Origin of the sequence: Sphaerisporangium perillae (genome assembly GCF_023276435.1) — a bacterium.
Classification (GTDB): Bacteria; Actinomycetota; Actinomycetes; order Streptosporangiales; family Streptosporangiaceae; genus Sphaerisporangium; species Sphaerisporangium perillae.
On record NZ_JALLPO010000002.1, the window covers coordinates 1 to 55,076 of the forward strand.

58 protein-coding genes, 7 pseudogenes and 1 riboswitch (1 of these 66 running past the window's edge) are annotated in these 55,076 nt (G+C 70.4%); of the genes and pseudogenes, 25 read left to right on the forward strand and 40 right to left on the reverse strand.

Annotated features, from left to right (window positions below):
- Positions 1-275 (forward strand): annotated as a pseudogene (locus MYF83_RS01930) (hypothetical protein); the annotation flags it as partial.
- On the opposite strand, the gene MYF83_RS01935 reads toward MYF83_RS01930, so the two are convergent.
- From MYF83_RS01935 to MYF83_RS01955, 4 genes are all read right to left on the reverse strand, one after another.
- Positions 241-870 (reverse strand): GNAT family N-acetyltransferase, encoded by a 630-nt coding sequence (locus MYF83_RS01935; RefSeq protein WP_248958390.1) that lies wholly within the window; start codon positions 868-870, stop codon positions 241-243. The pseudogene MYF83_RS01930 and the gene MYF83_RS01935 sit on opposite strands and share 35 nt — an antisense overlap.
- Positions 871-877: 7 nt before the next feature.
- A riboswitch (SAM riboswitch) is annotated at positions 878-978 on the reverse strand.
- 36 nt (positions 979-1,014) lie between these two features.
- Positions 1,015-3,132 carry a recombinase family protein gene (locus tag MYF83_RS42340; RefSeq protein ID WP_279338986.1) on the reverse strand — a complete coding sequence of 706 codons (2,118 nt, stop codon included), beginning with the start codon at positions 3,130-3,132 and terminating at the stop codon, positions 1,015-1,017.
- Between the two features lie 337 nt (positions 3,133-3,469).
- On the reverse strand, positions 3,470-3,940 hold the full coding sequence (locus MYF83_RS01950) for a helix-turn-helix domain-containing protein (protein WP_248958391.1): 471 nt from the start codon (positions 3,938-3,940) through the stop codon (positions 3,470-3,472).
- Between the two features lie 213 nt (positions 3,941-4,153).
- Positions 4,154-4,399 carry a DUF5372 family protein gene (locus MYF83_RS01955; RefSeq protein ID WP_248958392.1) on the reverse strand — a complete coding sequence of 82 codons (246 nt, stop codon included), beginning with the start codon at positions 4,397-4,399 and terminating at the stop codon, positions 4,154-4,156.
- A gap of 32 nt (positions 4,400-4,431) precedes the next feature.
- Between MYF83_RS01955 and MYF83_RS44110 the strand changes: the two genes are divergently transcribed.
- Both MYF83_RS44110 and MYF83_RS01965 read left to right on the forward strand, forming a co-directional pair.
- The gene (locus tag MYF83_RS44110; RefSeq protein ID WP_372500076.1) at positions 4,432-4,788 is read left to right on the forward strand and encodes an integrase core domain-containing protein; all 357 of its coding nucleotides are present in this window, start codon (positions 4,432-4,434) and stop codon (positions 4,786-4,788) included.
- 15 nt (positions 4,789-4,803) lie between these two features.
- Complete coding sequence (locus MYF83_RS01965; RefSeq protein ID WP_248958393.1) at positions 4,804-5,598, forward strand: Tn3 family transposase; 795 nt, start codon at positions 4,804-4,806, stop codon at positions 5,596-5,598.
- Between the two features lie 18 nt (positions 5,599-5,616).
- Here the strand turns inward: MYF83_RS01965 and MYF83_RS01970 are convergent, their stop codons facing one another.
- Entirely contained in the window at positions 5,617-6,633 is a 1,017-nt protein-coding gene (locus MYF83_RS01970) for a tyrosine-type recombinase/integrase (protein WP_248958394.1), read from the reverse strand.
- A gap of 132 nt (positions 6,634-6,765) precedes the next feature.
- Here MYF83_RS01970 and MYF83_RS01975 point away from each other — a divergent pair, with 132 nt between their 5' ends.
- The 4 genes and pseudogenes from MYF83_RS01975 to MYF83_RS44870 form a co-directional block, all read left to right on the forward strand.
- Positions 6,766-7,113, forward strand: coding sequence for an ArsR/SmtB family transcription factor (locus tag MYF83_RS01975; protein WP_248958395.1), 348 nt, complete (start codon positions 6,766-6,768; stop codon positions 7,111-7,113).
- Positions 7,113-7,619: an SRPBCC family protein gene (locus MYF83_RS01980; RefSeq protein ID WP_248958396.1), complete on the forward strand. Its 507-nt coding sequence runs from the start codon at positions 7,113-7,115 to the stop codon at positions 7,617-7,619. The genes MYF83_RS01975 and MYF83_RS01980 overlap by 1 nt, the downstream gene beginning before the upstream one ends.
- The gene (locus tag MYF83_RS01985; RefSeq protein WP_248958397.1) at positions 7,619-8,239 is read left to right on the forward strand and encodes a dihydrofolate reductase family protein; all 621 of its coding nucleotides are present in this window, start codon (positions 7,619-7,621) and stop codon (positions 8,237-8,239) included. Before MYF83_RS01980 ends, MYF83_RS01985 begins: the two co-directional genes overlap by 1 nt.
- A gap of 218 nt (positions 8,240-8,457) precedes the next feature.
- A pseudogene (locus MYF83_RS44870) lies at positions 8,458-8,508 on the forward strand (hypothetical protein); the annotation flags it as partial.
- 225 nt (positions 8,509-8,733) lie between these two features.
- On the opposite strand, the pseudogene MYF83_RS44875 reads toward MYF83_RS44870, so the two are convergent.
- Positions 8,734-8,943, reverse strand: a pseudogene (locus tag MYF83_RS44875) (transposase); the annotation flags it as partial.
- A gap of 69 nt (positions 8,944-9,012) precedes the next feature.
- The gene (locus MYF83_RS01995; RefSeq protein ID WP_248958399.1) at positions 9,013-10,386 is read right to left on the reverse strand and encodes an FAD-dependent monooxygenase; all 1,374 of its coding nucleotides are present in this window, start codon (positions 10,384-10,386) and stop codon (positions 9,013-9,015) included.
- 35 nt (positions 10,387-10,421) lie between these two features.
- On the opposite strand from MYF83_RS01995, the gene MYF83_RS02000 reads away from it, so the two are divergent.
- Both MYF83_RS02000 and MYF83_RS02005 read left to right on the forward strand, forming a co-directional pair.
- Positions 10,422-11,099 (forward strand): TetR/AcrR family transcriptional regulator, encoded by a 678-nt coding sequence (locus MYF83_RS02000; RefSeq protein WP_248958400.1) that lies wholly within the window; start codon positions 10,422-10,424, stop codon positions 11,097-11,099.
- A gap of 211 nt (positions 11,100-11,310) precedes the next feature.
- Entirely contained in the window at positions 11,311-11,688 is a 378-nt protein-coding gene (locus tag MYF83_RS02005; RefSeq protein WP_248958401.1) for a phytanoyl-CoA dioxygenase family protein, read from the forward strand.
- A 260-nt stretch (positions 11,689-11,948) separates the two neighbouring features.
- On the opposite strand, the gene MYF83_RS02010 is transcribed toward MYF83_RS02005, so the two are convergent.
- Positions 11,949-12,386 carry a MarR family winged helix-turn-helix transcriptional regulator gene (locus MYF83_RS02010; protein WP_248958402.1) on the reverse strand — a complete coding sequence of 146 codons (438 nt, stop codon included), beginning with the start codon at positions 12,384-12,386 and terminating at the stop codon, positions 11,949-11,951.
- A gap of 93 nt (positions 12,387-12,479) precedes the next feature.
- Here MYF83_RS02010 and MYF83_RS02015 point away from each other — a divergent pair, with 93 nt between their 5' ends.
- Complete coding sequence (locus tag MYF83_RS02015) at positions 12,480-12,830, forward strand: hypothetical protein (RefSeq protein ID WP_248958403.1); 351 nt, start codon at positions 12,480-12,482, stop codon at positions 12,828-12,830.
- Positions 12,831-12,961: 131 nt separating this feature from the next.
- On the opposite strand, the gene MYF83_RS02020 is transcribed toward MYF83_RS02015, so the two are convergent.
- The gene (locus tag MYF83_RS02020; protein WP_248958404.1) at positions 12,962-14,098 is read right to left on the reverse strand and encodes an epoxide hydrolase family protein; all 1,137 of its coding nucleotides are present in this window, start codon (positions 14,096-14,098) and stop codon (positions 12,962-12,964) included.
- Between the two features lie 63 nt (positions 14,099-14,161).
- Between MYF83_RS02020 and MYF83_RS02025 the strand changes: the two are divergent.
- Positions 14,162-14,323 (forward strand): annotated as a pseudogene (locus tag MYF83_RS02025) (helix-turn-helix domain-containing protein); the annotation flags it as partial.
- Positions 14,324-14,478: 155 nt separating this feature from the next.
- Here the strand turns inward: MYF83_RS02025 and MYF83_RS02030 are convergent.
- Positions 14,479-15,162 carry a TioE family transcriptional regulator gene (locus MYF83_RS02030; RefSeq protein WP_248958405.1) on the reverse strand — a complete coding sequence of 228 codons (684 nt, stop codon included), beginning with the start codon at positions 15,160-15,162 and terminating at the stop codon, positions 14,479-14,481.
- A gap of 90 nt (positions 15,163-15,252) precedes the next feature.
- On the opposite strand from MYF83_RS02030, the gene MYF83_RS02035 reads away from it, so the two are divergent.
- Positions 15,253-16,419 carry an erythromycin esterase family protein gene (locus tag MYF83_RS02035; RefSeq protein ID WP_248958406.1) on the forward strand — a complete coding sequence of 389 codons (1,167 nt, stop codon included), beginning with the start codon at positions 15,253-15,255 and terminating at the stop codon, positions 16,417-16,419.
- An 83-nt stretch (positions 16,420-16,502) separates the two neighbouring features.
- Here the strand turns inward: MYF83_RS02035 and MYF83_RS02040 are convergent, their stop codons facing one another.
- The 4 genes from MYF83_RS02040 to MYF83_RS02055 are packed head-to-tail and all read right to left on the reverse strand — an operon-like array spanning position 16,503 to position 19,608.
- A complete protein-coding gene (locus tag MYF83_RS02040; RefSeq protein ID WP_248958407.1) occupies positions 16,503-17,102 on the reverse strand; it encodes an NAD-dependent epimerase/dehydratase family protein in 600 nt (199 codons plus the stop codon).
- Positions 17,093-17,893, reverse strand: coding sequence for an ABC transporter permease (locus tag MYF83_RS02045; protein ID WP_248958408.1), 801 nt, complete (start codon positions 17,891-17,893; stop codon positions 17,093-17,095). The genes MYF83_RS02040 and MYF83_RS02045 overlap by 10 nt, the downstream gene beginning before the upstream one ends.
- Positions 17,894-17,896: 3 nt before the next feature.
- Positions 17,897-18,679 carry an ABC transporter permease gene (locus MYF83_RS02050; protein ID WP_248958409.1) on the reverse strand — a complete coding sequence of 261 codons (783 nt, stop codon included), beginning with the start codon at positions 18,677-18,679 and terminating at the stop codon, positions 17,897-17,899.
- Positions 18,679-19,608, reverse strand: a complete 930-nt coding sequence (locus MYF83_RS02055) for an ABC transporter ATP-binding protein (RefSeq protein ID WP_248958410.1) — start codon at positions 19,606-19,608, stop codon at positions 18,679-18,681. The genes MYF83_RS02050 and MYF83_RS02055 overlap by 1 nt, the downstream gene beginning before the upstream one ends.
- A 228-nt stretch (positions 19,609-19,836) precedes the next feature.
- Between MYF83_RS02055 and MYF83_RS02060 the strand changes: the two genes are divergently transcribed.
- Positions 19,837-20,136, forward strand: a complete 300-nt coding sequence (locus tag MYF83_RS02060) for an SDR family NAD(P)-dependent oxidoreductase (RefSeq protein ID WP_248958411.1) — start codon at positions 19,837-19,839, stop codon at positions 20,134-20,136.
- Here MYF83_RS02060 and MYF83_RS02065 read toward each other — a convergent pair.
- The gene (locus MYF83_RS02065; protein WP_248958412.1) at positions 20,085-20,501 is read right to left on the reverse strand and encodes an organic hydroperoxide resistance protein; all 417 of its coding nucleotides are present in this window, start codon (positions 20,499-20,501) and stop codon (positions 20,085-20,087) included. The genes MYF83_RS02060 and MYF83_RS02065 overlap by 52 nt on opposite strands.
- Before the next feature lie 76 nt (positions 20,502-20,577).
- Between MYF83_RS02065 and MYF83_RS02070 the strand changes: the two genes are divergently transcribed.
- Together MYF83_RS02070 and MYF83_RS02075 are read left to right on the forward strand one after the other, a co-directional pair.
- On the forward strand, positions 20,578-21,072 hold the full coding sequence (locus MYF83_RS02070; protein ID WP_248958413.1) for a MarR family winged helix-turn-helix transcriptional regulator: 495 nt from the start codon (positions 20,578-20,580) through the stop codon (positions 21,070-21,072).
- A gap of 49 nt (positions 21,073-21,121) precedes the next feature.
- Complete coding sequence (locus tag MYF83_RS02075) at positions 21,122-23,437, forward strand: phosphoketolase family protein (RefSeq protein ID WP_248958414.1); 2,316 nt, start codon at positions 21,122-21,124, stop codon at positions 23,435-23,437.
- A gap of 15 nt (positions 23,438-23,452) precedes the next feature.
- Here the strand turns inward: MYF83_RS02075 and MYF83_RS02080 are convergent, their stop codons facing one another.
- From MYF83_RS02080 to MYF83_RS02095, 4 genes are all read right to left on the reverse strand, one after another.
- Positions 23,453-24,079, reverse strand: coding sequence for a TetR/AcrR family transcriptional regulator (locus MYF83_RS02080; protein ID WP_248958415.1), 627 nt, complete (start codon positions 24,077-24,079; stop codon positions 23,453-23,455).
- Positions 24,080-24,176: 97 nt separating this feature from the next.
- Complete coding sequence (locus tag MYF83_RS02085) at positions 24,177-25,334, reverse strand: cation:proton antiporter (protein WP_248958416.1); 1,158 nt, start codon at positions 25,332-25,334, stop codon at positions 24,177-24,179.
- Between the two features lie 7 nt (positions 25,335-25,341).
- Positions 25,342-25,824, reverse strand: a complete 483-nt coding sequence (locus tag MYF83_RS02090; protein ID WP_248958417.1) for a cation:proton antiporter regulatory subunit — start codon at positions 25,822-25,824, stop codon at positions 25,342-25,344.
- A gap of 94 nt (positions 25,825-25,918) precedes the next feature.
- Positions 25,919-26,539 (reverse strand): gluconokinase, encoded by a 621-nt coding sequence (locus tag MYF83_RS02095; protein ID WP_248958418.1) that lies wholly within the window; start codon positions 26,537-26,539, stop codon positions 25,919-25,921.
- A 134-nt stretch (positions 26,540-26,673) separates the two neighbouring features.
- On the opposite strand from MYF83_RS02095, the gene MYF83_RS02100 reads away from it, so the two are divergent.
- Entirely contained in the window at positions 26,674-27,402 is a 729-nt protein-coding gene (locus MYF83_RS02100) for a FadR/GntR family transcriptional regulator (RefSeq protein WP_248958419.1), read from the forward strand.
- A 66-nt stretch (positions 27,403-27,468) separates the two neighbouring features.
- Here MYF83_RS02100 and MYF83_RS02105 read toward each other — a convergent pair whose 3' ends face one another.
- Together MYF83_RS02105 and MYF83_RS02110 are read right to left on the reverse strand one after the other, a co-directional pair.
- Positions 27,469-27,951, reverse strand: coding sequence for a TetR/AcrR family transcriptional regulator C-terminal domain-containing protein (locus MYF83_RS02105; protein ID WP_248958420.1), 483 nt, complete (start codon positions 27,949-27,951; stop codon positions 27,469-27,471).
- A 99-nt stretch (positions 27,952-28,050) separates the two neighbouring features.
- Complete coding sequence (locus MYF83_RS02110; protein WP_248958421.1) at positions 28,051-28,941, reverse strand: LysR family transcriptional regulator; 891 nt, start codon at positions 28,939-28,941, stop codon at positions 28,051-28,053.
- A 105-nt stretch (positions 28,942-29,046) separates the two neighbouring features.
- Between MYF83_RS02110 and MYF83_RS02115 the strand changes: the two genes are divergently transcribed.
- Entirely contained in the window at positions 29,047-29,412 is a 366-nt protein-coding gene (locus MYF83_RS02115; RefSeq protein ID WP_248958422.1) for a YybH family protein, read from the forward strand.
- 37 nt (positions 29,413-29,449) lie between these two features.
- On the opposite strand, the gene MYF83_RS02120 is transcribed toward MYF83_RS02115, so the two are convergent.
- From MYF83_RS02120 to MYF83_RS02135, 4 genes are all read right to left on the reverse strand, one after another.
- Positions 29,450-29,839, reverse strand: a complete 390-nt coding sequence (locus tag MYF83_RS02120; RefSeq protein ID WP_248958423.1) for a hypothetical protein — start codon at positions 29,837-29,839, stop codon at positions 29,450-29,452.
- Positions 29,737-29,979, reverse strand: a complete 243-nt coding sequence (locus MYF83_RS02125; RefSeq protein ID WP_248958424.1) for a hypothetical protein — start codon at positions 29,977-29,979, stop codon at positions 29,737-29,739. Before MYF83_RS02125 ends, MYF83_RS02120 begins: the two co-directional genes overlap by 103 nt.
- Positions 29,980-30,019: 40 nt before the next feature.
- Complete coding sequence (locus MYF83_RS02130; protein WP_248958425.1) at positions 30,020-30,823, reverse strand: helix-turn-helix transcriptional regulator; 804 nt, start codon at positions 30,821-30,823, stop codon at positions 30,020-30,022.
- A gap of 152 nt (positions 30,824-30,975) precedes the next feature.
- Positions 30,976-31,887, reverse strand: coding sequence for a helix-turn-helix domain-containing protein (locus tag MYF83_RS02135; RefSeq protein ID WP_248958426.1), 912 nt, complete (start codon positions 31,885-31,887; stop codon positions 30,976-30,978).
- A gap of 364 nt (positions 31,888-32,251) precedes the next feature.
- Here MYF83_RS02135 and MYF83_RS02140 point away from each other — a divergent pair, with 364 nt between their 5' ends.
- Complete coding sequence (locus MYF83_RS02140) at positions 32,252-32,773, forward strand: GNAT family N-acetyltransferase (protein WP_248958427.1); 522 nt, start codon at positions 32,252-32,254, stop codon at positions 32,771-32,773.
- A gap of 140 nt (positions 32,774-32,913) precedes the next feature.
- Positions 32,914-33,314 (forward strand): annotated as a pseudogene (locus MYF83_RS02145) (Tn3 family transposase).
- A 54-nt stretch (positions 33,315-33,368) separates the two neighbouring features.
- Here MYF83_RS02145 and MYF83_RS02150 read toward each other — a convergent pair.
- From MYF83_RS02150 to MYF83_RS02180, 8 genes and pseudogenes are all read right to left on the reverse strand, one after another.
- On the reverse strand, positions 33,369-34,199 hold the full coding sequence (locus MYF83_RS02150) for an MFS transporter (protein WP_248958429.1): 831 nt from the start codon (positions 34,197-34,199) through the stop codon (positions 33,369-33,371).
- A gap of 52 nt (positions 34,200-34,251) precedes the next feature.
- On the reverse strand, positions 34,252-35,142 hold the full coding sequence (locus MYF83_RS02155; RefSeq protein ID WP_248958430.1) for a PP2C family protein-serine/threonine phosphatase: 891 nt from the start codon (positions 35,140-35,142) through the stop codon (positions 34,252-34,254).
- A 158-nt stretch (positions 35,143-35,300) separates the two neighbouring features.
- Entirely contained in the window at positions 35,301-36,242 is a 942-nt protein-coding gene (locus MYF83_RS02160) for a tyrosine-type recombinase/integrase (RefSeq protein WP_248958431.1), read from the reverse strand.
- 278 nt (positions 36,243-36,520) lie between these two features.
- Positions 36,521-36,925 carry a type II toxin-antitoxin system PemK/MazF family toxin gene (locus MYF83_RS02165; protein WP_248958432.1) on the reverse strand — a complete coding sequence of 135 codons (405 nt, stop codon included), beginning with the start codon at positions 36,923-36,925 and terminating at the stop codon, positions 36,521-36,523.
- A gap of 442 nt (positions 36,926-37,367) precedes the next feature.
- Positions 37,368-40,460 carry a Tn3 family transposase gene (locus MYF83_RS43565; RefSeq protein WP_248958433.1) on the reverse strand — a complete coding sequence of 1,031 codons (3,093 nt, stop codon included), beginning with the start codon at positions 40,458-40,460 and terminating at the stop codon, positions 37,368-37,370.
- Positions 40,461-40,530: 70 nt separating this feature from the next.
- Positions 40,531-40,953, reverse strand: a pseudogene (locus MYF83_RS44115) (MFS transporter); the annotation flags it as partial.
- Positions 40,857-41,735, reverse strand: a complete 879-nt coding sequence (locus MYF83_RS02175) for an MFS transporter (RefSeq protein ID WP_372500077.1) — start codon at positions 41,733-41,735, stop codon at positions 40,857-40,859. The gene MYF83_RS02175 and the pseudogene MYF83_RS44115, both read right to left, overlap by 97 nt.
- Entirely contained in the window at positions 41,732-42,286 is a 555-nt protein-coding gene (locus MYF83_RS02180) for an ArsR/SmtB family transcription factor (protein ID WP_248958435.1), read from the reverse strand. The genes MYF83_RS02175 and MYF83_RS02180 overlap by 4 nt, the downstream gene beginning before the upstream one ends.
- 286 nt (positions 42,287-42,572) lie before the next feature.
- Between MYF83_RS02180 and MYF83_RS02185 the strand changes: the two genes are divergently transcribed.
- Positions 42,573-42,941, forward strand: coding sequence for a recombinase family protein (locus MYF83_RS02185; RefSeq protein WP_248958436.1), 369 nt, complete (start codon positions 42,573-42,575; stop codon positions 42,939-42,941).
- Positions 42,942-42,951: 10 nt separating this feature from the next.
- On the opposite strand, the pseudogene MYF83_RS42350 reads toward MYF83_RS02185, so the two are convergent.
- The 3 genes and pseudogenes from MYF83_RS42350 to metE form a co-directional block, all read right to left on the reverse strand.
- Positions 42,952-44,424 (reverse strand): annotated as a pseudogene (locus MYF83_RS42350) (Tn3 family transposase); the annotation flags it as partial.
- Positions 44,425-44,553: 129 nt separating this feature from the next.
- Entirely contained in the window at positions 44,554-44,745 is a 192-nt protein-coding gene (locus MYF83_RS02205; protein WP_248958437.1) for a hypothetical protein, read from the reverse strand.
- A gap of 133 nt (positions 44,746-44,878) precedes the next feature.
- On the reverse strand, positions 44,879-47,239 hold the full coding sequence (gene metE / locus MYF83_RS02210; RefSeq protein ID WP_248958438.1) for a 5-methyltetrahydropteroyltriglutamate--homocysteine S-methyltransferase: 2,361 nt from the start codon (positions 47,237-47,239) through the stop codon (positions 44,879-44,881).
- 131 nt (positions 47,240-47,370) lie between these two features.
- On the opposite strand from metE, the gene MYF83_RS02215 reads away from it, so the two are divergent.
- The 3 genes from MYF83_RS02215 (at position 47,371) to MYF83_RS02225 (ending at position 51,447) form a co-directional block, all read left to right on the forward strand.
- Positions 47,371-48,270: a LysR family transcriptional regulator gene (locus MYF83_RS02215; RefSeq protein WP_248958439.1), complete on the forward strand. Its 900-nt coding sequence runs from the start codon at positions 47,371-47,373 to the stop codon at positions 48,268-48,270.
- Between the two features lie 184 nt (positions 48,271-48,454).
- On the forward strand, positions 48,455-50,092 hold the full coding sequence (locus tag MYF83_RS02220; protein WP_248958440.1) for an FAD-dependent oxidoreductase: 1,638 nt from the start codon (positions 48,455-48,457) through the stop codon (positions 50,090-50,092).
- Positions 50,093-50,154: 62 nt separating this feature from the next.
- The gene (locus tag MYF83_RS02225) at positions 50,155-51,447 is read left to right on the forward strand and encodes a cytochrome P450 (protein ID WP_248958441.1); all 1,293 of its coding nucleotides are present in this window, start codon (positions 50,155-50,157) and stop codon (positions 51,445-51,447) included.
- Positions 51,448-51,580: 133 nt separating this feature from the next.
- On the opposite strand, the gene MYF83_RS02230 is transcribed toward MYF83_RS02225, so the two are convergent.
- A complete protein-coding gene (locus tag MYF83_RS02230; protein WP_248958442.1) occupies positions 51,581-51,853 on the reverse strand; it encodes a dihydrofolate reductase family protein in 273 nt (90 codons plus the stop codon).
- Between the two features lie 81 nt (positions 51,854-51,934).
- Positions 51,935-52,174, reverse strand: coding sequence for a hypothetical protein (locus MYF83_RS02235; RefSeq protein ID WP_248958443.1), 240 nt, complete (start codon positions 52,172-52,174; stop codon positions 51,935-51,937).
- On the opposite strand from MYF83_RS02235, the gene trpS reads away from it, so the two are divergent.
- Positions 52,173-53,246: a tryptophan--tRNA ligase gene (trpS, locus tag MYF83_RS02240; RefSeq protein ID WP_248958698.1), complete on the forward strand. Its 1,074-nt coding sequence runs from the start codon at positions 52,173-52,175 to the stop codon at positions 53,244-53,246. The genes MYF83_RS02235 and trpS overlap by 2 nt on opposite strands.
- Before the next feature lie 85 nt (positions 53,247-53,331).
- Here the strand turns inward: trpS and MYF83_RS02245 are convergent, their stop codons facing one another.
- On the reverse strand, positions 53,332-53,574 hold the full coding sequence (locus MYF83_RS02245; RefSeq protein ID WP_308201392.1) for a YkvA family protein: 243 nt from the start codon (positions 53,572-53,574) through the stop codon (positions 53,332-53,334).
- A 62-nt stretch (positions 53,575-53,636) separates the two neighbouring features.
- Here MYF83_RS02245 and MYF83_RS02250 point away from each other — a divergent pair, with 62 nt between their 5' ends.
- Complete coding sequence (locus MYF83_RS02250; protein ID WP_248958444.1) at positions 53,637-54,650, forward strand: IS481 family transposase; 1,014 nt, start codon at positions 53,637-53,639, stop codon at positions 54,648-54,650.
- 189 nt (positions 54,651-54,839) lie between these two features.
- On the opposite strand, the gene MYF83_RS02255 is transcribed toward MYF83_RS02250, so the two are convergent.
- Positions 54,840-55,076 carry the final stretch of a TIGR03564 family F420-dependent LLM class oxidoreductase gene (locus tag MYF83_RS02255; RefSeq protein ID WP_248958445.1) on the reverse strand. Its footprint extends 690 nt past the window's final position, so the window shows 237 of its 927 coding nt (coding positions 691-927); the start codon falls outside the window, past its right edge; it ends in the stop codon at positions 54,840-54,842.

Sequence of the window (55,076 nt, forward strand, 5' to 3'; positions counted from 1 at the left end):
GAGTCCTGGCTGCCGCGCAGGCAACTCACCCCGAACGCTTCGCCAGTGGCGGCACCCCTACCCCGCCCGACCTTCCCGGCCCGGCATGGATCAACAAGCCCAACCAAGACCACACGAACGAGCAGAAACACATCAGAGAACCAGACACAGAATTAGCCCAGCTCAACTGCCTTGATCAAATTGACAGGTTCCGATTCCGCCCTCACCGCCTGATCGCCACCGTCACCCAGCCGAAGCTTCTTAGAGGGCCGGCGAACGGGAGCTCGCGGCGGTGAGACGGGCTTGCAGTACCGGTTTGACGGTAGCCCATTCGGTGGCGACCACTGCGAACATGGCCGAGTCACGGACCTTGCCCTCCTCGCCGTGCGCCCACGACATGGACCAAGCGCGCAGCACGCCCTCAAAGGGGATGCCGAGTCGCTCCAAGGCCCGGCGGCAGCGGTGGTTGCGGGCGTCGGTCTTCAAGTCGACGCGGGCAACGCCGAGCGCGTCGAACGCATACGACAGCAGCAAGAGCTTCGTCTCGGCATTGATCCCGGTGCCCTGCGCCGAGGCGGCCAGCCAGGTGAAGCCGATCTCGATCGCCCGCAGGTCCGGCCGATCCGGCCACCTGCGCGGATCCCACAGGCCGGTGCATCCCACCGCCTTGCCGTCGGTGAGCCGAACCTGTGCGAAAGGGGTCAGCCCGTCGCGGGCGAGTTGGGCCGCCAGGTAGTCCGGTATCTCGTGAGCGCGAGGCACCAGCGTGAAATCGTAGGACGACCGATCCTCCTCGGCCGCCTCCGCGAGATCCGGCGCGTGTCGCATCGCCAGCGGCTCCAACCGCACCAAATCACCGGCAAGGACAGGAACATCAAGCCGCACGCTCATCAGCTCTCCCTCATCGTTCCTGGCATTGGCACCTTTCCCGCGGATTCCCCGCCGGGGAGGTTGCCGGACCGTCACAGGGCCAGGCCCCTCAGATCCTCTGGATGAATCACCGAGTCAAGATCATGCCTGCACAGGCGGACACCGTCAATCCGCCACAAGGGTGCCCCTTCCATATAAGACGCTTGAACTGGGCAGATGAGCTCCCTCCGGAAGAGCTGCACCCAAGCCGGGTGGCCGGCGGTCTGCGAAGGGTCTGCCCTGCGCCGGATGTGGAGCGTCAGGGCCGGGTGCGGGGAACAGGTAGCCGTTCTTGTCGTTGTAAGCGACCCCGGTGACCAGGCCGTTGCGACGCCAGATCTTCACGGTCTGGGGCGTGGTCCCCACAGCCTGCGCGTACTCCTCCACGGTGAGCAGGCCCTGGTCGCGTAGCCGCTGGTAGCGGTGGACCAACTGGTAGGCGTCGCGGATGTCGCGGACCATCAGCGCGTTGTAGGCACGGCCTTTGCCGCTGCGGATCCCGCGCTGGTTGAGGATCGCGGCGATCTGCCGGTGGGTGTACTCGCCGAGTAGTTTGTCGATCAATGTGACGGTGTCGGGGTGGGTTTGCCAGGATTTGCCGCCACCGACGGGCTTGTCCAGAGTGAGCGTGTGGTTCTGCCCGCCGCTTAGCCGGATCCGGGCGGTCAGCTTGTCGGCCTTGTCCAGGGTGTCGGTGATGAGCAGGCGCGCGATGCGTTTGCGTTCCCGCATCGGGGTGGCCGGGTCGTGCCAGAGCGTGTGGACGTCGGCGGCCAGCGCGGTCAAGCGCGTCCGGGTGGCCTGCTGAAGGGGGACGGCGGCGCTGGTGGCCGTGTCGTATTCCTGTCTGGCTGCGCGCACCTCGCGCAGGGCGGCGTTCCAGTCGGCCTCCAGGGTGTCGGCGACCAGCCGGTTGCCGGGGTCGACGGCCAGGTAGCGGCGGCGGGCCAGATCCGCGCGCTGCTCGGCGCGTTGGAGGTGGGCAGCGCGCAACTGGTCGGCTTGTTGCTCGCGTGCGGCGATTTGCTCGGTGACGGCCAGGGCGGTCTCCACGGCCAGTGGGGTGAGCTGGGCAAGCAGCAGGTCCGCGACCGCCTGGTCGAGTTTGGCGCCGGGGATGCGCTGGCAGATACGGGTGCCGTTCTGGATCGCCTCGGTCATGCACCGGTAGTCGGGCCAGAGCTGATCGCGGTACTGGCGGTAGCCCACCGTCATCCGGTGGCCGCATCGGCCACAGAGCACCAGGCCCTGCAGCAGGGCCGGGCCCTCGCGGGGCGGCCCGGCTTTGCGTTCCTGGCCCCGGGACTGGGCGTTGCCGACCAGTTGGACCAGGTTGGCTTCCCACTGGCCGATGCTGATATATCCCGGGTGGTGGTCGGCGATCAGCGTGTCCCACTGGTCGCGCGGCAGCAACTCGGACCCGATACGGCCGTCCGGGGTGCGGATGGTGCGGCGCCGCCCGTAACAGAACGCCCCCGCGTAGCAGGGATTGTGCAGCACCGACAGCACCCGCCAGTGCTTGAGCGGCTCCCACACCACCTGGCCCTTGCGTGGCCCGGACCGGATCCGCGCCGGGAACAGCAGCCCGTCCCGGCCGAAGGCCATGACCACGGCGCGGGCCGAGCCGGTCTGGGCGAACAGGGCGAACAGCCGCTCCACAGCGCCGCGGATCTGAGCGTCGGGGTCCAGGACCGGGTGGTCGGCGCCGTCATAGCAGTAGCCGATGGGCAGGGCCTGCTTGAGCTCCCCGCGCCGGGCCTTGGACAACTGGCCACCGCGTAGCCGGGCGCCGAGCAGGTGCAGCTCGGCCTCCGACATGGTGCCCTTCATGCCCAGCACGAGCCGGTCGTTGAACGTCCTGGGGTCATAGAGGCCGTCCTCGTCCAGGATCAGGGTCGAAGTCAACGCGCAGATCTCCAGCAGCCGATGCCAGTCGGTGTTGTTGCGCGCCAGCCGGGAGACCTCCAGCCCGAGCACGATCCCGGCCCTGCCCAGGCCGACCTCGGCGACCAGGCGTTGGAACCCGTCGCGATCGGCCGAACTGGCACCCGAGCGCCCCTGATCGGTGTCGATCACGGTGATCTGCGCGTCGGTCCAGCCCAGCGCGATTGCCCGGCCTCGCAGGTCGTACTGCCGCCAGGTCGACTCGGTGTTGTTGGCCACCTGTTTCAGCGACGACTGACGGACATACAGGTAGGCATCGCGCCGCAGATGCTCGGCGGTCACCTTCGCCGATCCGGTCATGTCTCGATGCATAATCGCCTCCCACCGTCTGAGTTCAGGGCCATCGGTGCCGGCGCGCCTGGCGCGGCGGCCATGACGAGCGCGGCCAGCACATCCACCAGATGCGCGCACCGCCCGCCGTCCGGCAGGACCGCTGTCGTCGGCCGGTCCGGCTCCGGTGCCAGACCACGACGCGGGGTCGAGATGAGGGCCACGGCCGCCGCCCACGCCGCCATGCCGGAGCGGGCCAGCACGCTCCAGGCGTGCCGCCGGCCGTTTCCCCTGCCGCCGAGCACCGCCGCGCGCAGGCTCTCGTAGTGTTCGCTGATCTTGGCTGGGCTGGGCGTGTCGCAGGGGGTCAGCGCCCAGTCGCCGTCTCCGGGTCGTGGGGTTCGCGTCGTCGCGTGAGCGCCCGCTCCACCGAGCGTGGATGCACCGGGAAGCCGAACTCGGCTTCGATGAGTTTGGCCAGAGCCCGGCCCTTGAGACTCGGATCGGCTGCCCGCCATTGCTCGACCCGGTCCATGACCGGCTCGGTCAGCTTGCGCGGCCCTTTTGGGCCGGGCTTGCCCGGCACCAGCCCTGCCGGGCCCGCCGCGTCCAGTGCGGCAGCGGCGGTATAGAACGAGGCACGGGAGAAGCCGAACGCGGCGGCCGCCACCGTGACCGGCACCCGATCGACCAGGACCCTGCGGACCATCTCGTACTTGACCTGCACGAGATCACGCGGGTCGAAGAACGCCGAGGAGGAGAACAGCGGATCGACCACCGCGCTGGCCCGCTGGTAGAACACCCCGGCCGCTGTCAGCACCGCCGCCTTGCCATCCATGCTCTCTCCCGGAACTCTGTCACGATCTATGCTCAGATGATTACGCCGCGCGTTCCGGAAGGCAAGCTCAGCCACCCCGATCCCGAGGCACAACTACCAGCCCAGGCGGATAGCCGGACGGGACTGCGGGACAGGGATGGATCGACGCGGCGTAATCCTCTGACGTTCGCGGCGCAGACTCCTGGTCATGATCAGAGCCCGCGCCCGGGAGCGTTACGAGGTCCGACGATCGATCAGATCCGCCAGCGCCACCAGGTCCGCGGTCCGGAACGGACACCGTCCCGCGGCCATGACCCGAAACGGGTCATCGGCCACCACGTCCGTCCACGCTGCGGGGATAAGCCGCCGTCGGCCCTGCTCGTCGAGATAGAACACCACATCGCCGCTCCAGCACCGCGACCTGGCCACGAACTGCAGCACCTGCCCGGCTAGCGGATGGAACGGATGAGTGACTCTCACCAGACCATCTTCAGGGTCGTGAACCTGAGGAGTTGACGGCTCGGGATAACCCGCACATCGAAGCGAGCTTCAAGACCCTGAAGTACTGCCCGACCTTCCCTGGCCGGTTCGGCTCCATCGAGGACGCTCGCCTCTTCTGCCAGCAGTTCTACACCTGGTACAACCACGATCACTACCACTCCGGGATCGGCTACCACCATCCCGCCGACGTGCACTACGGCCAGGCCGGCATCATCCGCGATCGGCGCGCCCGCGTCCTGGCCACCCATCCCGAGCGGTTCGCCTCCGGCGGCATGCCCACACCGCCCGACCTGCCCGGACCAGCATGGATCAACAAGCCTAAGAACCTCGACCACAAGGACGAACAAGAAAAGCCGACACAGAATTAGACCAGCTCAGCTGCCTTGATCAAATTGACAGGTACCGACACCCATGTCTCAGACCAGTGGTCAACCTACGGCACGAAGATCATCGTGCCGACGGCGCGGGAAGGGCACTTCGCCCTCGATGAGTTTCTCGGCAACGCCACCGATCTGCCGATCGTCGAACACGCGACCGATACGCACGGTGCCACGCTCATCAACTTTGCCCTGTTCGATTTGGTGGGCAAGGCGTTGACGCCGCGGATGCGGGATCTGACCCGGGTCACCTTGGCGCGGGACGGCACCCCGACCGAGATCGGCAAGCGCTACCCGCACGCCGGGCCGCTGCTGGGCGCCCGGTGGAACGAGGACCTGGTGGCCGAGTGCTGGCCGGATCTACTGCGGATGGCCGGGTCGCTGAAGTTCGGGCAGGCCACCGCTTCGTTGATCGTCGGCAAGTGGTCGGCGGCCTCCCGGCAAAACACCCTGGCCACTGCGCTCAAGGAGTGGGGGATGCTGCGCCGTACCGTGCACACCGCGAAGTATTTGTCGGATCCGGCGTACCGGCGGAAGATCACCCGTCAGCTCAACAAGGGCGAGTCCCTGCACGCGCTGCGCCGTGACCTGCACTACGCCCAGCAGGGCATGGTCACCAAGCCGCACCTGTCGCAGCAGACCGAGCAGGCGTGGTGTTTGACCGTGTTGACCAACTGTGTGGTGACCTGGACCACAGAATATTATTCTAAGGCGGTCCTCGACCTGCGCGCCCAAAGCCGTGACGTCCCGGACGAGGTGCTCGCCCATATTTCACCCGGGCACAGCGACAACATTAATTGAGAACCCCCTCGGTGGGAGTCACGCCCGCCCTCGGTTGCCCCGCCGGAGTGGGTCGCGCGCGGCGACATGGGCGGCGACGGCGTCGACGCCGGGCTTGGCGTAGCGCTCCAGGGAACGTACGGAGGCGTGCCGGGAGCGGGCCAGCAGGGTGGGGGTGTTGGTGCCGTCTTCCGCCTCATGCGTCAGGGAGGAATGACGTAGCTGGTGCAAGGTCCACCCGCCGCGGGTCGCGAGGTCGGCCGGGTCGGTGATGCCGGGGTGGGCCAATGGCCGGGTGAGTGCCTCGAACATTTCGGCGGCGCGCCGATACGACAGCCGGGCCCTCCCGGTGATGGGGCACACGTCGCCGCTGGGGGTGCGGGCGGGCGCGCGGCGGTCGGTGAGGAAGACCGGGCCGCAGGTGCGGCCCTTGAGCAGGCGGGGCAGCAGCTGGGCGGTGCCGGACTGCCAGTGCACCCAGTCGATGGTGCCGCCCTTGGAGGTGACGCGGCCCCGCTTGTCGGCCAGCAGCAGGTCCTCCACATCGAGGCAGAGGATTTCCTCGGCCCGGGCGCACGTCTCATACAGGGCCTTGCACAGCGTCCGTTCCCGCAGCGGCGCCTTCGCCGCGAACAGGGCGGCGATCTGCTCGCGCGACAGCGCCCGGGTCCGGTCCGGCGGCGCGGGACGCCGCTCGATGCCGATGATCGGGTTGCCGGCCAGCCAGCCGCGCTGGCGCCACCAGGCGATGGCCGCCTTCAGCACCGACAGCTCCCGGTTGACGGTGTCGGCGTCGACCAGTGCCGCCCGCCGCGCGAAGGCCTCGGCGAGCACCTCGGCCGCCGCCTGGTCGTCGAGCGCGGCGAACGCCGCAGCGGGCGGAGCGGCACCGCGGCGCTCTCGGCCGGGTGGCGGCTGCTGCCCGGCGGCCAGCCACGCCCAGGACAGCAGCGAGATCCGGTAGACGCGCCGGGAGGAGGCACCAATCCCGGCCGAGCGGAGATACGCCTCCACGGCGTCGGCGTAGGTGGCCGGCCGGTCGGCGCGCGATGGCACAGCGCGGGCGGCTTCCGCAGTAAATCCGGTATTTACTGCGGCGGTGACGGGCAAGGGTCACGATCGTCATCGACACGACCCGCCTGATTCCCCTGGATTGACGCATGCCGATATCGGCATATGATGGCGCCTATGGCACGAGCAGCGACGACGTCGGACGTCTTCAACGCGATCGCCGAGCCGCAGCGCCGGGAGATCCTGGTGCTGCTGCGGGCGGGTGAGCGGCCGGTGACCGAATTGGCCCAGGAGCTGGGGATGACCCAGCCGGGGGCGTCCAAACACCTGCGGGTGCTCCGGGAGGTGGGGCTGGTGCGGGACCGCAAGGCAGGCAAGCAACGCTTATACGGCCTTGACGCCCGCGGGCTGCGACCGGTCCACGAGTGGACCGGCGGATTCGAGCGGTTCTGGAACGAGAGCTTCGACCGGCTGGACGCGTACGTGCAGGACCTCAAGCAGGCAAGACAGGACGGAAGTAACTGATGAGCGAGACGGGACAAGGAGCGCCGGCGCAGTCCGCGACGGCCGACCGCGAGGTTGTGATCTCACGGGTCATCGACGCCCCACGGGAGCTGGTGTTCGAGGCGTTCACCGAGGTGCGGCACCTGTCGCGGTGGTGGGGGCCGGAGGGGTTCACCACCACCACGCGGTCCTTCGAGTTCCGCGTCGGCGGGGTGTGGGACTTCGTGATGCACGGGCCGGACGGGACGGACTACCAGGAGTGGATCACCTGGACCGAGATCGTCCCGCCGGAGGGGATCGCGCTGTTGCACGGCGAATACCTCGGCGACCCGAACGCCTTCGAGTCGGTCCTCGCGTTCGCGCCCCACGGGGCGGCGACCCGGATCGAGATGCGCACGGTGTTCCCCACCAAGGAGCTGCGCGACGAAGCGGTCGAGAAGCACCACGCGATCGAGGGCGGCCGGCAGACCCTGAGCAACCTGGCCGCCTACGTCACCGAGATCGTTCGGAAGGGAGTTGAGGGCTGATGGCCGGGAAGGTGTTCTTCAGCGTGTCGATGTCGCTGGACGGTTTCATCGCACCCGAGTCCTCTGAGGATTTGATGGGGCAGCAGTGGATGGAACTGCAGCGGTGGATATTCCCGCTGCGGTTCTTCCGGGAGAACCTGAAGCTCGGCGGGGGCGGCGAGGAAGGGCGCGACAACGACATCGCGCGGGAGACGTTCGAGCGCACCGGCGCGAGCGTGATGGGCAAGCGCATGTTCGAGGCCGGCGAGCAGATGTGGCCGGAGGAGGCGCCGTTCCACACGCCGGTCTTCGTCGTGACGCACGAGAAGCGTGACCCCTGGGAGCGGCCGGGTGGGACCACCTTCCACTTCGTCAACGACGGCATCGAGTCCGCGCTCGACCAGGCCCGCGAGGCCGCCGGCGACCGAGACGTCCGCATCGCGGGCGGCGGCGCGACGATCCTGGAGTACCTGAACGCCGGCCTGATCGACGAGTTCTCGATCGCGCTCTCACCCGTGCTGTTCGGCTCCGGAATCCGCCTGTTCGAGGGCGTGGACGCGGGCCGCGTGGCCCTGGAGCCGATCCGCGCGGAGCCGACGCAGCGGGTGACCCACCTGACCTACGCAGTCCGGGAGCGGTAACCGTCCCGACCTCAGCGCCCCCCGCCGAGGTCAGCAGCGCGGTGAGATCCTCGACGCTCTGAGCGTCGAAAAGGGCGAGCGTTCGCATCGTGCTCCTCGGCCAGCCGGTCGAAGATGCGCCTGGCGGTGTGCCACTGCTTGGGCGGCGCGTCCAGGTCGGCCCGCAGCATCTGATCGATCAGCGGCGACAGGCCACCTGCCCCGTAGGACACACCAGCGTGTCCTGGTCTGACACCCACGCCGGCCGCAGCACCCGCACCCTGCTGGTCCAGATTCGTTTCGCCGCCCAGACCTGCCGATCCTGCCCGCTTCGGCCACGCTGCACCACAGGCCCAGTCGACGCGCTCGAGCGGGATGGCGGCGTACGTGATCCGGCCACCGAATCGCTCGCGAACGAGGGCGACGGCGCCGGCGAGGAAGTCGTTGACCCGTGCGCTGAGCTCGCCGACCCGCTCGGCCAGGCGATCCCGCCGAGTCAGCAGCCCGAACACACCGCTCACCGCCCACGAGCGGAACCGGTCATAGACCGTGGACCGGGGCCCGTACTCGGCGGCTGGCAGGTCCCGCCACGGGTTGCCAGTCCGAAACTGCCACATCACCGCGTTGAACTGCCGCCGCAGATCCGGAATCGGGCCTCGCTCACCCAGCGGCAAGTGAGGCTCGATCAAGGACCACTCCTCATCGGTGAGATCTCCACGCGCCATGGCGAAGGCCTACCAAGGCCGCAGACCAGAGCGCAGGCAAATCCCTGTGATCTCAACTCCGTAGAGGCTCTAGCTGTACGGACGGCTCACGAAACCGTCAGGGCGGACCAGCACCGTCCCGTATGGCCAGCCGTCCACGACGTGCACCGGAACGTCGGCCTCCACGCCGGGATCGGCCGTGAGTACGCACCACTGCGATCCGACGAGATCTAGCGTGGACACCTCGTCGGACACCCACATGTGCGGCAGGCGGGATCCCGGCGACCCGTCGAGGTCGAGGGCGACGTCCTCGGTGGAGGGGAGCTCCGCGCCGCCGTACCGGTAGCCCATGTGCACCACCGGCGCGTTGATCGCCCCCGCTGCCTTGCGCGCCTCCGCCATGTCCTTCCCCCAGTGCAGGGACGGATCGTTGAACCGCAGGCGCGCCTGCTCCATTGTCATGAGGGCCACCGGATGGCGTTCCGCGTGGTAAGTCTCCAGCAGCTCGGGTCCGGCCTCACCGCGCAGCACGTGCGCGAGTTTCCACGCCAGATTGTGTGTGTCGGCGATGCCGGCGTTCAGCCCGAACGCGCCCAGTGGGGGGATGGCGTGCGCCGCGTCGCCCACCAGGAAGACCCGCCCGACGGAGAGGCGATCGGCCACCTGGCCCCGCCCCCGGAACGTCAGCACGCTGCGGATCTCCACCTCGATCGACGGGTCGCCGAGCGCGGTGCGGATGAGTTCCGGAGTCGGCTCCGTGCCGAGGCGGGTGAGGAAGACCCACTCGCGTTCGCCGTCGACGGTCACCAGCAGGCCGGTCGCGTCCGGATGCTCGATGTTGCACATGGCGAACGGCTTGCGCGGACGCAGATCAGCGTCGAACAGGACGCTCGTCGTCTCCTGGCCGAGCACACCGGGGCCGGTGAGGCCGATGTCGAGGATCCGCCGGAGCCGGCTGCGCACACCGTCGGCCGCCACCAGATAGCGCGCCCGTACGACACGTCCGTCGGACAGGGTCGCCGTGACGCCGTCGGAGTCCTGCTCGAACGAGTCAAGCGCCACGCCGAACTCCACGTCGCCCGCCTTGGTGATAAGCACGCGGTCGAACCGGTTCTGCGCGCAGGTGCCGCGGATCCGGGCCGGCGTGTAGATGGTCTCGGCCGCGCCTCTCGTCTTCCACGCCACGCCTTCGGTGAAGTCGGCCTCGGCGAGCGTGCGCCCCCTGATCTTCCCCGCCCGCAAATCGACCGCGGCCTCGTTGACCGCCTGCTCCAGGCCGACCTCGCGCAGGATCTCCACCGACCGCAGCCCGATGCCGGTGGCCCTGGGGTGGTGCGACAGCTCCGGCTTCTCCTCGACGACGAGGGGCTTGACACCGTGGTGGCGCAACAGCACCGCGAGCATCAGCCCGACGGATCCGCCGCCGGCGATCAAAACATCCGTGGGTACAGTGTGCCCATTCATGGGAACACTGTACCCACTTCGGTAGACTCCTGTCCATGCCACTTGTCTGGGAGCGGGAGCCGTACCGGCCGAAAAGGCAGGCCCTGAGCGTGGAGCGCATCGTGGACGCGTCCGTCGCCATCGCCGACGCCGAGGGGCTCGACGCGCTGTCGATGCGCCGCGTCGCCGCCGAGCTGTCGACCGGTACGACCTCGCTCTACCGTTACGTGGACAGCCGCGACGACCTGCTCGACCTCATGGCCGACGCGGTGCAGGACGACCACGTGCCGCTGACGGGAGACTGGCGCGCCGACCTCGAAGCGTACGCCCACCACGAGCGCGAGCTGTGGCTGAGGCACACCTGGCTCGCCCCGCTGCTGGCGACCCGGCCATCGCTCGGCCCCAACTGGCTGCGCGGCCTGGAGCACGCCCTCACCGCGGCCGCCCCGCTGACCTCCGACATCGCCGACGCGGGCTCGGCCGTCGGACTGATCAGGGACTACGTGCGCGGCGCGGTCATGCGCGAGCTCGCAGAGAAGGAGACCCAGCGGCGCACAGGTCAGACCGAGGACGAGTGGCGCGCCGACGTCGCCCCCTACATGCGCAAGGTCATCGAGAGCGGCGCATTTCCCCGGGTCTCGCGCTTTACCGGGTCCGCCGACCTGAGCCCGGCCGAACAGTTCTCGTCCGGCTTGCGCCGCATCCTCACCGGGATCGCGGCCTCTCAGCAGTGATCACAGATGAACCGAGGCCGGTCTCGCCCGAACGGGGACCGACGACGCGCAGATCGCCCATACCCTGAGATTCACCGGGCAGCCTCGGCTTCCAGCGCTTCTCACGCTCTCAGCCGGTGGCCGGGAAGGTGGCTGACCAGCGGGTAAGGCATGTGGAGCGCCCGGTACGTGGAGACACGCACGCCGCGGCGGCGGGCCGGGGAAACCCATCGTGAGCAATCACGACAGGGCGCCCCGGTCCGACCCGAACACGACAGGCCACATCACCCCCGACTGCGGCCTGACCATGTTCCTGCCCGGCAGCCACCTCCTGCCCAAGCAGCCCGCCATCGCCCCGCGCGCGAACCCGCCCACGGCCACCACCCCCGGCCTAGGCCCATGCGACGTTGTCCTGTTCTGTTCTGTCCTGTTCGAGAACCGCACCTGGCACGCCGGCGGCATCAACACCTCCGGCCGGCCACGCATCGCCGTCATGCTGCAGTACGGCTACCGCTGGCTCCAGCCCGTCGACGACCCCGCACCGCACCTCCTGCAGCGCACCGGCCTCGACCTCGATCACCCGCCAACTCCTCGGCAGCCCCGACCGTAACCCCGACGGCTCCCTCGCCGCTGGCGGCGCCGGCGCCGCCAGCGCCGCCCCCTGCGCCAGTGGCAGGCCGCCGCCTCCTCATGACCCACCAGCAAGCGATCTCATCCCCAGCTACAGAGTCCCGTCATATCCGCAGATCAAGGGCATATCCGACGAAAGTTTCGTCAGGACTACCGGGACCCCTCTTCACCGCCGGCCCCGGCCCGGAAGGTCTTCAGCCGGTTGATCGCCCGCTCGAGAACGTCGCGCACATCACGAGGTCAGCGGGGTGGCAGCAGGCCGAGCGTGCCGGCGGCCGCAGTCAGCGTTTTGCGCAGCTCGCCTTCCCTCCCCGGCTCAAGTGCGCCAAGGAGCTCGGCGTCCACCTGCGCGGCGGCCAGCGCGGCGGACCGGCCGAGTTCGCGTCCCTTGTCGGTGATCTCGACGACTTGCCTGCGGCGGTCGGCCGTGTCGCGCACCCGCCGTACCGCGCCCAGGGCCTCCAACTCGTCCAGCATGTCGACCACGACGCTGGGGGCCACGCTGATGGTCTTGGCGAGCGCGAGCTGGCCGAGCGGCGCGCCGGCCAGCAGCTGGAGCACCGCGCAGTGTCGGGGGCGCAGGCCTAGAGGCGCGAGATGGACCGCGAACCGCTCGGACGCCACCTGCCCCAGCTTGCTCAGCAGGAAAGCGAGGCTGTCGGTCACTTGCGGCGCCATGGCCACGATGCTAGCGTGCCCCATATGATTAGGTTACCGAATGATTCTGTTAGCGATCGATTTTCGCGTGCGTTCGCCCTGACCGTGGCGGCCGTGACCGTCCTGACGTCGGGGTACTTCACCGTCGCCGGGCTCGTCGCGCCCGGAGTCCTCGTCCCCGGCGGGGAGTCCTCGGCGCCGCGCGTGTTCGCCGCATATATGGCCGCGCGGAGCATCGTGCTGCTCGGTGGCCTGACCTTGTTCGCGGCACTGCGGGCCTGGCGACCACTGGCGCTGCTGCTCGGCCTGAACGCGGGAGTCCAGTTGATCGACGCCGTGATCGGCGCCGCACACCACCAGTTCGCCCAGACCGCCGGGCCGGCCTGCTTCACCCTCCTGCTGGCCGCCGCCGCACTGGGCCTGGCCCGCACCCCGCGCGGCGTGGTCACCTCCCACGCGCATTGAGCGGCGGCTTCTTGCCGAAGGCGCCGATCTGCGCGACCAGGTTGATCAGGGGGCTGTATCCGAAGGGCGTGGGGCAGTCCTCCTTGGCGATCCCCTTCACGACGGGTGGTCAGCGGGGTGCACGGGGCGGGTCAGCGGACCGGCCGGAAGAACGCGCGGATATCAGTGACCAGCAGGTCCGGTGCTTCCATCGCGGCGAAGTGGCCGCCCCGGTCGAACTCCGACCAGTGGACCACGTTGTGCTCGCGTTCGGCGACGCGGCGGATCCCGGCGTCGCCCGGGAAGACCGCCACCCCGGTGGGAACATCGGACTTCTCGACGGGCCGGCCCCAGTCGGTCGAGCCCTCCTTGTAGAGGCGGGCTGACGACCCCGCGGTGCCCGTGAGCCAATAGATAGTGACGTCGGTGAGCATCTGGTCGCGGTCCACGGCCTCTTCAGGGAGGTCGTGAGCGGGGTCGGTCCACTCCTTGAACTTCTCCACGATCCAGGTCAGCTGACCGGCGGGGGAGTCGTGCAGGCCGAAGGCCAGCGTCTGCGGGCGGGTGGACTGGATCATGGCGTAGCCCGAGCGGTCATGGTCCGAGTAGAGGGCCAGCCGGGCCTGCTCTGCCTGTGTGAGACCTTCCAGCTCGTCGGGTTCGAAGGTCGGGAAGCCCAGAGCGCCGTTGACGTGGACGCCGATGACGTTGTCCGGGGCGACACGGCCGAGCTCGGGAGAGACCACCGAGCCGGTGTCGCCTCCCTGGGCGCCGTACCGGTCGTAGCCGAGGCGGCTCATCAGCTCGGCCCAGGCTCGGGCCACCCGGCGCAGGTTCCAGCCGGTCTCGCGGGTGGGGCCGGAGAACCCGAAGCCGGGGAGGGAGGGCGCCACCACATGGAAGGCGTCGGCCGGGTCGCCGCCGTGGGTGCGGGGGTCGGTGAGCGGGCCGATGATCTTCATGAACTCGGCGATCGAACCGGGCCAGCCGTGCGTGAGGATCAGCGGGAGCGCGTCCGGCTCGGGAGAGCGGACGTGCAGGAAATGGATGTTCTGGCCGTCGATTTCAGTGGTGAACTGCGGGTACTCGTTGAGCGCCGTCTCCTGCCTCCGCCAGTCGTACGCCGTCCGCCAGTACTCGGCCAGCTCCTTCGCGTACGAGGACGGGACGCCGTACGACCAGCCGGTGCCGGGCAGCTCGTCCGGCCAGCGGGTGCGGGCCAGGCGGTCGCGGAGGTCGTCCAGGTCGGCCTGCGGGATATCGATGCGGAACGGGTTGATTTTCGCCATGCCCAAGACTTTAGGAGCCGCTTAGGACGGGTTCGGTCCTAGGTTGCGGGCAAGATTGAAAGCATGTTGGAGACCTCGGCTCGACTCCTCAGATTGCTGTCCCTCCTGCAGACCCACCGGGACTGGTCCGGCGCGGAGCCGGCGGAGCGGCTCGGCGTCACGATGCGGACCGTACGGCGGGATGTGGACCGGCCGCGGGAACTGGGCTATCCCGTGCACGCCTCGGCCTGAGTATTCAACGACGCCACTGCGCGACATTCTCATGCACCACGTGCTGCTTTGATCGAATGCTGAACCATTGATCAGGCGAAATGCCCCGTCGCTCATGCATGGTTTCCTTCCGTGGCCATGCCGTTTCCTGTGGTGGACGTGACCCGGCCTCAGGGTTCGCGGGCGCGGAGGTACGCGTCCAGGTCGGCGGCGCCCTTGAGCATGGCGCGGCCCCGGGCGGACAGGCGGGCCTGCCAGTCGCGCAGGGTCGACTCCAGCGGGGCGACGCCTCCGGCGGAGCGGACCTGAGCGATCAGCGGGGCGATCTGCTCCAGCAGGTAGCCGCCCCGCCTGAGCTGGTGGGCCAGCCGGACGTCCCGTACGTCGGCCGCGCTGTAGATCCGGTAGCCCGTCTGCGGATCGCGGCGCGGCCGGACCAGCCCGGCGTTCTCCCATTTGCGCAGGGTGGCAGGGCGGAGGCCGAGCCTCCTGGCCAGGGGGCCGATGAACGTGTCGCCGCGCTCCTGCGGCACGGGCGCCAGATCGCGGAGCGCGGCTTCGACGGCCTGGAGCGTACGGCGGTCGTCGAGGAGTTGGCCGTGGCTCTCGTCGATGAGCCGCAGCGCGTCCTCGGTGGCACCCCGGTTGACCGCCTGCATGATCGACGTGGCCGACTGGTGACCGTGCCCGGGCACGAGGGCGAGGAACGCGCGCAGGGCTTGCGCGTGCAGCGGCGTATAGGTGCGATAGCCGTGGACGGTGCGTTCGGCGGCGGGCAGGATGCCGGCGTCCTCGTAGTTCCTGATCGCCTGGGTGGACAGGCCGTGCTCGCGCGCCAGGTCCACTGGCCTCATGGATGCATCACCGATTGAAGGTCCATCGCGAAGAGAGCGGGGATTTCATGGAAAAGTTTACACCGAGAGTTCAGCGATACCGTTGAAGGTATGGATATCAAGGACACGGCCCGGCCGCTCGATGGCGCGGGCGTCTCGGCGTTCCTCCGGTCGCTTCCCGCCAAGCCCCTGCTGCTCGGCCTGGGCGAGGCCAGGCACTTCGTGGGGGAGCTGGGCGAACTGCGCAACGAGATCTTCCGGCATCTGGTCGAGCACGAGGGCTACCGGTCCTTCGCCATCGAGAGCGACTGCCTCAGGGGCCTCGTGGTGGACGACTACATCACGACGGGCGCGGACACGCTCGATGACGTCATGGAACGCGGCTTCAGCCACGGCTTCGGCGCGTCACCGGCCAACCGCGAGCTCGTGCGCTGGATGCGCGCGTACAACGAGGAGCATGACGAAAAGCTCCGGTTCTTCGGCTTCGACGGCCCTCTGGAGTATTGGGCCGAGAGCCCGCGCCAGGCGCTCACCGCCCTCTACGCCCTCCTCGACGGCCCCCTCCCCTGCACCATGGAAACCCTCGACGCGCTGCTCGGCCCGGACGACCGGTGGACGAACGAGGCCACGGTCATGGACCCGTCCCAGTCGATCGGCCAGTCCGCCGACGCCCAGCGGGTGCGGCTGCTTGCCGACGACCTGGTGGCACTGCTCGACACTCAGGTGCCGCGGCTGAGCGCGGAGGACAGGGAGCGGGCGGCGCTGTACGGGCGCACCGCCGTCGGCCTGCTCCGCTACCACCACTGGATGGCCGACACGTCCCCGGCCCGGATAGGCAGGCTGTCGGCCCTACGGGACGCGATGATGGCCGCCAACCTGCGCGCCGTCGCCGGGCAAGGCCCCGCCCTGGTCTTCTGCCACAACCTCCACCTGCAGCGGAACAAGAGCCTCATGCCGTTCGGCGGCCAGACGCTGGAGTGGTGGAGCGCGGGGGCGATCACCGAAGCGCACCTGGGCGACCGGTACGCCTTCCTGGCCTCCGCCCTCGGCATGGTCGGCGACAACACCCCGCCCCCGGACACCGTCGAGGGCATCCTGTCCACGCTCCCGTGGGACCACTCTCTCATCGACGCCCGCCGCCTGGCCGACGCCATCACGAAGCCCGCCCCGCGTACCTCCCCCGATTTCGCCTATTTCCCGCTGGACCCGGCCCAGCTCAACATGATCGACGGCATCGTCTTCCTCAAGCAGGCTGTCAGGCTGAAAAAGCTGGGTTGACAGGCGCGTGCGTGTCAGGCTCTGCTGACAGGCACGCGCATCAATCACACCATCCATGCCCGCCCCCTCATCGAAGGGGGTCCCTAGATGCTCCCGATCCGGAGTACGACCGGCTGGACCCCGGTGCCCTGGAGGCTGTGCGTGGTGAGTGGCTCGACCGCCTTCTTGAAGGCGATGATCAGGTGCGGCAGGTCCGCGGTGGGCAGCGCGAGCTCCTCGTGCCAGCGGGTCTCGGTCCGGCCGATGTAGACGCCGAGGCTGCTGGCGACGGCGAACCTGCGGACGCCCCAGGTGCGGGCGGCGTCCAGCGCGTTGAGCAGGCCGGTTGTGTCCGTGCGGAAGAAGTCGACCGGGTCTTCGCCGGGGATGCTGCCGGCGAGGTGGACGATGTCGCTGATGTCGTGGCGACCGGCGAGGGCGAGGAAGGCGTCCCGGTCGGTGACGTCGAGGGGTTCCACGGTGACCCGGCCGGCGAGGAACGACGGAACCTCGGTCCGGCGGTGCGTGGTGACGACGACCTCGTGTCCGAGGTCCCCGCACCCCGCGCGGCCACGCGCTGCGCCCGGCCTTCCCCCGAGGGCCGCGTGCAAGGCCGGTCCGGTGACCGCGACCGCCGGGCGGAAGGTCGCGGCACGGCCGGGCGAAGGCCTCACGCTCACCACCGCGACGAGGGTCAGACGCACAGCACGCGCTGCAACCTCCGGGCGGCGAACAGCAGGCCGGCGACGACCATAGCCAGCAGGTAGGCGGCGTGCACGAGCAGTCCCCAGCGGGGGTCGCCGATGGCCAGCCCCCGCACCAGCTCGACGGCGTGGTAGAGCGGCGTCGCCTGGATGAGCACCTGCATCGCGACGGGGTAGTCCCCGACCGGGGAGAAGGTGCCCGAGAACAGGAACAGGGCGAACTGGCCGGTCGACATGAGGTCGAAATCCTGCCAGCCGCGCATCAGCGTGCTGACCGCCATGCCGAGCGACCCGAAGGCGAGCCCGACCAGGATGGTGGCGGGAAAGGCCGCGAGCGCCCACAGCGGGGCCGCGAGGCCGAGGGCCACCATGACCAGCAGGAAGACCCCGGTGTACAGGGAGCCGCGCATCATGGCCCAGCCGAGCTCTCCCAGCGCGATCTCGAACGGCCGCACCGGCGTGGCCAGGATGGCGTCGAAGGTCTTCTGGTACTTCATCTTGAAGAAGAAGTTGAACGTGGTCTCGGCCAGCGCGCCCGACATCGCCGAGACCGCGAGCATCGCCGGCGCGACGAAGGTGGCGTAGGGCAGTGTCCGGCCGCCGACCTGCAGCTCGCCCACCAGTGCCCCGACTCCGACGCCGATGGACAGCAGGTACAGCAGCGGCTCGAAGAAGCCCGACACCAGCACCAGCCAGTAGGACGGGCCCGAGCGCAGCGCCCCCAGGTTGCGGTTGATCACCGCGCCGACCCGGCCGGGGGAGACCCGGGCGGCGATCATCGTGGTCACCATGTGTCAGTCCTGAAGTCGCTTGCGGAAGGCGTGGAAGGCCCACAGCGTGCCGGCCGCGGCGAACGCCAGCAGGTAGGCCAGGTGGACGGCGACCGGCCAGGGGGGAGAGACGCCCAGCGTGGCCGCCCGGTCGAGCTCCACCCCGTGCCACAGCGGGGACAGGTAGGCCAGCGGCCGGGCGAACGCGGGGAGCTGCTCCACCGGGAAGAACACCCCGGAGAACAGCGTCGAGGGGATCAGCACGAAGCGGAACAGCAGCGCGAAGTAGCTGTCGTGCTCGATGGTCGCCGCGAAGGCCATCGTCGGCGCGGCCGTCGCCAGCGCCACCAGCGCGCACACCAGCGGGGTGAGCAGCGCCCACGGGGAGTGCAGGGCGCCGAACAGCGCGGTGATCGCCAGGAACACCACCACCGCGATCTCCACGCGGAACAGGATGTACAGCAGCCAGCCGCACACCATGTCACCGACCTCGACCGGGGTGGCGCGCATGGCGTGGTAGGCGCGCACCCACTTGAAGTCACCGAACACCGGGTAGGTGCACTCACCGACCGCCATCTGGAACGCCGTCGAGGCGAGGACGCCGGGCACGATCCACGACAGGTAGTCCACGCCGCCGATGCCGCCGACGTATCCGCCGACCCCGATGCCGATGCTGACCAGGAACAGCACGGGAATGATGAAGGAGGAGAAGGCCGAGGCGCGCCACAGCCGGCGGTAGAGCGTGAGAGCGCGCTCCAGCACCGCGAGCGTCGAGCGGGCCGAGACCTGGCTGACGAGCTGGGCCATCAGTCGACCAGCGTCCGGCCGGTGAGGTGCAGGAAGACGTCCTCGAGGGTGGAGCGGCGCACGAGCACGCTGGAGGGGGTGAGCCCGCGCCGGTGGACCTCGGCGGTGGCGGCGTCTCCGTCGGCGGCGTACACCAGCACCCGGTCGGGCAGCGGGTCGATGCGCTCTCCGACGCCCGCGAGCTTGCCGGCCACGTCGGCGGGGCGATCGTCTCCGAAGCGGAGCTCTACCACCTCGGGGGTGGAGTAGGTCTCGATGAGCGAGCGCGGCGACCCCTCGGCGACGATGCGCCCGCCGTCCATGACGACGAGGCGGTCGCACAGCTGCTCGGCCTCGTCCATGTAGTGGGTGGTGAGCACCAGGGTGGTGCCGCGCCGCTTGAGCTGGAACAGCCGCTCCCACAGCAGGTGGCGGGCCTGGGGGTCCAGGCCGGTGGTGGGCTCGTCGAGCAGGACGATGTCGGGCTCGTTCACCATCGCCCTGGCGATGGTGAGCCGGCGCTTCATGCCGCCCGACAGCGGGTCGACCTTGCTGCCGGCCCGGTCGGCCAGCTGCACGAACTCGAGCAGCTCGTCGGCCCGGCGGCGCGCCTCGGCCCGGGGGATGCCGAAGTAGCGGGCGTAGGTGGTGAGGTTCTCGCGCACGCTGAGGTCGGGGTCGAGGTTGTCCAGCTGCGGGCAGACGCCGAGGCGGGCGCGGATGCGGGTGCCGTCGCGGGCGGGATCCATGCCGAGGATGCGCAGTTCGCCGGCAGTGGGCAGCGACACGCAGCTGATCATGCGCATCGTCGAGGACTTCCCGGCGCCGTTGGGGCCGAGGAAGCCGAAGGCCTCACCGGGGGCCACCTGCAGGTCGATGCCGTCCACCGCGGTGAAGGAGCCGAAGCGTTTGACGAGGCCACGTGCGTGGATCAGAGGTTGTGGCGACACGAGGCAGAACCCTAACGAAGGGCACCGACATTTCCGCAACAGGTTTTCGGTCCCCCGCCGCGCGGCGCGTCCCCGCGCGTGTCCTGCGGCGATCGGCCCGCGGTGTCCCTGGTGGCCCTCCACTCGGGTCCGTGTCACCGGCCCCAGAAGTAACTGAGCGTTACAAAGGAAGACCCCGGTCCGACGCAGCTCGACACGCTGCCGGCCGAGATCGTCAAGCTGGAGCGGGTGAAGGCGATCGGCCTGCCCGACGGGCTGTTCGAGCCCGCGATGCGGGCCCGGCGGTCCGGCCGGGTGCTGTCTGTCTCAAGCATCCTCGGCCGGCTCACCATCCCGCTCGCCGGCGCCTACGCCGTCAGCAAGTGGGTGCTGGAGGCCATGGCGGAGACTATGGCGTTCGAGGTCGCCCATTTCGGGATCGCCGTCACCACTGACTCAGGTGGCGGGCGCGCGGTGCCCTCCGGGGTGGGCGCCGGCTACTCCACGACGAGCTCGACCGGGATGTTGCCCCGGGTGGCGTTGGAGTAGGGGCAGACCTGGTGGGCGGCCTCGACCAGCGCGCGGCCCGGCTCGCCCTGCAGCTCGTCGGGCAGCTCCACCCGCAGGGTGACGGTGAGCCCGAATCCGCCGCCCTCAGCCTGGACCAGCCCGACTTCGGCGGTGACCGACGCCTGCGTGACGTCGTGCTTCATGCGCCGCGCGACCAGGGAGAGGGCGCTGGCGAAGCAGGCGGCGTACCCGGCGGCGAACAACTGCTCGGGGTTGGTGCCCTCGCCGCTGCCGCCGAGGGCCTTCGGCGGGGCGAGGGTGACGTCGAGCAGGCCGTCGGAGGAGACCGCGCGGCCCTCCCTGCCCGAGGCGGTGGCGATCGCGGTGTACATGGCGTTGCTCATGATCAATCCTTTCCGGACGAAGACGATTAGATTGTGCGCAATTCAATTGCCTCCCGTCAAGTTGTAGACTGCGGGCATGGAGGACCAGCTGCTGCGCTTGGACAACCAGGTCTGCTTCGCCGTGCACGCCGCGTCCCGGGCGCTGGACGGCGTCTACCGGCGCGAGCTTCGCGATCTCGGGCTCACCTACCCGCAATATCTGGTGATGCTGGTGCTGTGGGAGCACCGCCCGGGCGGCGCCGACGGCCGGGCGCTGAGCGTCAAGGAGCTCGGGGAGGCTCTTCGGCTCGACTCCGGCACGCTGTCCCCGCTGCTCAAGCGGCTGGAGGCCGCGGGGCTGGTGCGCCGCGACCGCGACCGGCGCGACGAGCGATCGGTGCTGGTCGGTCTCACCCCGCAGGGGGCGGCCCTGCGCGAGCGGGCCGGGCGGGTGCCCGCGCGGATCTTCGCCGCCACCGGCTTGGACGAGAGCGAGGTGCGCCACCTGCGGCAGGTCCTCACCCGGGTCACCGGCGCCCTGGACGGCGCGCTGCTGGAGCCCGCCGCGGCGACCGGCGTCCCGGCCAGGTAGGGACCAAGGTCTCTGGCATACTCCCCGCCCAGCGGGAACGCTCATATCCATGACTGAGCTTGAGCACGTCGATGCGTACTGGCGCGCCGCCAACTACCTGTCGGTCGGGCAGATCTATCTGCTGGACAACCCGTTGCTCGGCGAGCCTCTGCAGCCCGGGCACATCAAGCCGCGTCTGCTCGGCCACTGGGGCACCACGCCGGGGCTGAACTTCTGCTTCGCCCATCTGAACCGGGTGATCAAGCAGCGCGACCAGGACATGATCTACATCGCCGGTCCCGGGCACGGCGGGCCCGCCGCGGTCGCGCACGCCTGGCTGGAGGGGACCTATTCGGAGATCTACCCCTACGTCTCGCAGGACGAGAGCGGGATGCGCCACCTGTTCCGCCAGTTCTCCTTCCCCGGCGGCATCCCCAGCCACGTCGCCCCCGAGACGCCCGGGTCGATCCACGAGGGCGGCGAGCTCGGCTACTCCCTGGCCCACGCCTACGGCGCCGCGTTCGACAACCCCGACCTGGTGGTGGCCTGCGTCGTCGGCGACGGCGAGGCCGAGACCGGCCCGCTGGCCGCCAGCTGGCACTCCAACAAGTTCGTGAACCCGGCCAGGGACGGCGCCGTCCTGCCCATCCTGCACCTCAACGGCTACAAGATCGCCAATCCGACGGTGCTGGCGCGCATCCCCGAAGAGGAGCTGCTCAAGCTCATGGAGGGGTACGGGTACCGCCCGCACGTGGTCTCGGGTGACGATCCGCAGGTGATGCACCGGCTGATGGCCGAGACCCTGGACACGGTGTTCGACCAGATCGCCGAGGTCAAGGCGGGCCGCGGCAAGCGGTGGCCGATGATCATCCTGCGCACGCCCAAGGGCTGGACCGGCCCCAAGGAGGTCGACGGCCTGCCGGTGGAGGGCACCTGGCGCTCCCACCAGGTGCCGCTGGCCGGCGTCCGCGACGACCCCCAGAAGATGGCCGAGCTGGAGCGGTGGATGCGCTCCTACCGGCCCGGGGAGCTGTTCGACGCCCACGGCCGCCCGGTGGCCGAGGTGGAGGCCATGGTGCCCGAGGGGCCGCTGCGGATGAGCGCCAACCCGCACGCCAACGGCGGCGAACTGCTCGACCCCTTGGTCCTGCCCGACTTCCGCGACTACGCGGCCGAGGTGAAGTCGCCGGCCACCTCCACCACCGAGCCGACGCGGGCGCTCGGCGCCTTCCTGCGCGACATCATCGTCGCCAACCCCGCCAACTTCCGCCTGCTCGGCCCGGACGAGGTCGCCTCCAACCGGCTGGGCGCGGTGTTCGAGGTGACCGACCGGGTGTGGGAGGCCGAACGGCTTCCCACCGACGAGAACATCGGCGCCGAGGGCCGGGTGATGGAGGTGCTGAGCGAGCACCTGTGCCAGGGCTGGCTGGAGGGCTACCTGCTCACCGGGCGCCACGGGCTGTTCACCTCCTACGAGGCGTTCATCCACATCATCGACGCCATGTTCAATCAGCACGCCAAGTGGCTGGAGGCCGCACGGAGGATCCCCTGGCGGCGCCCGATCGCCTCGCTGAACTACCTGCTCAGCTCGCACGTGTGGCGTCAGGACCACAACGGGTTCAGCCACCAGGACCCCGGCTTCCTGGACGTGGTGGTCAACAAGAAGGCCACCGTGGTGCGGGTCTACCTGCCGCCGGACGCCAACACCCTGCTGTCGGTGGCCGACCATTGCCTGCGCTCGCGCGATTACGTCAACGTGGTGGTCGCGGGCAAGCAGCCGGTGCTGGACCTGATGTCGATGGACGACGCCATCCTGCACTGCACCAGGGGCCTTGGCATCTTGCAGTGGGCCTCCAACGACCAGGGCGTCGAACCGGACGTGGTGCTGGCCTGCGCCGGGGACGTGCCGACCCTGGAGACCCTGGCCGCCGCCGACCTGCTGCGACGGCACCTGCCGGAGCTGAAGGTGCGCGTGGTCAACATCGTGGACCTGATGCGGCTCCAGCCGCCCTCGGAGCATCCCCACGGCCTGACCGACAGGGCCTACGACGCCCTGTTCACCACCGACAAACCGGTCATCTTCAACTTCCACGGCTACCCGTGGCTGATCCACCGCCTGACCTACCGCCGCCATGGCCACGAGAACCTGCACGTGCGGGGATACAAGGAGGAGGGCACCACCACCACGCCGTTCGACATGGCGATGATGAACGACATCGACCGCTTCCACCTGGTGACCGACGTGATCGACCGCGTGCCCGGCCTCGGGGAGCGGTGCGCCCACCTGCGCCAGGAGATGGTCGACGCCCGCACGCGGGCCCGTGCGCACACCCGCGAGTACGGCGAGGACGCGCCGGAGATCCGCGAATGGAGCTGGCCCCACTAGCGGGCCGCCGGAGAGTCAGCTTGCCGGGGTTCCGGCGGGCCGGACGCCCTGGACGGCCAGGGTGAGCAGGCGGTCGGCCTCGGCGGTGGCGTCGGGACGTCCCTCGGTGGCCAGGCAGATGGCGTTCACGAGCTTGAGCAGGTCGGCGACGGCGATCTCGGGCCGCACGGCGCCCGCCTGGCGGGCGCGGGTCATCAGGTGCTCGCCGGCCCGCAGGATCATCGCGTGGCAGGTCACGCCGCAGGAGGGGTCGCCGTCGCCGGATCCGCGCATCAGTGCGACGGCCAGGCCGCGGTTGGCGGCGGCGTGGGCGGCCACGGCGCGAAGCCAGGCCACCAGCGCCGCCCCCGGGTCCAGGCCGGCGGCCGGGCGCAGCGCCGTCGCGCACAGCGCCTCCACCTTGCCGCGGAAGACGGCCTCCAGCAGTGCCTGCCGCGAGGGGAAGTGGCGGTGCAAGGTGGCCGAGCCGACCCCGGCGCGCCGGGCGATCTCCTCCAGGGACGCCTCGGCTCCGTCCCGGGCGATGGCCGCGGCGGCCGCGGCGAGGATCCGCTCACGGCTGCGGCGGGCGTCGGCGCGCATCGGCCGCGCCCGCGATGCCGGGGACGGCGGCATGGCCGATGAGGTGCTGCCCTCGGGCACGGAACCTCCAGCGGGGCGGCGAAACGGGGTGGTCCCCCGCATCCTATCTGAGACCTGACCGAGGCGCCCGGTGGGGGGCGGGGCGGGGGAGCGGAGTTCAGGCCCGCCGGGCGATGGCGGTGATGAGCGGCTGGATCAGCCGGGCGGCCAGCGGGCCGAACGCCGCGAGGATGAGCACGTACCCCGCGGCCAGCGGTCCGAGGTCGGGATGGGCCCCGGCCGCCACCGCCAGCCCGGCGATGACGATGTTGAACTCGCCGCGCGGGATGAGGGCGATGCCGGCGCGGGCCTGCCCGGCCCTGGCGATCCCCGCCCGCCGGGCGGCGTAGACGCCGGTGGCGAGCTTGGTGACCATGCTGACCAGGGCGAGCAGCGCGGCGAGCCCGGCCATGGGCCAGATCGCCGCCGGATCGGTCTGCAGGCCGAAGAACACGAAGAACACCGCGGCGAACAGGTCGCGCAGCGGGATCAGCAGCGCGCGCGCCTCGTGCGCCAGCTCTCCCGACAGGGCGATGCCGACCAGGAACGCCCCGACCGCCGCCGACACCTGCAGCTGCTGGGCGACGCCCGCCACCAGCAGCGCCAGCCCCACGACCTTCAGCAGCAGCACCTCCTGGTTGGGGCTGGCCACGAAGCCGTCGATGAGGCGGCCGTAGCGCAACGCCACCAGCAGCACCACACCGGCGGTCGCCAGGGCGATGGCCACGGTGACCGCGCCGGCGGCCAGGCTCACCCCGGCCAGGATCGCGGTGAGGATCGGCAGGTACAGCGCCATCGTCAGGTCCTCGAAGACCAGCAGCGACAGCACCACCGGGGTCTCCCGGTTGCCGATCCAGCCGAGGTCGGACAGTACCTTGGCGGTGATGCCCGAGGAGGTGGCGTAGGTCACTCCGGCCATCGCCACCGCGGCGACCGGGCCCCAGCCGAGCAGCAGCGCCACCGCCGCGCCGGGCGCCGCGTTGAGCACCAGGTCGACCAGGCCTCCGCGGGCGTTGCCGCGCAGGCTGGTCATCAGCTCGTCGGCGTTGTACTCAAGGCCCAAGGTCAAAAGCAGCAGCACGACGCCGAGCTCGGCGCCGATCGAGACGAACTCCTCGCTGGTCGCCAGCGGCAGGATGCCGCCCTGGCCGAACGCCAGGCCGGCCACCAGGTACAGGGGAATGGGGGAGATGCCGGCGCGCAACGCCAGGGCGCCGAGGACGCCGAGGAACAGGATGATGCCGCCGAGCTCGATGAAGAGTGTCGCTGTGTGCACGCGCGGCCTATCCGCCGGACAGGATGTCGGCGACGGCGGAGGTGCTCTCGAGGCTTCCCACGACGACGACCACGTCGCCTGCGTCGAGCCGGAAGTCGGGGGCGGGGCTGGCGTGCACCTGCCCGCCGCGCACGATCGCCACGATGGAGGCGCCGGTGCGGGTGCGCACCCGGGCGTCGCCCATGGGGCGGCCGACGTAGGGCGAGCCGTCCTCGATCGGCAGCTGGAGGCTGACCAGCCCTTCGACCTCGCGGTGCAGGTCGTTGAGCCGCTGCACGATGCGCGGGGCGCCGAGCAGCTCGACCAGGGCGTCGGCCTCCTCGTCGTTGAGCTGGATCGCCTCACATGCCCGGTCGGGGTCGTGCCGGTCGTAGATCACCAGGTCCCGGCGGCCGCCGCGGTGGGACACCACCGCGAGTCTCCGGCCGTGGTGGGTGGTGAACTCGTGTTTGAGTCCTATGCCCGGCAGTGCGGTCTGTTCGATCTCCACCGACCCCTCGCCCCATTCAGCCGTAAGACAACCGGTTCCGATTCACCCGAACAAACAGGATGAAATCCTCATATGGGGCGAATGGCTTGTGAGATTAGCAGGTGGTGCGCGGGGGCCCGGCGCCGTGATCATCGTGGCCGCCGGGCCCGGCGCCGGCCGGGCGGCCGGGGGAGGCGGCGGCGAGGTAGTCCTCCACCAGCTGGTCGACGCTTCTGCCGAGGTCCAGCACGATGCCGCGCTCGTCGGGCTCCAGGGGCTGCAGGGTGGCGAACTGCGAGGCGACCAGCGAGGCGGGCATGAAGTGCCCAGGCCGGCCCGCCACGCGCCGGCGCACCAGCTCCTGGTCGCCCGCCAGGTGGACGAAGCACACCTGGGGCGCCGAGGCGCGCAGGATGTCGCGGTAGGAGCGCTTGAGCGCCGAGCAGCTCACCACGCCGCCGCCGGCGGCGTGCTCGGCGAGCCAGGCGCCGATCGCGTGCAACCAGGGCAGCCGGTCGTCGTCGTCCAGGGGGATGCCGGCGGACATCTTGGCGATGTTGGCGGGGCCGTGGAAGTCGTCGGCGTCGGCGAACGGGACGCCCAGCCGCTGGCCGAGCGCCGCGCCGACGGTCGTCTTGCCCGAGCCGGTGACGCCCATGACGACCAGCAGGGGCGCCGCCGGGGTTTGGCCCGAGGGGGCGGGGGCAGCCGGGGGCGGAAGATCTGTGGGGTTCATTGACGGCCTCTCGGACGAACTGTCCCACAGCCTGTCATGAATCATCATCTATAATCAAGAGATGACGCCTGATTAATCATACCTTTGAGGCTTAAGTGGGATCGGGAGCGCTCCTCGTGGGAGGATGGGCGACCGTGGGAGCGAAAGACCAGACCAATGCCGGGCTGCACGGCGGCGTCCTGGACGGCCTCGGCCTCCAGATCACCTCCGGCGCGCTCCCGCCCGGCCACGTGCTGCGCATCGAGCAGCTCGAAGACCGCTTCGGGGTGTCCAGGTCGGTGATCCGCGAGGCGATCCGCGTCCTTGAGTCGATGGGCCTGGTGTCCAGCCGGCGCCGCGTCGGCGTCACCGTCGCCCCGCCCGCCGCCTGGAACCTGTTCGACCCGCGCATCATCCGCTGGAGACTTGAGGGCGCCGACCGCGAGCGCCAGCTGTGGTCCCTGGGCGATCTGCGGCGCGGCGTCGAGCCGCTGGCGGCCGGGCTCGCCGCCCGCAACGCCACTCCCGAGCAGTGCGGGGTGCTCACCGGCGCGGTCATGCAGATGGCCGTGCACGGCAGGTCCGGCGACCTCGAGGCCTACCTGCAGGCCGACATCGCCTTCCACCGTACGCTGCTGCAGGCCTCCGGCAACGAGATGCTCGCCGCGCTCACCGGCGTGGTCGCCGAGGTGCTCGCCGGCCGCACCCACCACCACCTCATGCCCGCCCGCCCCGAGCCGGCGGCGATCCGCTGGCACGCCGAGGTCGCCCAGGCGGTCCAGGCAGGCGACGCCGAGGCCGCCGAGCGGGCCATGCGCGACATCGTCGAGGAGGCCACCCGCGTCACCGCCGAGCACGACCCCGCCGCCCGCCGCCGACGCTGAGGAGGACCGCGGGCCGGGGGCCGAGCCTCGACCGATGCCGGGTTCCGGTTTGAGGGCGGCTCCAACTCAGCCTGCGGAGCCGTACGCCCGCAGGAACGCGCGTACTCCCGCGGAGGTCAGCCGGTCGGCCTCCTCCGGCGGGAGCGGGCTGACCCCCCAATAGGACAGTTGCGTGATCTCGGTGCAGATCAACGCCATGAAATGGACGGCGGCCTGGGCCGGGCTGTCGTGGACGTCGATCAGGCCACGATCGCCCAACGCGGCCATGGCGGACGCCACCTCGCGGCCCACCACGCGCGGTCCGGCCTCCTGCCAGGCATCCAAGACCTCGGCCGGGATGTGCCCGGCTTCCGCGTAAATGTGCCGCACCAGCGAGAAGTGGTCGCGGAAGTCCGTCATCAGGCCGACCCAGGCGCGGGCCAGAGCGAGCAGGTCACGTTCAAGGTCGTCAGGATGCGGCGGACGCTCCGGATCCAGGTACCTCCACAGCTGCGCGAGCTGCTCGTCCCTGACCCGCTCTGAGCTCCACTGCATGATGGAGCGGAACAACTCCTCCTTCCCGCCCGGGAAGTGGTTGTAGATGGTGCGAGTCGAGGCGCCGGCCGGGGCCTCGGTCGACTTGGGGCAGGTCGAGCAAGACGCCAGGCCCTAGGCAGTGCCGGGCCCGGTGAACGCGCGCCGGCCGTACTTGAGCAACTCGCGCAGCGCGGGGCCGGCGGTGGCCTTCCAGACCAGGGCGAGCAGGGCGGGGGCCGGCACGTCGTCGATGGTGCGGGCGGTGAGCCGGTCGCGGTGGCGCGAGGCCATCGACTCGCTGAGGATGGCGACCCCGAGCCCGCGGGCGGCGAGGTCGGCGATGGCGTCGGCGGCGCTGGCCTGCAGCGCGATCACCGGCTGGAGGCTCCGCGCGGCGCAGGCCTGGTCGAACACCGTGCGCAGGCCGGTGCCGGGCGGCATGCACACGATCGGGTGGGCCTCGAGGTCGCGCAGGGTGACCCGCCGCCGCCTCGCCAAGGGGTGCCCGTGCGGGACCGCCGCGACGAGCCGCTCGCTGATGATGGTCAGCGCGTCCAGCCCGTCGGGGGCGGCGGTCGCGGTCCCGATGAGAGCAAGGTCGACGGTGCCGGCGCGCACCCCCTGGACGAGCTGGTCGGAGTTGTCCTCCAGCAGCGAGATCTCCACACCGGGATGGGCCCGGTGGAAGGCCGCGAGGGCGCCGAACAGCGGCGTGACGGTGCAGCCGATGACCATCCCGACCGTGAGCCGTCCCCGGATCAGGTCGGTCACCTCGCCCACCGCCTGACCGATCGCCCCGGCGGCGGCCAGCGCGGCGCGGGCGTGCTCGAGCGCCGCCTTTCCCGCGACGGTGAGGGTGGCGGCGCGCGCCGACCGGTCGAACAGCTCGGCACCGAGCTCGCGTTCCAGCCGGCGGATCTGGGCGCTGACGCCGGACTGGCTGATGTGCACCCGCTCGGCCGCCCGGGTGAAGTTGCGCTCCTCGGCGACCGCGACGAAGTACTCCAGCTGCCGCAATTCCATAACTCAGGATTCTAGCTATTAGCAGTTCAATCTGTTGGACTTCTGGCTGCGTGGGCGGCCAAGGTGGGAGGTGTTCAACCCCCCACACACTCCTAGGAGGAGTCCATGCCGGAGTACGAGAAGGCCATGCGGCCCGAGGACCTCACCCGCCTGTTCGTCGAGCGGTCCAACGCCGGCGACGCGGCCGGAGTCGCTGAACTCTACGAACCGGACGCGGTGATGGCCTACCCGCCCGGCGGGCGGACGGTCGGCCGGGAGGCGATCCGCGCGCTGTGGAAGAAGGTGCTGGCCGGCCGCCCCCGCTTCGAGCCGGAACAACCGCTGCCGACGCTGATCAGCGGCGACATCGCCCTCACCTCGACCCCGCCCAAGGACGGGGCCGGCGCCCGCGCGCAGGTCGTCCGGCGCCAGCCCGACGGGAGCTGGCTACGCCTGCTCGACCAGCCCGAGTTCGTCCACCCCACCCGCTGAACCGCCCGGCTTCGCCGGCGCCTGTCGGCATGGCCGGTCACTGCCGCCCGAAGCGACCGCAGAGACGTTCGACGCCGAGGCCGCTGATGAGCAGCCGTTCCTTGGCGTTGCTGAGAAGATCGGCACTCCAGGTGGTGAACCCGCCGTCGCCGAGATCGAGGTCCTCTCCGGCGGCGGTGGTGGCGCGGATCTCGAAGCCGGCGCCGCTGTAGTAGCCGCGGCCGCTCGCGCGCTCGTCGTCGAAGGAGAACGTGATGCCGGGATGCGCCTGGGCGAGCCGGTCCAGGACGTGCTCGCCCAGGGCCCGGCGATGCCGGCCCGAGGTCAGGTCGAGGTGGCGTCCGCGACGACCTCGGTGTTGCGGACGGTCGTGACCACCTTGTTCTGGTCGACCGTCGCCACCGCCGAGTTGGTGCCCAGCGAGCACAGCGGCGACAGCGCCAGACCGGTGAACCCCTGCGCGGCCACCCGCCCGTAGATGAACGCCTCCAGCCGCGCGAGCTCACCGGCCTCCACCGCCGACGGGGCGGTGAACTCATCCACACACTGTCCGGACCGTTCGCTCATCGCCTCATCGTCGTGGACGACTATGGCCGGCCGCACCCGTTTACCGCCCGCCCCGCGCGCCGCCTTCCGAGGCGGGCTGCTGTCGGGCGGGCCGGGACAGGATCGCGGTGGTGGCCATGTCCATGGGCAGGAAGGCCTCGAGCTTCAGCTCCGCCAGCGTCATGTCGGTCGCGGTGGCGAAGGTGGTGATGGTGGTCATCAGGCTCAGCTCGCCGTGCGGCGAGCGCAGCCGCATGGGGACCGCGAAGCCGAGCGGGGCGGCGCCCGGCGGGTGGTCGCGCACATGTTCCCGCAGTTCGGCGAGCAGACCGGCCAGCCGCTCGTCAGGGTTGCGCACCACCTCGGCGTGCAGGGCCATGACGATGTGCTGGGCCCACTCGCCGAAGTTGGCGATGCGGCCGGCCATGCCCTCGGGGTGCAGCGCCAGCCGGTAGACGTTGACCGGCGGCTCCAGCAGCTCGGGGGCGGCGCCGTCGGTGAGCCACCCCATCGCCGCGTTGGCCGCCACCAGGTCGCCGTAGCGGTCCACGACCACCGCGGGATAGGGCAGGTGCCCGTCCAGGATGTGGCGCAAGGCAGTGTCCACCGAGGCCAGCGCCGGGTCTCCCAGCGAGGTCCGCTGGTAGGCGGGAGCGTAACCGGCCGCGAGCAGCAGCTCGTTGCGTTCGCGCAGCGGCAGCTCCAGTGATTCGGCCAGGCGCAGGACCATCTCCCGGCCGGGCTCGGAGCGGCCGCTTTCCAGGAAGCTGACATGCCGCTGGGTCGTGCCCGCGCGCAGGGCGAGTTCGAGCTGGCTGAGGCGGCGGCGGGTGCGGCGCTGGCGCAGGGCATGGGGAAAGTCCACCGGTCAGTTGTACCGGCCCCCACCCAAGCGAGCCATTCCCCCCAGGGAATCACCACACCGCACCGGCCCGGTCCATATCCGGCCAAATAGGCGCCTTCGGCTGACCGGCTCCTGTCGGCCGGCAACGGTCACTGTGGAAACCCGCGGCACGGTCAGCCGTGGGCGCGTAGGGCGGCGATCACCCAGTCGAAGGCGGGAATGACCGAAACGGCCGGATCCCGGCCGTTGAGGACGGCAAGCAGCTGCCAGTAGCGCTCCACCTGGGCGTCGGCGAGCATCTGGAGACGCTCGCGCAGCGCGACGCGCTCCTCCGGCGACAGGCCGGGCTCGATGATGCGGCTCAGGATGAGCCTGCCCTCGGCCGATTCCGGCGCGATCTCGTCGGCCAGCGCCCTTCCGGCCTTCTCCAGCACCAGCCGCCGCAGGTCCAAGCCGTCTTCAAAGCGTGGCTCGGCGGAGCCGCTGAGCACGATCCGCCGCAGTCGCCGCCGGAAGTCGTGGCCGGTGACCAGTTCGGCCAGCTCCACCCAGGCGTCGACCTGGCCCGGCGCCGGATCATCCGGTAGCTCGCCGGGCAGCTCTCGCATCCACCCGGCGACGACCATGGCATCGTCGTCAAGGTCGAGGTCGGCGAAGACGCCGCCGATGAAGTCATCGATGATCTGTTGCCGCTCCGCGGCCGACAGCTGAGCGAGTTTGTGCATGATGAGGGTCTCCTCCGTTGTGCTGCCGCGCTTGGCGATCGTGCGGAGCACGGCGCGGCGAAGTTTCAAGGTCCGGATCTCGGCGTCCAGCGCTCGGGCGTGCATCTCCGCCACCTCTGCCACCGTGACCTGCCTAGCCAGGATCTCCTGGACGGCCTCCAGGCCGATGCCGAGCTCACGCAACGTCCGGACCAGGTCGAACCGGGCCACAGCGGTGGCGTCATACAGGCGGTACCCGCCGGCCGAGCGGCCGGTGGGCGGCACAAGACCGCTGTCGGACCAGAAGCGGATCGTGTGCACCGACAGACCGGTACGACGAGCGAGCTGACCGATCGTGTGAAGCTCCATACCGTCACTCACAGGACGAGCCTGCACCTTCGAGCCACTCGAGACTCAAGCCGTGGGCGTGACCGAAGGCCCCGCGAGGCATGAAAAGCGACCGCAATGAGGACGACCTGGCCGGTGATCAGCGGTCTTTCTGAGGCGAGGAGACCGGTGATCCGCTCGCGCGCCTGAGTTGCTCAACCCCGGTGTCCTCAACCCGGGTGTCCGTGCCGCCGGGGAATCGCCTGGGCGCCCCGGACTGGGTCCGTGCCCGTGGACAGGCCGCCGTACCTTGCGCAGGCCTGCGGGTCCATTCGTTGGGGCACGATCAGACCGGCCGTGCCGCATCTGCTATATCCGTCTTGCCAGCTGTATCCAGTCGCCGAGGAGCAAGAGCACCGTGCCCGAGGAACCCGCCGTGATTCGGGCGGCGACGCCTGAAGACCTGCAGGCCGTCGCCGCCATCTACACCCACTATGTCCTCGGGAGCGTCGCCACCTTCGAGGAGACACCGCCCACAGTGGAGGATTGGCACCGCCGCCTGGCCGACCTGGCCGGACGGGGCCTGCCCTTTCTGGTCGCCGACCTCGGCGGGACGGTGGCCGGATACGCCTACGCCGGCCCCTGGCGGCCCAAGCCCGCCTACCGGCACACCGTCGAGGACACCATCTACCTGGCTCCCGGCCACACAGGCAAGGGCCTGGGCCGCGCCCTGCTCGCCCCGGTCCTCACCGGCTGCGCCGCGGCGGGCACCCGCCAGGTCGTGGCCGTCATCGCCGACACCGGCGAGAAGGGCTCGGTGGCCCTGCACCAGGCCTTCGGGTTCGCCCACGTGGGCGTCCTCAAAGCCGTCGGCCGCAAGCACGGCCGCTGGATCGACACCGTGCTGATGCAGCGCACCCTCACCCCGGCGACGCCCTGACCCACCGTGACCCTCCACCGCCGGTGAGGGGACTGGCCACCGAGGACGCCCGCACCAGGTGAGACCTGCACTCCCGGACCACCGCGATGCTCCCGCGCGTCGACCTGCCCGAGGCCGTCCTGGAGGTGATGTCGGGCGGCATGGTCGTGGCCGGCACCCCGCGCGACTCGCTGTATGCACTGGACGTGCCGTACGACCGCCACGGCGGCAAACGCCCCGAAACGATCGTCACCGACCCCGCCGGCTACAGCGACATCATCTACGGCCTGCTCACCCTGGCGGGCTTCTCCTACGCCCCACAGTTGGCCGACCTGCCCGACCAGAAACCATGGCGCATCGACTCCCGCGCCGACTACGGGCCTTACAGCAGATCGCACGCGGCCGCATCGCCCTGGACAAGATCGAAGGCCACTGGGACGACATCTGCCGCGTCATCGCCTCCATCCACACCGGTGCCGTGCGCGCCCACGACGTCATCCGGATGCTGTCGCGCGACGGCCGCTCCACCCCACTGGGCGATGCGATCGCCCGTGCACGATGAGGACGTCGCTCGCCTATCGCCCTTCATCCACGCCCATGTGAACATGCTGGGCCGCTACTCCTTCGCCCTGCCGGAACTGCTTGGAGGAAATGCGGCCGTTGGGTGAGCCAGACGACACCCATCCCGGCGAGGGCATCGGTAACTGAGATGGTCGCCGCCTGTGGCCTGACGTTCAGTGGCACCCGGCCCGGTGCTCACCCACTGACAACATCCGGGCCGGTTTCTCATCAGCGATCTGTTCTTGGGGCGGCGTAGTGCCATAGCTGAGGTGCCATCCACACGATCATGGCGACGGTCATCACGGTGAGCCGGCAACGCGACGGCGTCGAACAGGTAGAGCGTGCCGGGTCCGACCACCGGAATCAGCACGCCTGCCAGTAACGGACCCATGATCGACCCGGTGTAGCGGACGAGCGAACTGAGACCGTTCGCCGCCGGCAGCAGGTCGACGGGGACGAGGCGGGGCACCGCTGCGCCCATCGTCACCATGATCGCCCCGAAGGTCAGTCCCTGGCATGCCACCAACACCAGCAGAACGGCGACAGAGCGGCCCCCCAGGGCCGCCTGAGCCCACAGTGCCACGTAGGTCAGCGCAAGGCCACAGTGAGCGGCCAACAGCAGCCGCCGCCGATCCACGATCTCAGCGAGAGCTCCGACCCACAGCGACGCGATCACCAAAGCACCGAATGACACCGCGGCCGCAGCGCCGACGGCCGCGGACGAGCCGGTCAACGTGAACAGCTGCGTCGGCACCGTAACCACGCTGAACGAGCCACCGACCGCACAGACGGCTGAGGCGCCCCACAACCGCCGGTAGGCGGGGATCGCCAGGGGCCGCCGGTCAAGCGTGTACGCGCCCAAAGAACGCACAACCGACGCGCTCACCTTCCGACACCGCCGCCGCGGCGGCGGGCCCGGCCGGTCGGACAGGATCCGGTCACAGCGTCACCACATCAGCCACCACGCAAGCGATGTTGTCCGGGGCGCCCGCGGCGTACGCCAGTCCGACGAGCTCATCGAGGACCTGCTCAGGGGCCCCGGTGCCGCTCAGTACGCTGTGCAGGGACTCTGCCGGGACGACGGTGGACAGCCCGTCGGAGCACAACAGGTAACGGTCACCGGCTACGGCCGTATGCAGCGACAGGTCCGGCTGGGACCCGCCCGTGCCGGTGAGCGCGCGGACCAGCAATGAGCGTTGCGGATGCGAGACGGCCTCCTCCGGGCTGAGGCGGCCCTCGTCGACCAGCGACTGCACGTAAGTGTGGTCGTGAGTGATCTGGAAGATCTCGCCGTCGCGCAGCAGATACGCCCGCGTGTCACCGATGTGCACCAGCGCCAGCTGGGAACCCGACCACAGCATCGCGGTCAGCGTCGTGACCGCCTCACCGGACGGTGCCGACTCGGCAATGCCCCGAATCGCCCGATCGGCTTGAGTGACCGCATCGGCAAGCGCACCGAGAAGGTCACCGGCAGGTACGGCCTCCGTCTCCAGCGGCTTGAGCGCGTCAACGGCCGCCGCACTCGCGAGATTCCCCTCCGGCCCGCGCACTCCGTCGGCCACCGCCAGCAACCGAGCGCCGGCGTAGGCGACGTCCTCGTTACTCGTGCGAACCAGCCCCGACTCCGACCGGACCGCATAGCGAATCCCGATCAGGGTCTCTGCGTCTTCCACAGCGCTACCCCTTCCTGACAGGTAATCGACGAGGAAAGTGGCCAGCTGCTCGCGTACGGCGGTGTCGGCCACAACCTGGGCCCAGTAGCCGGCGACCAGCTCGGCCGCCGCCTGCGGCTCCAGGTCGCACACCTGGCGGATGCGGGCCAGCGGCATGGGGGCCCGGGACTCTACTGACGGGTAGCTATGCTAAGGACGGACCCCGGTAAGAAATAACCCCTGAGTTCCCAGCCGTCTCTACCGCCCCGGATGCCGCAGGGGGGGCAGACCAAGTACGAGAGAAAGGGGCAGTGTCCCCCCGGAGAGGTTGCTGATCAGTGGGTACGGCGGCGGGGCGCGAGGACCTCGGTGACCTTGGCGATGGCTCCGGCTCCGGGTTTGACGTAGCGCATGGCGGTGCGGGGGTTCTTGTGCCGGGTCTTTCCCATGATGAGCTGCAGCGGGATCTCGGCCTCGCCGAGGTGGGTGGCGGCGCTGTGGCGCAGCTGGTGCAGATCGAGCCCGGCGTACTTGTCGAGCAGGACGCGGGCGCGGTCGTAGCCGAGGCGGGTGCGGCTGGTGTGCGGGCAGATGTCGGCGGCCGCGGAGCGGCGGGCCGGCACGGGGCGGCGTTCGGACAGGAACAGCGGCCCGTGGGTACGCACGCTGCCGTCGGGGAGCCGGAGCAGGCGGGGCAGCAGGTGGGCGGTGCCGCTGTCCCAGTACACCCACTCGGTGGCGCCGCCCTTGGAGCGGACGGGAGCGCGCCGGTGCTCCAGGTCGAGGTCCTCGACGTTCAGCGCGAGGATTTCCGCGGCCCTGGCCGCCGTTTCGTAGAGCATTCTCCAGAGCGCCCGCTCGCGAAGGGGGATGTCGCGGCGTGACAGCAGCCGATGGATCGTCGTCTTGGCCACCGCGCGGGTCTCGTCGGCGTTCTCCTTGCGGCGTTCGGCCTCAGCCGGGACCGACGGGGCGGCCCAGTGCTTCTTGGTCTGGCACCAGGTCAGCCAGGAGGTGACGGCGGCACGGTTGCGGTTCCAGGTCGCCGGCGCGCTCGCCCCCCACAGCTCGGCAAGCGCATGGCCGACCTCCGCGTCAGTGACCTCGGCCAGCGGCCGGTCGCGGCCGAGTCGCTCGATGGTGCGGTCGATGGCCGAGGCGTAGGCGCGGTGGGTGTTGGGGTTGGCGGTGCGTGGGGTGGCGAGGAAGGCGTCGGCGGCCGCGACGAGGGTGACGCCGCCACCGCGCAGGGCGGTGATCTTCGGCGCGGCGCTCATGCCGGCCGCCGCGCAACGTCCATCGCGATGTACCGGATAACGTGCCGAAGTCGCGCACCGTCCCGGGGAGGAGTTCTCCTGGTCGCCGCGCCGCCATACTCATGTACGTGATAATAAGCCATTATCACGTACATGAGTATGGCCGGGTAGACGCGGCGTCGATGACGAAGGTGTCCCAGTCCTGCCCGATCAGCACGATGCGCCCGCCGGGGGCGAGCATGCGCTGTGCCTCGCCGGCCACGCGAGTGGGTCGTCCAGGACGTGGTTCACTTCTCCGCCTACCTGAGCCCACCGAGACGGAGGGCGTCCCTGATCTCGCTGAGTTTCGCGGTCGTTGCTGGGTTCCACTCCTTCGCCTGCTCCCCGAGGCGGAGGGCATCCTCGATCTCGCTTAGTTTCGCGGAGGACAGGACGCCCGCTTGCTCGATCAGGTCGTCCCGGGACACCGTGGTCAGCCACGTGCAAGGAGTCATGCCTGGACGAGGGAACGCTATCCGCAGCACGCCTTCAAAGGGCAGTCCTTCCCCGGCTCCTACTGCCACTTCGACGCCCAGACCGCTGAGGTCGACGCCCGCCGGAGCGACGACCTGCATCGCCCGGATCCCGGACGCGTCGTCTCCCGACAGCAGGACGACCGGCCGCCGCTCGTCGAACGCGACCCACCAGACTTCGCCACGTTGCACATGTCCTCCTGACACTGGGTGGCAGACCCGGACGGCGGTCAGGGCATGCCTCTCCGGTAGACACCGCCGCGCGTCGGCGATGCGGACGCCTGGGCCATCAACCGCGAAGTAAGGCAGACACTCCAACGCACACAATAGCCGCTACGACTGCACTTCCCCTCAGCGTATGAACGGCCTCCCTGCCCCGTTCAGGTCAGTCGCGGCCCAGGGGAGACCCCTGAGCGGCGTGCACCGCGACGCCGAACACATCGCCGCCCCGCTGGCCGCCTACGGTTTGTAGCGCGGGATCCGCAGGCGGCCACGCCACCGCCCGACCCGCTCCCACTGCCGGGCACGGGCCTGTCCCATCAGCTCTCCGGCGCGGGCGGCGTCCCCGTCAGGTCCAGCCTTCGGTCAGGGCGAAGCTGCACGGTCCCGCACGGGGGCCAGGAATGCCGCATACTCACCATGGTTCGTCGCGGGCGGCCAGCCCGTGCTTGGTGACGAGCGCGGCCAACGCGGTGCGCAGCACGGTGATCCGGGCGGCGGCGTCCGTGCCGTAGATCCCGACCGTCACGCTGGTCTCGGTGGCGTGGAAGGTGGTGCGGCGCTGTTCGGCGGCGCTGCGCACGGCCGCGAGGATCCGGCCGCGCAGCCGCATCGCCTTACGCGGGTCGCCTTCGCGGTCCAGGCCGTCGATGGTCAGGTAGGCCAGGAACAGAGGATCCGGGGCGGTGTCGGTGCTGCCGGGCTCGGGTTCGGCGTCCAGTGCACGCCGCAGTTCGGCACGCTCGGCAGGGGTCAGGGGCCGCCGTCCGAGCAGGTCGGGCCATCCGTCGGAGCGGGACGGCACGGTGAAGCCGGGCCCGGCCCGTGCCGCGTGAAGGCCTGGAGTGGAGTCGTCGCTCACCGGGTGCCCTATTCCTCCGGCTCGTCCTCGACGGCGTTGGGGTCGCGCAGGTCCCGCAGGCGTCCTTCCTCCAGTTGGGGGGCGGTGGAAGGGGTAGGAGCCGTGGAAGTTGATGTGCTCGAACAGCAGAGGTGACAGGCGGGCCTTGATCTCGCGGCTGATGCCCAGACCGCCGGCCCCCAGCCGGGCGACGGCGGCGTCGATATAGAGGCTGTTCCACCAAGTGATCGCATTCAGGCCGAGGCCGAGGGCGCCGAGCTGGTTCTCCATACCGCGTTCATAGGCTTGGCGGAGCTGCCCGAGGTTGCCGAAGAACACGCGGCGGGCGAGCTGGTGGCGGGACTCTCCGGTGTTGAGCTGGGCGCCGATCATCCGCCGGTAGGACTCGACGTGGATGATCTGGAGCAGGTGCAGCGTCTTGAAAATCCGGCCGTAGGCGGCGAACGCGTTGCCCAGACCGGTGAGCCGCCCGCCCGCAGTCATCATCTTGATCAGGTCATAGGCGCGGACCTTGTTCGTCGACAACGATCCGGCGACCCGGACCATGTCATCCCAGTACTGGACGATCGCAGGGACCGACACCCGCCGCAGTTGAAGCTCGTTGAACGCGCCCCACCCGTTGGAGCCGCGGTGGTCGCGGGTGATCTCGCCCTTCAGCATGGCGGCGTCGACCCACCACAGCTGGGTGTCGGTGATGTCGGCATGACGGGGCGCGAACTGGTAGCCGCAGATCGCGAACAGGCCGTAGACGACGTCACTGTAAGAGCCGGTGTCGGTCGTGACGATGTCGGGCGGCTCGGTGGCGTCCAGACGGTGGATGGCGTCCAGGATGAACATCGAGTCCCGCATCGTCCCCGGCACCACCAGACCACCGAGCCCCAGGGAACGGACGGGGACGACGAACCGCAACCCATCGGTGGAGGCGACCAGGCCGCCGCCCCAGTCCGCGGTGATCTCGATGCCGGCCTGCTTGTCCACCAGGATCGCTGAGGCCTTCCCGATGCCCTCACCGTGGAAGTAGCCCTTCTCCACCCCGACCAGGCGGCTCTCGCCCAACGCGGCGGTGCCGGGCTTGGCGACCGGCGTCAGCCCGATGTTGCACGACCGCGCCACCAGCAACGCCGCCAGGCTCAGATCGAGGTCGTCGCGGCGCGCCTGCGACCCGGAGATGTGCGGCATCGCGTCCAAGAACCCCGTCCGGACGTTGACCTCCAAGATCAGCTCCGGGTAGTCGATCCGGGGCAGCATCCCCGCGACCGCGTCGTGGATCGCGGCGAACCCCTCGGGGTGCGGGGCCGCCTCCAACCGGGCCAGCGACAGCTTCCCGCCCGAGATCCTGGCCGCGTCGTTGCCCGCCAGACCCTCCCCGACCTGCCGGAACGCGCCGTCCAGAAGGTCGGCGAGGTCGGCCAGGTGCTCGGCGGGATCCGCCGGGAGGCCGAGCGCGGTCAGCACCGTGTCCCGCTCCCGCACCCACAACCGGGGTTCGATCAGCTGGACGCGCGGATCGGCCCACTTGTCGGAGCCGACCGCGTACACGTCCCGGCGGCGCAGCGCGTCATGCAGCAGCTCCAGCACGCAGAACACGTAGGCAGGCCGGTCGATCGCCGGGGCCTCCAGCTTCGGATCGGCGAACACCAGCCGACGCCACGACCCCGTCACCAGGCCCTCGAACCCCCGGATGTGCTCGGTGCCCGGCTTGCGGGCCGCGATCACCTTCGTCAGGCCGCGCAGCGCGGAAAGGACCTCGGTGCCGGCCTCGGTCGCGCCCCAGGGGATCACCGCCGACAGCATGTCGATGAACGGCCTCACCGTCGCGTACCGGTCCACCAGCGACGCCCGCCATTCGGCGTCGCCGTCGTCGTCGCTGCCCGGCGGCGGCAACAGCTCGCGCACCGACTCCACCGCGGCGGCCAGATCCTCCCTGGACACCACGGTCTCGACTGCGGCCATCATCTCTGCGACCGACGCCGGCCCCTCACCCTCGGGCCGCTCCGCGAGGACGATCGCCCACGCCGCCGCCATGCGGGACGCCGCCGTCTTCAGCTTCGGGAAGGTTTTCAGCTTCTCCTTGTTGCTCGCCCGGGTCGCCCCCGACAGAAGCTTCGTCGACATCAGCAGGTCGAACAGCAGCAGCGCGTCATCCACCGACGACCGCTCCAGCTGCCGGGCCGTCGCCACCAGCGTCGCGACCCGCCGCTCACCCTTCAAATTCTTGATCTTGGGGGCCTTGGCATGCAGCCCGTAGGAGGCCAGCTCCGCCAGCTTCACCGGCGCGACCGCCGACAGATCCACCGCACCCGTCCCCAGCCCCAGCACGCAGGAGGTGCGGTCCAGCGCGGCGACCATCCCCTTGCCGGTCAGCTTCACCACCGGGGTACGCATCCACTCCAGGGTCGAGACCCGCTTGCCCCCCGGCACCTCCAGCGTGCCAATCAGCTCCCGCCGCGTGTGCAACGGCGTCGGCGCCACTACCGCCGCGTTGATCTCCTCCAAGGTCGACAACTGCACATCCCGCACCAGCCGCGCCAACGTCGTGATCCCCGGCAGCTGCACCCGCTTCTCGATCAGATGAAGCACCGCCCGGTCGAACAACTCCCGCCGCGAGTCCCGCGTCGTGGCCACCCGCGAGGCGACGAACCGCACGATCTCCTCTTGGCCTCGGCGAACTCCCGGAACTGGGGCGCGCGCTGCGCAGTGCGGTCTCGACGCGGCGATTGCTGGTCATGGTCGCGGTGACGGCGGTCATGGTGAGGAGGAGGCCGGCGGCGGCGTAGAGCGGGGTGCGCAGGTCGTAGGTGGTGGCCAGCCAGCCGCCGAAGAAGGCGCCGAACGGGGCGGCGCACATGGCGAGCATGCGGGAGGTGGAGGCGACGCGGCCCATCAGGTGGGCCGGGACGATGGCCTGCCGGAGGGAGGGGCCGAGCACCATCGTGGCGCCCATGCCCGCCCCGCAGACGGCGAGCGCGAGCCCGGCCACGTACGGGTTCGGGGCGGAGGCGAGCCCCAGAATGGCGAGGCCCTCGATTGTGGCGGTGCAGGTCAGCGCGGTGCCGGCGCCCAGGCGCCGGCCGAGGAAGGAGGCGATGCCCGCGCCGAGCAGGCCGCCGGTGGCCTCGGCGGTGAGGAGCAGGCCGAAGCCGAAGGCGCCGACGCCGAGACGTTCGCGGGCGAAGAGGGCCAGGACGGTCTCCACGGCGAGAAAGCGACGTTCCCGACCGCCGGACGGAGCGCGAGCCCGAGCAGCAGCCGGTCCTGGAAGACGTAGGAGGCCCCGGCCCGCGCCTGCCGGAGCAGCGACTCGCGGGCGCTTGCGGCCGGCCGCGGCACGGCGGGCAGCGACCGGACGAGCAGTGCGGACAGCGCGAACGACACCGCGTCGGCGAGCAGCGGAACCGAACGTCCGAGCGCGAGCAGCGCACTGCCCGCAGGTGGCCCGGCGAAGCCGGACGCTGCGGTCTGGGTGCCGCGCAGGCGAGCGTTGGCGCGTTCCAGCTGGGCGGGGTCGCGGCCGAGCAGATCCGGCAGGTACGCCGTGGCGGCCGTGTCGAAGAACAGCCCGCCGAGGGCGAGCAGGAACGCGAGGGCCGCCAGCAGCGGGATGCTCAGCACGTCGAGCGCCGCCGCCGCAGCGGGTATGGCGAGCAGCACCGCACGCGCGGCGTCCGTGACCCACATCGTGCGGCGGCGGTCCCAGCGGTCCACCAGCGCACCGCCGAGCACTCCGAACAGCAGCCAGGGCAGTGTCCCGGCGGCGGTGACGACGGCCAGCGCCATCGGATCCCGGGTCAACGTCAATGCCAGCAGCGGCAGCGCGGCATGCGTCACGCCGTCACCGAGCGAGGACACCGTCTGCGCGGTCCACAGTCGCCCGAAGCCAGCTGGCAGCTTCGCTACATCATTCATCGGATTTGGGGTCATTTGGCGTCCTCCTCGACCTGCTGGCGCGGAGTCGGCCGGAACAGCGCGAAGATCAGCGACACGTCTGGAAGCGATGGATCAGACAGTGTCCGGTACTCATCCGCCAGTGCCTGCAGGCGCGCCCCCAGCTCCGTGAACTGCTCCTCGGTGAGTCGCAGATGTGCCATTCGTACGTGCCGCTCACCATCCACCGGCGACGCCTCCAGGTCCGCCACCGCATTCCGCAGCAGCACGTCCGGCTGCCCCGGCCCTGGATCCGGCAGCTCGATCGACCGCGCGGCCATCGCGTAGTACCGCTCGGTGACCCCTCTCACTTTCCGCGTCCGCACCACCTTCACCAGGCCGGCCCGCTCCAGTAGCCGCACGTGATAGCTGGAACTCCCCTTCGCAAGGCCCACCCGCTGGGCGATCTGCGTGATCGTCGCCGGCTCGAAGCGGAGCACGGCCATGATCCGGTGACGCGTGAGATTAGAGACGGCGCGTAGTTGCTCGTCAGTGGTGACGTGAAACGTCTCGGGGAGATCATCGGTAGGCATGCGGGCAATGGTCAACGATTCTTGACCATTGCGCAAGGGGTTTTAGGCCTAGAAATAGGGCGCTGATCTAACGGATCTACCCCCGAGCTGTGCTGACGCCCGGCTGTTCGAGGGCTTGCGCGGTGTTCCGTAGAGGGATCCCCCAACGGAACACCACCCAGGCCGAATCAAGCCCCAGGTCAGGGTGTTCCGTAAGACTGTTCCGGACTTTGTTCCGGTGAAGGGGGGTCATACGGAACACTGGACGGCGTGACCGAGACCGGCCGCGCCGGATACGCCCGCTGTTCCACCGACGAACAAGATGATCATCCAAACCGAGCAGCTCCTCGCGCTCGGCGTCCCGCAGGACCGGATCTACATCGACTGCGGCTTCTCCGGCACCACCCGCCGCAACCGCAACGGGCTCGACCAGGCCCTCGCCGCGGTCTGGCCCGGCAGCGTGTTCACCGTGACGAAGTTCGACCGGTTCGCCCGCAACATGGCCGAGGCCAACGAGATCCTCACCGACCTGTCCAACCGGGGCGTCCTGTTCGGCGTCGGCGCGACCGTCCACGACTGGAACGACCCGTTCGGCCGGCTGTTCCTGCAGACCCTCGCGATGGTCGCGGAGTTCGAGGCCAACATCGGGCACCAGCGGACCCGTGAGGGCATGGCCCTGGCGAAATCGTGACGACATCGTAGGCGCGGACGGTGCCGGTGTAGATCGAGGAGACGACCCGGAGGATGTCCTCCCAGTTCTTCCGGATCTTCCGCAGGTCGATCTTGCCTCGGGCGAAGGTGTTCAAGGGCCCGTAGTCGGCGTCCGCCTTGATCCTCCAGCCCTTCTGATCGGGCAGGTCCGCCAGGGCGGGCCGGTAGGAGATCCCGAGCAGCTCCAGGAGCCCGAAGACGACATCGCTGTAGGAGCCGGTGTCCGACACGACAATCTCCGGGAGGTCGCCGCCGTCCAGGCCGAAGATGACGTCGACCATGTGCAGGGAGTCCCGGATCGTCCCGGACACGACCTTCGCGCCGCGACCCATGCCGCGGTCGTTCATCGCGTTCAGCCACGTCATTCCGCGCTTGGAGCCGAAGTACTTGCGGTTGGGGCGGGCGAACGCGGCCGGGACCAAGACGACGAACCGCATCCCGTCGACCGCGGCGACCAGGCCGCCACCCCACGCCTGCGCCAGCGCCAGATTCGCCTGCATCGCGACCAGCGGCACGTTCGCCAAGCTCAACGTCTCGGGCCGGAAGTAGTTCTGGTAGACGTGCGACAACCGCGACCGCTCCAGCGACTTGCCCTCCAGGAACCGGACCGTGGCCAGCAACGTCGCCAACCGGCGGCCAACTGGATGCCGTTTCAGCGCCGAGGCGTCCGCACGCATCCCGTACTTGGCCAGCTCGCCCAGCCGGCGCGGCGGGATCACGGCCTCCGCGCCCAGATCGGCGAGCTCCAGGCCGAGGATCTCCGACACCTGGTCCAGGGCCTTGATGATGGTCGGGCCGGACGCCCGCGGCGCCACACCCTTGCGCCATCGCTCCAGGTCCGACACCCGCGACCCCGGCGGCACCTCCAGCAGCTGGTCCAGGACGTACCGCTGGCCGATCGTCAGCAGCCCCTCCAGCACGCCCCACAACCGCTTCGTCGTGTCGTCGCGGACCCTGGCGACCAGTCGGGCCAGCGTCGTCACGCCCGGCAGGAGCACCTTCCGCTCCCGCAGCCACCCCACCCCGTCGGTGAAGATCGCCTTCGGCCCGTCGCCCGACGTCCACGACCGGGCCGCCACCCACGCCTCGAACTCCGGCTCGACCGAGCCGAAGTCCTTCCACTGATAGACCCGCCGGATCTCCCACTGGTGATCGAACTGCGTCTTCTGCCGCTCGGTGTACCGCTTCACCTGCGACGGATCCTCAACCCCCAGCTGTTCAGCCACGAACCCCAGCGCCGCCCCCGGCACATCCAGGGGATCCTCCAGGAACGTCCCGAGCCACCGCACGGTCACCAACTGGAGGGCGAACCCGAGTTTCATGTGCTGGCCGCGGCGCTGGACGACCAGCGCCCGATCCTCGTCATCGAGGAAGAACACCCGCTCCAGGTCGGCCTGCGACGGCGGCCCCGCGAACCGCCCGTACGCAGCCGCCTCATCATCAGTCAGAAACTCCACCGGCATACGCCGCAAAGTAGGACCGACTCACCAGCAGACAACCCAGAGCGATCAAAGCGTTACAGATCATCACCGGTCGCCGTCCTCGCCCGCATCGGAACGGCCAGTGGCGTTAGTGCGAGCCCCGACGGCTCCTTAACGCCACTGGCCGTTCGGTTGCTGCTCAAGCCCCGACTCATAAGGCAGCCGCCACAAGGCCCGTTCGCGCAGCGCCGTGGCGTAGGCCCTGGCGGTGTTGGGATTGGACACCCCGGCCAGGAAGCCCCCGATCGCGTCCTTGAGCGCCGGCGCCTGCCGCACGCCCCCGATCCCGTGAATCACTCCCATGACCGCCTCCGCGTTCTATCGCAGATGACCATGGAGGCTGGCCCCCGTTAAGGGAAGGTGTTTCCCCAGGACGGCACCGACACTATCGCCGGGTGGGGGAGGGCGGCCTTGGGGAAGGTGGTTGGTCAGTGCTTTAGGCGACGCCTACTCCCTTGGTGGCCGTTTCGTCCCCGCCGGTTGCCTGATCTTCGTTGACCGGCTGATCCACGCCGGTCGCCTCGGGCTCGCCGGCGGCCGGTGCTCGCTCCGGGGTGCGTAGGAGGCGGGCTGCGGTGACCATGTTGGCCAGGGCCGCTTCGACCTGCTCGTAGGTGCGGGTCTTCAGGCCGCAGTCGGGGTTCACCCACACCTGGGCGGCCGCCAGCGCGCGCAGCGCGGACTCGATGCCGCGCGTCACCTCTTGCACCGGGGGCACCCGCGGGGAGTGGATGTCGTACACCCCCGGGCCGAGGCCACGGCCGAACCCCGCCACGGCCGGCTCGCCGAGGATCCGCGCGTGGGAGCGTGCCGACTCCACGCTGGTCACGTCGGCGTCCAGGGCGTCGACGGCGGCGAGGATCTGCTCGGCGTCGGAGTAGCACAGGTGGGTGTGGATCTGTGTGCGGTCACCGGCCGCGGAGGTCGCCCGCCGGTAGGCGCGCACGGCCCACTCCAGGTAGGCCTGCTGGGAGGCCCGGCGCAGCGGCATCAGCTCGCGCAGGGCGGGCTCGTCGACCTGGATGATGGACACGCCTGCGGCCTGCAGGTCGGCCACCTCCTCGCGGATCGCGTCGGCCACCTGCCCGACCACCTGCGGCAGCGGCAGGTCGTCGCGGACGAAAGACCAGGCGACGATGGTGACCGGCCCGGTCAGCATGCCCTTGACCGGCTTGCCGGTCAGCGACTGGGCGTACCGGGTCCAGCGCACGGTGATGGGCCCGGCCCTGCGGACCTCGCCGTGCAGGATCGGCGGCCGGGTGCAGCGCGACCCGTAGGACTGCACCCAGCCGTGCCGGGTGACGGCGAAGCCCTCCAGGTGCTCGGCGAAGTACTGCACCATGTCGTTGCGTTCGGGTTCGCCGTGTACCAGCACGTCCAGCCCGAGCCGTTCCTGCAGCTCGATCGCCCGCCGGATCTCCTGGCGGACCCGCTCCTCGTACTCCGGCTCGCTCAGCTCGCCGGCGGCCAGTGCCGCGCGGGCGGCCCGCAGCTCGCCGGTCTGGGGGAAGGAGCCGATGGTGGTGGTAGGCAGCGCGGGCAGCCGCAGGTGGGCGGCCTGCGCGGCCGCCCGCACCTCGTAGGGGCTGCGGCCCTCGTCCTGGAGGGCGGCGGCCCCGCCGAGCCCGGGGGACAGGCGGGCGGGCGCCGCGAGGGGCGAGGGGCCGCCGGCGGGGGTGCGGTCGAGTTCCCCGGCCAGTTCCACCACCTCGGCCACCTTCTGCTCGGCGAACGCCAGGCGCCGGCGCAGCAGCGGATCGAGGCCGGTCTCCACCTCCACGTCGTAGGGCAGGTGCAGCAGCGAGCAGGAGGTGCCCACCACCACCCGGCCGGCCCGGGCGCGCAGCGCCAGCAGGGCGGCCATCGCCCGCGGCCGGTCGGCGCGCCAGACCTCACGCCCCGAGACCACGCCGGCGACGACCGTCTTGCCCGCCAGGGCCGCAAGCCCCGGGCCGTCGTCCAGGACCGCGGCGCCGCGCACCAGGTCCAGGCCGATCGCCTCGACCGGGGTGGCGGCGAGGACGGGCAGCGCCTCGCCGAGATCGCCGAAGTAGGAGGCCACCATCAGCGCGGGCCGCTCCGCCAGCGCGCCGAGCCGCTGGTAGGCCGCACCCGCGGCCTCCAGCTCGGCGGGCGTGCGGTCGGCCACCAACGCCGGCTCGTCCAGCTGCACCCACTCCACGCCCTCGGCGGCCAGGGTGGCCAGGATCTGCTGGTAGGCCTCCAGCACGTCGGGCAGCCGGTCCAGCGGCCGGAACCCCTCCGGGGCGCCCGGCTCGGCCTGCGACAGCAGCAGGAACGTCACCGGGCCGAGCAGCACCGGCCGGGTCTCCAGCCCCAGGTCGCGGGCCTGGCGCACCTCCGACACCGGCTTGTCGCACACGGCGCGGAACACGGTGCCGGGGCCGATCTCCGGGACGATGTAGTGGTAGTTGGTGTCGAACCATTTGGTCATCCGCAGCGGCGCGAGGCCTTCGGCGCCGCGGGCCATGGCGAAGCAGGTGTCCTCGGGCGTGGAGCGCCGGTAGCGGCCGGGCACCGCGTCCAGCAGCATCGCGGCGTCCAGCACCTGGTCGTAGTAGGAGAAGGTGTTGGAGGGCAGGGCGGCCAGGCCGAGCTCGCGCAGCCGCCGCCAGGTCTGCTCGCGCAGCCCGGCGCCGGTGCGGCGCAGCTCCTCCAGGGTGGCGCGCCCCTGCCAGTACGCCTCCAGCGCCCGCTTCAGCTCCCGGCGCGGCCCGATCCTCGGGTACCCGAAGACGGTGGAGGCGGGGAAGGACGGTGGCGGTGCGGTGGTCATGCGGGCTCCCTGTGTGCGGCGGTCGGACGCAGCGCATCCTGCCCGGCCATGGCCACCAAAGCCCGATCTATCACTGCTCCTTATCGATACCGGGTTGGCGTGGCCGGGCGGTCGGCGGCCATACTTGCCCGGTGGAACCCGCACCGACGCTGCGTGAGATCGGCTGCTTCGCCCGCGTGGCCCAGACCCTCAGCTTCTCGCGCGCCGCGGCCGACCTTGGACTGTCCCAGCCGGCGATGAGCCAGGCCATCGGCCGGGTCGAACGGTCGCTCGGCCTGCGGCTGTTCGAGCGCACCAGCCGCGAGGTGCGGTTGTCCAGCGCCGGGCAGGCGCTGCTGCCCTACGCCGAGGCGCTGCTGGAGACCGCCGCCGCGCTGCGCGCCGAGGCCGCGCGGCTGGCCGAACCACCACGCACGATCATTCGCCTGGCTTATGCACCGGCGGCGGGGAGCCTCGTCGCCCAAGCCGCCCGCCGTCTGGCCGGCCGCCGCCCGGCCATCGAGGTCGACCTGCGCGCCGCGGGCCGGCGCGCCGCCGTGGAGGCCCTGACGCGCGGGGAGGTGTCGGCGGTCGTCGTCAGCGCGCCCTTCCCGACGGGGTTCACCACCGGAGCCCGCTTCGGGGTGAAGGTCGCCCACCTGGCCGTCGCGGCCGGCGACCCGCTGGCCGGCGCCACGCGCATCAGGCCCGCCCAGCTGGCCTCCTACAAGATCCTCCTGCCGCGTCACCGGCCGCGCGGCGGCATGTGGGCGCGGGTGGCCGCCACGCTGCACGGCCCCCACCAGCACCATGTCGTGGCCGAGGACATCGACGACTTCGCCGCCACGCTCGACCTGGTGGCCGCCGGCGTCGGCCTGCTGCCGGTGCCCCACCTGCTCGCCACCTCGATCCGCCGGCCCGACGTGCGTTTCGTGCCGTTCGAGGCGGGGGAGCTGAGCATCACCTACGGCCTGGCATGGTCCCCCGACCGCGTCACCCCCGAACTGATGACCCTGGTCCACGCCGTCCAGGAGGCTCTCTGGACCCGCTGAACCCGGCCCCGGCCGGGCGGGCGCGGCCCGGCCGCGCTTGACCGGGCCCGCGTTCGCGTTGACGTGGTGGTGCCCGCGTACATCAGCGGCGCGGCCCGCGTAACCGGCACCCCGGGGGGGCGGTCTGCTCCGTGCCGTGGTCCACACTGAAAGAGCAGGCTCCCCCAGCCGGAGGGAGGCCATCATGAAGGTCGTCGTGGATCTCACGCGCTGTCAGGGGTACGCGCAGTGCGCTTTCGCCGCGCCGGATGTGTTCACCATCCAGGGCGACGAGGCGTTGCTCTACGACCCCGCTCCGGACGACGCGCAGCGGGAGAAGATCGTGCGGGCTGCGGCGGCCTGCCCGGTCCAGGCCATCGCCCTCGAGCGGTACGACCGGTTCGGCCGGGAGGAGGTCCGGCGGCCGCACCAGCCGCCGGAGGCCGTGGCGCACGCGGCCGCCGTGAGCCCTGAGGAGGCGTTCAAGCGCAACGGGCGCATCGTCATCGTCGGGGCGTCCCTGGCCGGGCTGCAGGCCGGTCGGACACTGCGCCGGGACGGCTTCACCGGCTCGCTGACCGTGATCGGGGACGAGCCGTACCCCCCTTACGACCGGCCGCCGCTGTCCAAGCAAGTCCTCATCGGCCAGGCTTCGGCGCGCGCGACCGCCCTGCCCCGCCGCGACGAGATCGACGCGCACTGGCGGCTCGGGGTCCCGGCCACCGGGCTTGACCTGCGCGGCAAGCACGTGCTCCTGGCCGACGGCCAGACCGTGGGATTCGATCGGTTGCTCATCGCCACTGGACTGCGGGCCCGGCCGTGGCCGAACGAGGCAGAGGCCCGGCTCGACGGGATGTTCACGGTCCGTACCCCCGACGATGTGGAGGGGCTACGGCAGGCGCTGACCGCCGGACCAGGTCGGGTGCTGGTCATCGGTGCCGGATTCACCGGCTGCGAGGTCGCCTCCGCCTGCCGCGAATTGGACCTCGCGGTGACCGTCGTCGACCGGGGCCCGGCCCCTCTGACCGGGGCGCTCGGCGCGGTGATCGGGGGCGTCGCGGCGGAGATGATGCGCGGGCACGGGGTCGACCTGCGTTGCGGCGTTCAAGTGGCGGCGCTGGAAGGCGACGGGGACGGGCGGCTGCGGCGAGCCCGGCTGTCGGACGGCAGCACCCTGGATGTCGATGTGGCGGTGGCCGCGCTCGGCAGCATCCGCAACGTCGAATGGCTGGAGGGCTCAGGGCTGGCGGCAGGCGTCTGGGGGGTGGGGTGCGATGCGGGGTGCCGCGCTTTCGACTTGAACGGCGTGGTCACCGACGATGTGTTCGTGGCAGGTGACGTGGCCCGCTCCCCACACCCCGTCTACGGCTACCAGTTCCTCGCCCTTGAGCACTGGGGCAACGCGGTCGCCCAGGCAGAGATCGCCGCCCACAACATGATCAGCGCCCAGAGCGAGCGCTGGCCGCACCTGGCGCTTCCGGAGTTCTGGTCCACGCAGTTCGGCACCGAGATCAAGTCCGTCGGTGTCCCGACCTATGCCGACCATGTGGTCATCGCCCAGGGGTCGGTGGTCGAGCGCCGGTTCGTCGCCGTCTACGGCTACCGCGGCCGTATCACCGCGGCGGTCGCCTTCAACCAGGCCAAGTGGCTGGAGTTCTACGAGAGGTTGATCGACCGGGCGGCGCCGTTCCCGCCCTCCTTCCGTACCGTCGACGAGCCCGCCGACAGGCGCCCGGTTGCGGCCGAGGTCCCGGACGGGCCCACGCCTCAGGCCACCGTCGTGGTGACCGGCCATCGTCCGAGCGAACGGCGGGCCACTCTGGTGCGCAAGACCTACCTGTGACCCCTCGCCGGGCCGCCGCCACACGTCCAGACTCCCGGTCGATTCTCAGGAGGTCACGCATCATGTCCCAGGACAGCGTCTGGGAGCAGATCCTCGATTACTCCTCGCGCGCCGACCCGTTCCCGCTTTATGCCGAGCTGCGCCGCACACCCGTGGTGCGGGCGCAGGACGGCAGCTATGTCGTGAGCACCTTCCAGGAGATCGTCGCCCTTCTCGGCGACCCACGGCTCAGCTCGGATCCGCACAACCTCCCCGGGTATGACGCCGAGGCGCCGGCGCAGGCGTCCGGAGAGGGCCCTCCCGGGCTGCCGCCCAGCGTCATCTTCATCGACCCGCCCGAGCACGACCGGATCCGGCGCCTGTTGACGCGGAACTTCGGGCCGCCCCACCGCCCTGGTCGCATCGACGGCATGATTCCCGACCTGTTGGAGATCGTGACGAGCCTGATCGACGACTTCGCAGGCAAGGACCGGTCGGGCACGAGGCGGGTCGACATCGTCGACGACTTCGCCTATCCGTTCCCGGTCACGGTGATCTGCCGGCTGCTGGGAGTGCCCCGCGAGGACGAACCGCGATTCCATGCATGGTCCGAGGCGCTCATCGAGGCCGGCGACCCGACCACCGGAGAGTTCGCGGAGCGGCAGCGGCGACGTTCCACGGCCAATGCCGACATCGGTCAGTACTTCGCCCGGCTTCTGGATGCCCGCGGCGAACCGGGCGACGACTTGCTGTCCGGTCTCGTCAGCGGCGACGGCCCGGAGGCGCCGATGCCACTGAAGGAGGTGCTGGCGAACGCGGCGCTGCTCCTGGTCGCCGGCCATGAGACAACCGTCAACCTCATCGCCAACGGCATGCTCACGCTGCTGCGGCACCCCGAGGTGCTCGACCGGCTGCGCCGCGGCGACGAACCCGATCTGGCCGTCCGGGTGGTCGAGGAACTCCTGCGCTACGAACCACCGGTGCAGTTCCTGGAAAACCGGTTCACGCTCGACGACATCGAGGTCGCCGGCACCATCATCCCCAGGGGCTCGCGGGTCAACCTCGTGCTCGCCGCCGGCAGCCGCGACCCGGCCGACGTCCCCGATCCCGACCGCTTCGACCCCGACCGCGAGCACAACGAGCACCTGGGCTTCGGCGGCGGCATCCACTACTGCTTCGGTGCCCCGCTGGCCCGGCCGGAGGCGCAGATCGCGCTCACCGAGCTGGCACGCCGGCTGGAGAACCCGCGACTCGTCGCCGATCCGCCGCGCTACCGCCCGAATCCCGTCCTGCGCGGGCCCCGCCACCTCCTTGTTGAGTTCGACGGCATCAGCCCCACGCGACCGGCATCGAAACGCCCGACCACCCTCGGCTGAGGGAAAGGCGGTGCGACTGCCCGGTCAGTACCGCGGGAGCGGACCGACAGCGTGCCCCGCCGGCCGAGAGGGCCTGTACTGTGCCGCGAGTTGCCGCGGGCACAGGCGTCCGCGAGGATGCGTTCCCCTGCCTCTACCTGCTGGAGGACTGCGGAGTGCCGGGGCGCCGGTCGTAGGTGAGGAAGGCCGCTCCGCTCTTGAGGACGGCGTGTTCGATGAGCTCCCAGGCGTTGGGCGCGAAGACTGTGGTCCGTCCGAAGAGGGGTATGCCGGAGCCGATGGTGAGCGGGCTGAGTTTGACGATCACGCGGTCGATCTCGCCGTAGAGTACGCCGGCCAGTTCCCCGCCGCCGACGAGCCAGATGTCTTTGCCGCCATCGCGCTTCAGCTCCCGTACCGTCGCCACCGGGTCGTCGGCGAGAAGTTCGATGCCGGGGTCCGGGCTTTCGGTCAGTGTCCGGGAGAAGACCAGGTGCTTGAGGTGGGCTTAGGCGTCGGTCACGCCAGCCGCGAGGCCGATCTCATAGCTCTTGCGGCCTTCGACGACGGTGTCGAAGCGGATGCCTTCGGCGGTGACACCGAGCGCGGCCCGGGCCGGCCCCGGCAGGGTCTCGGGGTACTCCTCGATGAGGTGCCGGATGTAGTCCTCGGACGGGGACCAGTTCCCTGGATCAGGGCGGCGTCCTGACGGCGGCAGTGACCAGCCAGGAGAACCCGTGAACACCATGCGGCACCCCACACCGGCCGCCACCCTTGCCGACGGCGACCCGCCCGGCACGCTCACGGCCCGCGCCGCGCACGCCCGCAGCGCGACGCTGGAGAAACAGATCCGCCAGGACCCGGGACGGTTCCGCGTACTGACCGGGGACCGCCCGACCGGCCGCCTGCACCTCGGCCACTACTTCGGCACCCTCCACAACCGGGTCCGGCTCCAGGACCTCGGGGTGCGGACCTTCCTCATCATCGCCGACTACCAGGTCCTGACCGACCGCGACGTGGCCGACGACCTGAGCGGCCACGTCGAGGAGCTGGTGCTGGACTACCTCGCCGCCGGCATCGACCCCACCCGGACCACGATCTTCACCCACAGCGCGGTTCCCGCGCTCAACCAGCTGCTGCTGCCGTTCCTCAGCCTGGTCTCGGTCGCCGAGCTGAGCCGCAACCCCACCGTAAAGGACGAGATCACCCACTCGAGGCGGTCCTCGGTCAGCGGCCTGATGTTCACCTACCCCGCCCACCAGGCCGCCGACATCCTGTTCTGCAAGGCCAACCTTGTCCCCGTCGGCCAGGACCAGCTGCCGCACCTCGAACTCACCCGCACCATCGCCCGCCGTTTCAACGACCGCTACGGCGGCGGGACCACGGTGTTCCACCAGCCCGACGCCCTGCTGTCGGCCGCGCCGCTCCTGCTCGGCACCGACGGCACCAAGATGAGCAAGAGCCGGGGCAACGCCATCACCCTGGCCGCCGGCGCCGACGAGACCGCCTGGCTGATCCGGGGCGCCAAGACCGACTCGCAGCGGCACATCACCTACGACCCGGCCACCCGCCCGGAGGTGGTCCTCCCTCATCCTGCTGGCCGCCCTCTGCCAGGGCCGCGACCCCCGGCAGGTCGCCGACGACATCGGCTCCGGCGGGTCGGCCGCGCTGAAGAGACACCTCACCGAGGCGGTCAACGAGCACCTGGCGCCCATCCGGGCCCGCCGCGCCCTGTACGCGCGAGACCGCGGCCACCTGCGCCAGGTGCTGCGCGCGGGCAACGAACGCGCCAACGCCGTCGCCGAGGCCACCCTCGATGAGGCCCTCCGCTCCCGAAGATGACCCCAGCCCCAAAGTAGGTTTGATCGCGCTGTCGCGGTTCCGGCGTCCTGCGGGGTGCGCCTGTCAGCCGAGTCCGGTGAGTCGGCAGAGCGCGGTGAAGCCGTCGTCGCTGCCGGGCCAGTTTCGTCGGATGGTATCCAGACCGGCGCGGCGGACCACGCTGCGTAGGACGAAGGTGACGATGATGGCGTCGTCGGCGTAGCCGAGGATCGGGATGAAGTCGGGGATCAGGTCGATGGGCAGGGCTAGGTGTACTGACCACAGAGGTTGAGTACGGGGGCGACACGAGCCCGATGATGTTGAAATAGGGAAGGGCCTGCGGGTTCGGTGTGGATTGCGACGTCTACACCGAGTTCCCGGAGGCCCTCGTGTCCCACCGTAACGCGCCCTTGACCGAGACGGGCAGGCTTCGCCTGGCCAGGTGTGTCGTAGAGGGCGGCTGGCCGCTGCGACGCGCCGCCGAACGCTTCCAGGTCGCGGCTACCACCGCCCAGCGCTGGGCAAGCCGCTACCGCCGCTACGGCCAGGCGGGCATGAGCGACCGCTCCTCACGCCCCCACCACAGCCCGCGCCGTACCCCCACCCGCACCGAACGACGCATCATCAAGGTCCGCCTGGCACGCCGCTGGGGACCGGCCCGCATCGCCTACCTGCTCGGCCTGAATCCCTCAACCGTGCACCGCGTGCTGGTCCGCTACCGACTGGCCCGCCTGTCGCACCTGGATCGCGCCACCGGCCGCCCCATCCGCCGCTATGAACACCCCACGCCCGGCGATCTGATCCACGTCGACATCAAAAAGCTCGGCAACATCCCCGACGGCGGCGGCCACAAGATCCACGGCCGCGCCACCGGAGGCCGCCATAGCTCCGCCCATCGCGACCCCGCCCGCCCGCGCACCACCCACGGCCGCCCCAACCTCGGCTACAGCTACCTGCACAACGCCGTCGACGACCACTCCCGCCTGGCCTACAGCGAAATCCTGGCCGATGAGACCAAGGAAACCGCCGCCGCCTTCTGGCACCGAGCCCAGACCTACTTCACCAGCTGCGGCATCACCATCACCCGAGTGCTCACCGACAACGGCTCCTGCTACCGCTCCCATCTATGGCGCGACACCCTGGCCGCAGCCGGCATCACCCACAAACGCACCCGCCCCTACCGGCCCCAGACCAACGGCAAAGTCGAACGCTTCAACCGCACCCTGCTGGAGGAATGGGCCTACGCCCAGCCCTACACCTCAGAAACCGAACGCCGACAAGCACTGCCGCACTGGCTCCACACCTACAATCACCACCGCGGCCACACCGCACTCAACGGCCAACCACCCGCCAGCCGCGTACCTAACCTCTCAGGTCAGTACAGGTGTACCGTCTCGATGTGATGTGACGGCCAGCAGAACGAGATCTCGTCGATCAGTGCGTGGCGGACGCAGCCGGCGTCCTGCCGCGCCTGCTAGGCAGGGTCGTTCTGCTGAGCTCTTCGGCCGCGTTAGCGTTTCGCGGCGGCGCAGTGGTGGCTGCCATCAGTGCCCGGCCGATCCCGTCGGTGCCGCCGGTGATCGCTGCCGTCTTCACACCTTCTTCTTTCCGGCCAGCTCTCCGAGCAGCCGCCAGGTGCGCTCGCGGGCGTGTGGCCCGGCCAGGCTGGTCTGGGTGAACACCACCTCGGTCGCGCCCGCGTCAAAATAGCGGCGCACCGCCACGGCGATCGCCTCCTCGTCGCCGATCTCGACCAGGTCGGCGGCACGTGAGGCCCCTGACAGTTCGATCACTTTCTGGTAGGAGGGGATCTGGTCGTAGAAGGCGGT

Coding starts and splice junctions, on each gene's coding strand:
- MYF83_RS02030 (WP_248958405.1), bottom strand. CDS start 15,162: ATGAGGCCAGTGGACCTGGCGCGCGAGCACGGCCTGTCCACCCAGGCG.
- MYF83_RS01950 (WP_248958391.1), bottom strand. CDS start 3,940: ATGGATGGCAAGGCGGCGGTGCTGACAGCGGCCGGGGTGTTCTACCAG.
- MYF83_RS02125 (WP_248958424.1), bottom strand. CDS start 29,979: ATGAGCGAACGGTCCGGACAGTGTGTGGATGAGTTCACCGCCCCGTCG.
- MYF83_RS02050 (WP_248958409.1), bottom strand. CDS start 18,679: ATGGCCCAGCTCGTCAGCCAGGTCTCGGCCCGCTCGACGCTCGCGGTG.
- MYF83_RS02020 (WP_248958404.1), bottom strand. CDS start 14,098: ATGGCGAAAATCAACCCGTTCCGCATCGATATCCCGCAGGCCGACCTG.
- MYF83_RS02175 (WP_372500077.1), bottom strand. CDS start 41,735: ATGACCCCAAATCCGATGAATGATGTAGCGAAGCTGCCAGCTGGCTTC.
- MYF83_RS02205 (WP_248958437.1), bottom strand. CDS start 44,745: ATGGGAGTGATTCACGGGATCGGGGGCGTGCGGCAGGCGCCGGCGCTC.
- MYF83_RS02115 (WP_248958422.1), top strand. CDS start 29,047: ATGCCGGAGTACGAGAAGGCCATGCGGCCCGAGGACCTCACCCGCCTG.
- MYF83_RS42340 (WP_279338986.1), bottom strand. CDS start 3,132: ATGACCGGATCGGCGAAGGTGACCGCCGAGCATCTGCGGCGCGATGCC.
- MYF83_RS02185 (WP_248958436.1), top strand. CDS start 42,573: ATGATCATCCAAACCGAGCAGCTCCTCGCGCTCGGCGTCCCGCAGGAC.
- MYF83_RS02220 (WP_248958440.1), top strand. CDS start 48,455: ATGAAGGTCGTCGTGGATCTCACGCGCTGTCAGGGGTACGCGCAGTGC.
- MYF83_RS01995 (WP_248958399.1), bottom strand. CDS start 10,386: ATGAATGGGCACACTGTACCCACGGATGTTTTGATCGCCGGCGGCGGA.
- MYF83_RS02065 (WP_248958412.1), bottom strand. CDS start 20,501: ATGAGCAACGCCATGTACACCGCGATCGCCACCGCCTCGGGCAGGGAG.
- MYF83_RS02110 (WP_248958421.1), bottom strand. CDS start 28,941: ATGGAATTGCGGCAGCTGGAGTACTTCGTCGCGGTCGCCGAGGAGCGC.
- MYF83_RS02095 (WP_248958418.1), bottom strand. CDS start 26,539: ATGAACCCCACAGATCTTCCGCCCCCGGCTGCCCCCGCCCCCTCGGGC.
- MYF83_RS01980 (WP_248958396.1), top strand. CDS start 7,113: ATGAGCGAGACGGGACAAGGAGCGCCGGCGCAGTCCGCGACGGCCGAC.
- metE (WP_248958438.1), bottom strand. CDS start 47,239: ATGACCACCGCACCGCCACCGTCCTTCCCCGCCTCCACCGTCTTCGGG.
- MYF83_RS02045 (WP_248958408.1), bottom strand. CDS start 17,893: ATGGTGACCACGATGATCGCCGCCCGGGTCTCCCCCGGCCGGGTCGGC.
- MYF83_RS01935 (WP_248958390.1), bottom strand. CDS start 870: ATGAGCGTGCGGCTTGATGTTCCTGTCCTTGCCGGTGATTTGGTGCGG.
- MYF83_RS01975 (WP_248958395.1), top strand. CDS start 6,766: ATGGCACGAGCAGCGACGACGTCGGACGTCTTCAACGCGATCGCCGAG.
- MYF83_RS02225 (WP_248958441.1), top strand. CDS start 50,155: ATGTCCCAGGACAGCGTCTGGGAGCAGATCCTCGATTACTCCTCGCGC.
- MYF83_RS02035 (WP_248958406.1), top strand. CDS start 15,253: ATGGATATCAAGGACACGGCCCGGCCGCTCGATGGCGCGGGCGTCTCG.
- MYF83_RS02075 (WP_248958414.1), top strand. CDS start 21,122: ATGACTGAGCTTGAGCACGTCGATGCGTACTGGCGCGCCGCCAACTAC.
- MYF83_RS02155 (WP_248958430.1), bottom strand. CDS start 35,142: ATGCCGCTGGCCCGCATCCGCCAGGTGTGCGACCTGGAGCCGCAGGCG.
- MYF83_RS02070 (WP_248958413.1), top strand. CDS start 20,578: ATGGAGGACCAGCTGCTGCGCTTGGACAACCAGGTCTGCTTCGCCGTG.
- MYF83_RS02160 (WP_248958431.1), bottom strand. CDS start 36,242: ATGAGCGCCGCGCCGAAGATCACCGCCCTGCGCGGTGGCGGCGTCACC.
- MYF83_RS02000 (WP_248958400.1), top strand. CDS start 10,422: ATGCCACTTGTCTGGGAGCGGGAGCCGTACCGGCCGAAAAGGCAGGCC.
- MYF83_RS02235 (WP_248958443.1), bottom strand. CDS start 52,174: ATGGTGTTCACGGGTTCTCCTGGCTGGTCACTGCCGCCGTCAGGACGC.
- trpS (WP_248958698.1), top strand. CDS start 52,173: ATGCGGCACCCCACACCGGCCGCCACCCTTGCCGACGGCGACCCGCCC.
- MYF83_RS01985 (WP_248958397.1), top strand. CDS start 7,619: ATGGCCGGGAAGGTGTTCTTCAGCGTGTCGATGTCGCTGGACGGTTTC.
- MYF83_RS02010 (WP_248958402.1), bottom strand. CDS start 12,386: ATGGCGCCGCAAGTGACCGACAGCCTCGCTTTCCTGCTGAGCAAGCTG.